We start from the raw sequence: 56,525 nt of genomic DNA on the forward strand, positions 1-56,525 counted from the left end.
GATGTTCCGGTTCAGGAAGGCCTGTGGTTTGATCCCAGGCATTATCATCTGGGGGCTGTCAGCCACGACAACAAGCCGAAGCTGCTTGCCCGCCTTCTCACGGAAGGAGGCGTCAAGAGGCTGGAGGAGGTCGCGGCCCTTGCCGCTCCCAACATCGCCTCCGGCGCCGCGCCAATCGTCGTCACCGGCGGCAGCGGGTTTGTCGGTTGCAATCTCGCCGACAGCCTGCTCAGCGACGGCGAGGACGTCATCATTCTCGACAGTCTGGCACGATCGGGAGTCGATCAGAATCTTTCATGGCTGAAGGAGCGGCATGGCGGACGGGTGCATCCGGTGCTCGCCGACGTTCGCGATCTGCTGGGCATCGAGGCAGCCTTCAGGGATGCCAAGGCCGTGTTCCACTACGCTGCACAGACGGCGGTGACCACCAGCCTCGTCGACCCGCTCGAGGATTTCGAAACGAACGCGCGCGGTACCCTCAATGTGCTGGAATCGGTGCGCAGGGCAGGCAAACGGGCTCCGGTCATCTTTGCCAGCACCAACAAGGTCTATGGTGCTCTCGACGATCTCGGCCTGGTCGAACTCGGCGATCGTTATCTTCCCGAAGACGAGACCGTCAGGACGCAAGGAATCGGCGAGGATCGGCCGCTTGATTTCTGCACGCCTTACGGATGTTCGAAGGGTGTGGCCGATCAGTATATCCTCGATTACGCGAAATCCTACGGCATCCCTGCCGCCGTCCTGCGGATGAGCTGTATCTATGGGCCGCGCCAGTTCGGCACCGAGGACCAGGGCTGGGTGGCGCATTTCCTGATCCGGGCACTCGGCGGGGAACCCATTTCAATCTATGGAGACGGCAAGCAGGTGCGGGACATTCTGCATGTCGATGATGCCGTCGCTGCCTATCGGGCGCTGCTTTCCAATATCGAGCGGGTTAGCGGCAAAGCATTCAACCTCGGTGGCGGACCGCGCAACGCCGTCAGCGTGCTCTCGGTGCTGCGCGAGATCGAAGTGTTTGCGGGTCGGCCTGTCGAAACCAGCTTTGGCCCATGGCGCGCCGGCGACCAGTTCTATTTCGTGGCCGACACGACGAGACTTGAACAGGAAACCGGCTGGCAAGCCGGAATCGGATGGCGTCATGGTTTGCGGCACCTCGCCGAATGGCTGATCGCCCATCGTTTCGGCGGCCGGCAGATCCGCAGGGAAAAGCGGAAGGTGTCGGCATGAGCGGACACGACCGGAGCAACAGGCATCGCCGCGTGCTGATGACGGTCGACGCCATCGGCGGCGTCTGGCGTTACGCCATGGACTTGGGCGCAGCCCTGAAATCGAACAACATCGAGGTTGTCTTTGCCGGGCTGGGGCCTTTCCCGGCAGACGACAAGGTCGCCGAGGCCGGCCGGGTCGGCAAGCTCGTCTGGCTGGATGCGCCGCTCGACTGGACGGCCCAGACTGAAGAGGCCGTTGCCGAAGTTCCGCGGCTGATCGCCGATCTCGCGCGCCGCGAACAGGCCGATCTTCTGCATCTCAATCTGCCGTCGCAAGCGGCGGGCATGCAAACAAACCTGCCGATTGCGGTGGTTTGCCATTCCTGTGTCGTCACATGGTTTGCCGCTGTCCGCGGACGCGAAGTGCCGCCGGACTGGCAGTGGCAGTACCGGCTGAACCAGGAGGGCTTTGCATGCGCGGACACGGTCATCGCGCCAAGCCACAGCCATGCGAGAGCGATGGAAGCGGCCTATGGAACGATCGGAAATCTCCAGGTCGTTCACAACGCCAGCGCCCTTGCGGTTTCCGACGAACCCAAGCAGGACTTTGTTCTTGCCGCCGGGCGCTGGTGGGACGACGGCAAGAACGGGGCCGTGCTGGATGATGCTGCAGCGATGACGCGCTGGACGGTGGCGGCGGCCGGCGCGACCACCGGTCCCAATGGGCAGAACATGCGATTTCGCCATGCCGATCACCGCGGCGAGCTTTCGCATGAGCGGATGAGCGCCTTGACGCGGCAGGCGGCCATCGTCGCCTCGCCGTCGCTCTACGAGCCTTTCGGTCTAGCCGCTCTCGAAGCGGCGCGGGCGGGCGCGGCCTTGGTGCTTTCTGATATTCCCACCTATCGCGAGATCTGGGACGGAGCCGCTCTCTTTGCCGATCCGCATCGCCCCGATGTCTTCGCCGATGCTTTCAATTCTCTTGCCGGCGATCCGCAGCAGCGCGCCGCGCTCGGACGAAAAGCGCGTGCTCGCTCTGCCGGCTTCAGTGTCAAGGCTCAGGCAGAGGCGATGCGCTCGATCTATTCCGGCATGTGCGCCCGCGGTTTTTCAACAGCAGCGGAGTGACCATGAAGTTCCTTTTTTACACTCATTCACTGGTTTCCGACTGGAATCACGGCAATGCCCATTTTCTTCGCGGCATCATGCGCGATCTCCAGCGGCGCGACCATGAGACGCTGGCGCTGGAGCCGCAGGATGCCTGGAGCCGGGCCAATCTGGTGAGGGACCAGGGGCCGGCTGCGGTCGAGGCATTTCACCAGGCATTTCCGCAGCACCGTTCGCGAACGTATGGTGTCGAATTCGACCATGAAGCAGCGCTTGCCGATGCCGACGTCGTCATCGTCCACGAGTGGACGGAACCGCAATTGGTCGAGAGGCTCGGCCGCATCCGGCGCAATGGCGCAACCTTCACCCTGCTTTTCCACGATACGCATCATCGGGCCGTCTCCGCCGAGGGCGATATCGCAGGGCTGGCGCTTGACGACTATGATGGGGTGCTGGCCTTCGGACAGACGCTGCGCGAACGTTATCTCAGAGCCGGCTGGGGGAAATCCGTCTTCACTTGGCACGAGGCGGCCGACGACACGCTGTTTCGACCGTTGCCGGAGATCGAGAAAGCCGGAGACCTCATCTGGATCGGCAACTGGGGCGACGATGAACGGTCCGCCGAAATCGGCGAATTCCTGGTCCGCCCCGCAAAAGATCTCGGCTTGAACACGGTCGTGCGCGGCGTCCGCTATCCCGGCCATGCATTGGACGAGCTTCGCGAGGCCGGCATCGCCTATGACGGCTGGATCGCCAATGCCGATGTGCCCATGGCCTTTGCCCGTCACAAAGCAACGATTCACATTCCGCGGCGGCCCTATATCGAACATCTGCCGGGGATTCCGACCATCCGCGTCTTCGAGGCGCTCGCCTGCGGAATACCCCTGATCTCGGCGCCCTGGAATGACGCTGAAAATCTCTTCGAACCTGGCAGGGACTATTTGGTCGTCGGTGATGGCGAGGAGATGAAGAAAAGTCTGCGTGACGTCCTCGCCGATACCGATCTGGCTGCGAACCTTGCCGCTGCCGGCCTCGAAACGATCAAGGCTCGTCACACCTGCCGCCACCGCGTCGACGAGCTTTTTGCCATCCTGGCGCGCTGCGGCACGCATAGGGTCACCGCAAACCTGCAATCCAGGGAGGCTGCCGAATGAAGATCGCCTTTTACGGATCGAGTCTCGTCTCCGCCTATTGGAACGGCGCCGCCACTTATTATCGCGGCCTTCTGCGAGCGCTGGCGGAGAAAGGTTACGACATCACCTTCTACGAGCCCGATGTCTATGATCGGCAGAAGAACCGCGACATGGATCCGCCGGACTGGTGCAGGGTCGTCGTCTACGAAGGGACGATCGACGCCCTCAAGGCCGTCACCAGCGAGGCGTCCGAAGCTGATATCGTCGTCAAGGCGAGTGGTGTCGGCTTCGAGGACGATCGGTTGCTGGAAGAGGTGCTTCGCAACGCACGGCCGCACGCGCTGAAGATCTTCTGGGACGTGGACGCGCCGGCGACGCTTGCCGAACTCAGGACCAACCCCGATCATCCGTTGCGCCGCGCGCTCGCCGGGCTTGATCTCGTGCTGACCTATGGCGGCGGCGACCCCGTCGTGAACGCATATCGTTCCGTCGGAGCGGCCGAATGCGTGCCGATCTACAATGCGCTGGACCCGCAAACGCATCATCCGGTGCCGCAGGATGACCGCTTCGCCGCCGACCTCGGGTTCCTTGGCAACCGCCTGCCGGACCGCGAGGCGAGGGTCGAGCATTTCTTCCTGGAAACGGCGTCGCGTCTGCCGAACCGAACGTTCCTGCTTGGCGGTTCCGGCTGGCAGGGCAAGCCGATCTCGTCAAACGTCCGCTATATCGGTCATGTGCCGACGCGCGATCACAACGCTTTCAACGTGACGCCGATGGCGGTCCTCAACATATCGCGCGCCAGTATGGCGGAGAATGGTTTTTCCCCTGCGACACGGGTCTTCGAGGCGGCCGGCGCCGGGGCTTGCCTCATCACCGACTACTGGGAAGGCATCGATGTCTTTCTGAAGCCCGGGGAGGAGGTCCTGGTCGCGCGCGACGGACAGGACGTGGCTGCCTTGCTCAGCGGCCTGTCGCACCAAGCCGCACGGGAAATTGGGGAAAGGGCGCGCCGGCGCGTTCTGGCCGAACACACCTATGTCAATCGCGCCGAAACGGCAGACGAGATTTTTCGCGCCCGTCTTGGCGCGCGGGAGGCGGCTGAATGACGAGATCGCTCGATATCGTTTTCCTCGGACTCTCCCTTTCCTCTTCCTGGGGGAATGGTCACGCCACGACCTATCGCGCCCTGATCAAGGGGCTTCGGCAGGACGGCCATCGGGTCCTGTTCCTGGAGCGGGACGTGCCCTGGTATGCCAGCCACCGGGACCTGCCATCGCCGGGCTTCTGCGAGCTTGCCTATTATTCCGATATCGGCGCAATGATCGAGCGTCACGGTGAAAGGCTCGGCAAGGCCGATGCCGTCATCGTCGGATCCTACGTCCCCGATGGTGTGCCGCTCATCGACAGGCTCGAGGCGCTGGAGCCGAAACGCCTCTGCTTCTATGACATTGACACGCCGGTCACCCTCGCCAAGCTCGATCGCGGTGACGAGGAATATCTGGCGCTGCGCCAGATTCCTTTATTTGACACCTACTTCTCCTTCTCCGGAGGAAGGGTGTTGACGCGGCTCGAACAGAGATATGGCGCGCGCAGGGCCATCGCGCTCTATTGTTCGGTCGACGAGGGCCGCTATGCCGATACCGGCGAGCCCACTTGCTGGGATCTCGGCTACCTCGGAACCTATAGCCCCGACCGCCAACCGACACTGGAGCGGCTTCTGCTGGAGCCGGCGCGCCGCCTGCCGTCGATGCGCTTCGTTGTCGCCGGGCCGCAATATCCCGCCGGGATCGAATGGCCGGCCAATGTCGAGCGCATCGAGCATCTGCCGCCTGCCGATCACGCAAGCTTTTACAGCCGGCAGCGGTTCACGCTGAACGTGACCCGCAGCGATATGATTGCCGCGGGCTGGTCTCCCAGCGTGCGGTTGTTCGAGGCTGCCGCCTGCGGTGCGCCGATCATCAGCGATTTATGGCAGGGTCTCGACGAGCTGCTGCCGGACGGTAAGGCCTTGTTCGTTGCGCGCGCGCCGGAGGATGTCGTGGCGCTGCTGACGGAGCTTCCCGACAGCGACCGCCTGGCCGCCGCCGCAGCAGCGAGAAAGCTGGCGATGAGCAGTCATACCGGTGTCGCACGTGCCGGCGAGCTCGTCCGGGCTCTTTCCGATCGGCCCGCCAAGCGAGCTTTCGACCGTATCTCAGCGTGAAGGAGAGTATCGATGCTTCAAGCCAATCGTCGCGGAAAAGGCAAGACTGTTCTGGTGGCAGGAGGCGCCGGCTTTGTCGGCTCGCATCTATGCGATGCTCTGCTCGGCCGTGGCGACAGCGTCATTTGCGTCGACAGCTATATTACCGGCTCGCGGGACAATGTCAGGCCGTTGATGAACCATCCGGGCTTCCGGCTCATCGAACAGGATATCTGCAAATTCATTGAAATCGGCGAACCGCTCGACCAGATCTATAATCTGGCCTGCGCCGCGTCCCCGCCGCAATACCAGGCGGATCCCGTTCACACGATGATGACGTGCGTCGCCGGCACGGGCAATCTGCTGGCGCTTGCCGAGCGGCACCGGGCCGCCTTTCTCCAGGCCTCGACGAGCGAGGTCTATGGCGATCCCGCCGAGCATCCGCAAACGGAAGACTATCGCGGAAATGTCAGCTGCATAGGACCGCGCGCTTGCTATGACGAGGGAAAGCGCGCCGCCGAAGCTCTTTGCTTCGATATGCTGCGCGCGGGCCGCGTCGATGTGCGGGTCGCCCGCATCTTCAACACCTATGGGCCGCGAATGCAGGCAAATGACGGCCGGATCGTCTCCAACCTGATCGTGCAGGCCCTCTCGGGGAAACCGCTCACCATCTACGGAAGCGGCATGCAGACCCGATCCTTCTGCTACGTCAGCGATCTTGTCGGCGGCCTCAAGGCGCTGATGGATGTGCGGCCGAACCCTGGCGTGCCCGTCAACCTCGGCAATCCCGGGGAGTTCACCATCAACGAGCTTGCGCAGATGATTCGATCGATGGTGCCGGTGCGAACGGCTGTGGCCTACCGACCTTTGCCGAAGGATGATCCTCAACGCCGCCGGCCCGATATTTCCCGCGCGACAGAACTTCTCGATTGGCAGCCGACGGTGCCCCTTGCCGAGGGGCTCAGATATACGATCGACTGGTTTGCCGCCAATTTGGACGATCGTCCCCGTAAACGCGTCGCTGCGCCTCGCCGTCATCGCGCCGCGGCTGCCTCGCAGGCCGCCCCCTTGGACAACTGACGCGGATGCACACGATGGTGAACCTGCAACAGCGTATCAATGAACTGGGCCCCTGGTTTCAGAATATGCGGTTCGGAGAGATCGAAACCGCGCCGGACCATTTTCTCGGCGACTATCCGGCGTTCAAATGGGAAGGCTTCAAACATGTCGTGCCCAAGGATCTGGAAGGACGCAGCGTTCTCGATATCGGCTGCAATGCAGGCTTTTATGCGCTCGAAATGAAGCGCCGCAACGCCGGGCGGGTGTTAGGCATCGACAGCGATCCACGTTATCTCGAGCAGGCCCGCTTCGCCGCCGATCATTTCGGCCTCGATATCGAGTTCAGGCAGATGTCGGTTTACGAGGTGTCGAAACTTGGCGAGAGGTTCGATCTTGTGATCTTCATGGGCGTGCTTTACCACCTGCGCCATCCGTTGCTGGCACTGGATCTGCTCCACGAACATGTGGCTGCAGACCTCATGCTGTTCCAATGCCTGCAGCGTGGTGAAGAGCGGATTGCCACGCTGGAAGAGGATTACGACTTTTCGGAATGGAAGGTTTTTGACCGGCCGGATTTTCCGAAGCTGTTCTTTGTCGAAGAGCGTTATGCTGCCGATCCCACCAATTGGTTCATTCCCAACAAGGCGGCGGTCGAAGCGATGCTGCGCAGCTCGGGTTTTGTCATCGAGGCCAATCCCGAGCGAGAAGTTTATCTCTGCCGCCTGGGGCGGCGGCCATATATGGTCGAGCCGCCGCCCGGTTGAGGTGTTCATCCAGAGCGATTGAGCTTTTCACGGAAATGCGAAACCGCTCTAAGTTGTCGTTCGCAACTCCGGACGGAAAACTGTTTCATAGTTTTCCCGGAATTGCTCTAGCGGGTCCAGAATGGTGAAAGGTGCCCGATTGTTTTCGACCGCTGTCGCCGCGGTCCTCCTTGTCTGCCTCGCAACCTGGCTGCTGACGAGGCCGCATCCACGCTTCGCTGCCGGCGATCCCACGCTGACGCCGGGGGATGCCGAGCGCGGCAGAGTGGTCTTTGCTGCAGGCGGCTGCTCCTCCTGTCATGCTTCCCCCGGTCAGCCGGACCGCTTAAGGCTCGGAGGAGATCTTGCCCTGGCCTCACCCTATGGAACCTTCAGAGTTCCCAATATCTCGTCCGACCCAGAGGCCGGTATCGGATCGTGGTCGGTTGCCGATCTCGCCAACGCGCTGATTTCAGGGGTCTCTCCCTCAGGACAGCATTATTACCCGGTATTCCCCTATCCCAGCTACACGGGGATGACTCTCGGCGACGTCAGAGATCTATACGCCTTTCTGCATACGCTTTCGCCCGTGCCGGAGCGCCCGCAGCCACACGATATTTCCCCCTTGTTTCGCATCCGCCGCTTCGTCGGCTTCTGGAAGCTTCTGTTCTTCCACGAAGGCAGATCGGAAGCAGCGCTGAGCGGCGATCCCGTGCATGATCGCGGTGCCTATCTCGTGGAGACGCTCGGTCATTGCGCCGAGTGCCACTCATCCCGCAACATATTCGGCGCGTTAAAGCCAAAAACCAGGTTCGCCGGCGGAGTGAGTTCTGAAGGTGTCGGCTTCAACCCTAACATCACGCCGACAGGTATCAGCTCGTGGTCGGAGCAGGATGTCGCCGAAATGCTTCACAGCGGCAGGACGCCGGGTCACGGCTATGTCGGCTGGTCCATGGCGGATGTGGTCGAGAATACGGCGGAGCTCCCGGAGGCCGACCGGATGGCTATCGCCCGATACCTGAAGTCGCTGCCGCCGCGCCCGACGTCCCATCCTTGATGCGTATCGCCGATCGAGTGATATTGAAGAACGCGAGAACGGGGGGATTAAGCTATTATTGATGCAACGTCATCAGGTTGGGCGACGGAACAGTGCAATGGCCGCAACGTTTTGAGTGAACAGGTATGATGTGAGAGGCAGATCGTCATGAATACGGCTTTTGACGAACTCGCGCAAAAGGCTGTCCTGGTCGTCGAGGACGATTACGCTCTCGCCAGCGAACTCGCATCGAAGCTGACAGCAACCGGAATCAAGATAGTCGGGCCTGCACCGAGCGTCGAACGAGCGTTGCAATATATCGAAGATTCCCAAATTGAAGTGGCCATTCTGGACATCAATCTCGGTGGAACGATGGTGTTCCCTGTCGCCGATGCGCTGGCTAAGCGCAATATCCCGTTCTTCTTCGCAACCGGCTACAGCCGTGATGTCGTGCCTCCCCGCTTTGCGGATCGGATTTTCGTGGAAAAACCGCTGGACACGAGCGCGATTTATACTGCCCTTTCCGAGTGCCGAGGTTCGACGGCGAGGTCATCAGGCGGTCAGAAGAATCTCGTTCTTTCCGCTCTTTCTCCGCGAGAAGATGATCTTATCCGGCCGCTTCTCAAGCAGGTTCAGCTGGTTCAAGGCGAGGTTCTTGAAAGGCAGTTTGGAGAGATCACGACGGTTTCCTTCATTGAAAGCGGGACGGTCTCGCTGGTCGCCTCGTCGCTGGATGACTCACAGGTAGAGGTTGGCCTTATCGGGCGTGAAGGGGTAACCGGCACGGGGTTGTTGGAGGGCGATTGGCGCACTCCCTACAAGCTTGTGGTGCAGACCGAAGGAACCGCGCAGCGCACCGACGTCGACAGCTTCCTTCGTCTGACGCAGAGGGCACCGCAGTTGCGATCGCTTTCATCAACGTTTTCAAGGACGCTCGCAATTCAAATTGGTTATACGGCCCTCGCCAACAGCCGATATTCCATCGAACAGAGACTGGCCCGTTTGCTGCTTATGCTCGATGATCGATCGGAAGGCCAGGTGCTGCTTCTGACCCACGAGCATATATCTTCGATGCTCGGCGTCCGGCGTTCAGGAGTTACGGGCGTACTTCCAATTCTAGAAGGCGAAAAACTCATCCGGTCGGTACGAGGAAAGGTAATCGTCCTCGATCGCGAGGGCCTCATTCTCAAGGCCAGTGGTTCTTATGGCATTCCGGAGGCGGAATACGAGCGGTTGATGGGGTTTTCATTGCGGGGTGGCGAGAATGTTAGAAGGGCGCATGACCAATCACGTCCTCACTTCTACAACCCCCAAATACCGGGTAGGAATAGCCGCTCCTAAATCACAGTGGCGAAAATTGCTGAATTTCGTCACAGACGGGGATCCCATTGGAGGGCAAGTTTTGCACGCCGCAATCGTTCGACCCCAACCCCGTTTTTGGGACGCGCAAAGACTTTTGCAGCGGATGCTGTCGCTAAGAGATCGACGTAAAGTTCTCGCCCCGTCGCAGCGCGGATCCGCCGGCCTGTTGCTTCTCGTCACATTCTAGCAACTCTGCCTTAAGCCTCTCAAGGTGCGCCACATGCATGTCCTGCGACTCCTCGAAATTGGTCAAAAGCCGTATCGCCTTCACGTCGGCGCCGCGGTTGGTCAGCTCAGCGACAATCTCGCGCTGTCGAGCGCCGTGATGATCCGAGCAACTTTAAAGGCGGGTTGATCGGAAACCCAGATTTCTAACGAGCATAGAGATAGGCTGCCAGATCGCGGGCCTCCTGTTCGGATATCCCGGTGGCCGGCATCGCCGTCTTTGGCGAATGGGCCTGCGGCGCGACAATCCAGCTGATGAGGTTGTCGGCGGAATTGTTGAGCACGCCGGCAATGTAGACCCGCTCGCGCAGACCGGAGAGATCGCCGCCGACCTTGCCGTCGGCGCCCTCGATGCCGGGAATGGTGTGACATCCGGCGCAGCCATATCGGCGAAAAATCGCCGGCGCCCGCGCCGGATCGCCTTTCGTCATGGCGACGGCAACAGCCTGCCTTTCGGATCGCTGCCGGTAGATGTCGGTCAAGGTCAATGCCGCCGTCAGGCTCACCACGCAGGCGGCGATCACCAAGGCGGGGCGAAGGGAATTATGGGGCGACGATGCGTGTTCCATCTGCGCCTCCCTTTCCGGAAGCCCTGATCCACAAAGCCGCCAGCGCCAGCGCAACAGCGGCGTAGACGATGGCGGCAGGAACCCACATTACCAGGCCTGCCATCTGCTGGTCTTCGAGCGGCGACAGCCCCCAAACCCCGGATGAGCGTGTCTGCACGACGTAGAGCACGTTGGGTGACAGGGCGATGAGGGCCCCGAGAATGCTCATATGCAGCATCGTCAGGAAAAGGTGCCAGGCCGCCAGCCCCCTGTTCGTCTTCCAGATGACGGACCACCAGAACAGGACGGCACTTACAAAAAAGGAAAGATGCTGCAGCCGGTGGAGCGGCGTGCTTTCAATCGCGGCGTCGAACAGGACAGGCGCATGCCATGCCCAGATTGCCGCCCCGTGCAGCAGCGTCGCGACAGTGCCGTTGCTGAGCAACCTCCAGGTCTTGCGAACCATGCGCGAGGCGAGCACCTGTCCTGTCCGGCGCCTGACGATCCTTGGCAGCCCCCAGAGCAGCACGGCCGACGGCCGTGCCGATACGATGAGCGGCGCGGCAACCGCCATGACCAGTTCATGTTCGATCATATGGAAGGTGAAAAGTTGTTCTCCAAGCCAATGGAGGGGAGAGACAAGCGCGCCGGCAAGCACCAGCCAGCCGGCCCAATAGGCCAAAAGCCGGTGCGCGAAGACGCGCCGGCCAGCGGATGATCGCGACATCAAGCGAAGGCTTCCACTTGCATAGAGGGCTGCGCAAACTGCGAGCGGCGCGATTATCCAGGGATCGGCCGTCCATGTGAAGGAATTCGAATGGGCATGGCCTTCATGTGCCAGTCCCGGTGTCGCCATGAAAAGAAAAGCGATTGTCGTTGCTGTTCTCATAGCCGCGGCACCCAATAGATGCATCCGTAGAGCGGAAGCCAGGCGAGCACGACAAAGTTCCAGTAGAGCGCGTTATCTTCGACATCGCCGTAGCGCCGCGCATTGTCACCATGCTTCGAAAACATCAGGCAGGCGAGGACGACGGTATCGACGAGATCGGTGATGATGTGGGTCGCGTGCAGGCCGAGCATTGTCCAGACGATCGATCCGTAGGCGTCGTCGTCCCAGCCTATGTGGAGGGCAGGAAATTCGTAGGCGCGGGGTATGAGGGGTGCCGCTCCGAGAAGCGCCATGATGATCAGTCCCGCGCGCACCTTGCGGAGATCCCTCTGCTTCGCCCACCGCGCGACGAGCATATTCGGCACGATGCTGACGAGAAGCAGCAGGGTCAGGATCGTGCCGGGAAGGAGATCCGGGGCAGGGGCTTCGATCGGCCAATGCGGCGCCAGGCTCATGAGATAGAAGTAGACGACGATCGCCAGAGCGAATCCCATGCCTTCAATCAGCATGAAGGCGCTGGTGCCCCAGAAGGTCAGGCTGGCGGTGCCCAGGCCGTGCAAGGGAAGCTTCGAGAGATCGGTGACCACGCGCTCCTTCATGTCTCGTCCTCCGGTGTTTGCTTGGGCCAGAACCATCCTGTCAGAGTGATCGCCACCGGAACGGCTCCCCAGACGACGGCCCACGGGCTGAAGATCGAGCCGATCAGCATGATGCTGGTGGCAATGGCGGCCAGAAACGGCCAGATGGAATCGGCTGGCGAGGCCTCCCGCGCCTCCGGCTCGCCTGATGTGACGCTGCTGACGATCAGTTCCCGCCGATCGAGCCGAAGTCCCGTCGCCACCGCCAATGTCTCGCCCGACATCCAGAGCGGCTCGCGCGATTCGACCACCGGAATATGCCGAAAATTATAGGGGGGAGGGGGCGAAGGCACGGCCCATTCCAATGTTGACGCATTCCAGGGATTGCGGCCGGCCGGCGGGCCATGGCGGAAGCTGCGCAGGGCATCGATGAAGAAGACCAGGAAGCCGGCGGCCAGGATAAAGGCGCTGAGGCTGACGAACAGGTTCAAACCGGCCCAGGGCAGCTCGGGCGGATAGGTGTAGACGCGCCGCGGCATGCCCTGGAGCCCCAGGATGTGCATTGGGAAGAAAGTCAGGTGGAAGCCTGTGAAGATCAGGCCGAAGGCCCACCGTCCGAGCCTTTCGCTCATCATCCGCCCGGTCATCTTTGGAAACCAGTAGTAGATCGCGCCGATCAGCGGGAAGACGGAGCCGCCGATCAGGACATAGTGGAAATGGGCGACGACGAAATAGGTGTCGTGGACCTGAGTATCGAGGGGCACCGACGCCACCATCACGCCGGTCAGGCCGCCGATGACGAAGGTGATGAGGAAGCCGATGATGAAAAGCAGCGGTGTCTTGAACACCGGACGGCCATCCCACAGCGTTGCCAGCCAGCAGAAGATCTGGGTTCCGGCGGGAATGGCGATCGCCATGCTCGAGGCGGTGAAAAAGCTGCTCCCCAGCCGCGGCAGGCCGGCCACGAACATGTGGTGCACCCATAGGCCGAAGGAGAGAATTCCGGTGGCGATCATCGCCAGCACCAGCGGCATATAGCCGAAGACCGGACGCTGTGTGAAGGTGGAGATCATGGCGGAGACGATGCCGACGGCCGGCAGGAAGATGATGTAGACTTCGGGATGGCCGAAGAACCAGAACAGGTGCTGCCAGAGGAGGACGTCGCCCCCTTCCGCAGGATTATAGAACTGGGTGCCGACCAGCCGGTCGAGAATGAGCGATGAACTGGCGAACATGATCGCCGGCATGGCCAGGATGACCAGAAAGGCGGTGACCAGCATCGACCAGACGAAGACGGGTATCCGATCGAGCGACATGCCGGGCGCGCGCAGCTTGAAGACCGTCACGACGATCTCGACGGCAACGGCAAGGGCGGACACCTCGGTGAAGGTGATCATCTGTGCCCAGAGGTCCGCCCGTTTCCCCGCGCCATATTGCGGGCCGGACAGAGGCACGTAGGAGAACCAGCCGACATCGGGGGCGGTATCGAGGGCAAGCGAGATCCACAGCAGCAGCCCTCCGGCGAGATAGATCCAGTAGGAGAAGGCGTTCAGCCTGGGAAAGGCGATGTTGCGGGTTCCGACCATCAGAGGAACGAGATAGACCGCCATTGCCTCCATGACCGGCACCGCAAACAGGAACATCATGTTGCTGCCGTGCACGGTGAAGATCTGATTGTACCGGTCCGCGCTGACGAAGCGGGCCTCGGGGAAGGCGAGCTGGATACGCATCACAAGCGCCAGCACGCCGCCGAGAATGAGAAAGACAAAGGCTGTCGCGATATAGCGCCGACCGATGATCTTGTGATCGACCGTGGAGAGCGCTGCCAGCAATCCGGAAGGAGTCGACCATGTGCGCCTGAGGAAGGCTTCCGCCTCTTCATTGCCGGCAGCCAGATCGGCTGGGGAAGGGGTTCTGCCGGTGCCGGTCATCGCAGACCACTCATGTAGGCGCTCAACTGTCTCAGCTCTTCGCCGGTGAGGGGGACCAACGGCATGTTGTTGCCCGGCTTCAGCGTTTGCGGGTCGGCAATCCATGCCGCAACCGATCCCCGCGTATTCTCCAGCCGCCCCGCCGCAATCATGCTGCGGCTGCCGACATGGGTGAGGTCAGGTCCGGAGGTGCCCGACGCCTCGGTGCCGCGGATGGTGTGGCAGGCGGCGCAAGGCTTGCTCATGAAGACGAGCTCTCCCGCCGCGGCATCACCATCGGTCGGTGCGGCTGCCGTTTCTCTCTGCGACTCCAGCCATCTGGCATAGTCCTCCGGCTCCTCGGCGATCACCAACAGTGCCATGTGGCTGTGCTGCAGGCCGCAGAATTCGGCGCATTGGCCGCGATAGATGCCGGCTTTGGTGGCATGCAGCGTCAGACGGTTATCGCGGCCGGGGACCAGATCCTGCTTTCCCGTCAGGTTCGGCACCCAGAACGAATGAATGACATCAGTCGCGTCCAGGCGCAGCCGGACATCGGTTCCCACCGGGATATGCAGCTCGTTGGCGGTCTGGAATGTCTTGGCGGGATCCGCATCGAGATAGGTAAACTGCCACCACCACTGCTGCCCGCGAACGGCGATGGTCGGCTGATTGTCCCGGCCGCGGTCGACGCCATTGGTTGCGTAAAAACTGGTGATTGTCAGGAAGCTTATGACCAGGAAAGTCATCACGATCGCGCCGTTAACGACCCTGCCCATGGAACGCTCGGACTGCGGTTCACCGGGGGCCTGGTTTTTCCTGCGAACCAGCGCCCATGCCATGACGCTCATGACTAGCACGAAGACAACGCCGCAGACGGCGACAAACAGGAGTATCAAGCTTCTGAGTTCCGAAGCGGCAGGTCCGTCCGCATTCAGCGCCGATTGCGTCCCGGCAGCGCAGCCGGACAGAAACAAGGTGCATGCCGCGGCGATCTTCAAGGCCGGACACCTCGATCGGAGCGGACGCCTACCGGGCCTTCCTCGAAAAGAGTTGCGGCCGGCGCCCGGTTCTCGGCCGGTCTCGTATGCTTGTCGTCGTTGCGGCTCGGCGCGGTATAGAGGGCGGAATAGGCGCCGATCGTCCTGACATAGCCGGCGAGCTGCCAGATCTGGTCGCTCGTCATTTTGTTCGCGAAGGCAGGCATGCCGTGAGGCCGTCCGTCGCGTATGGATGCCACGACCGATACCATTTCCGAGCCATAAAACCACCAGCCGTCAAGAAACGAAGGGCCGGTCCCGCCTCGTCCGTCTCCATGGCAACTAGCGCAGCCGAACCAGGAATAAAGGCGCTTGCCCTGGCTCAGATCATAGGCGGTCACCTCATAAGGCTTGCCAAGCGCGAAATACACGTGGGGTGGTGTGCCGCCGATCCCGCCCGGCATCAGCAGGAACTGATCGAGAGATGATGTGACCGGCGGATCGGCGCGATATTGCCTTGGATGTCTAGCCCAGCCCATCGCGGCTCCGATCACGAACACAAAGAGCAGCAACATCAAGACCAACCAGATGCCCTCCTTCTTGACTGTGCTATCGGCAAGCAAAGGGAACCGATCGGGACCGGACGCGACGGCGGTATCGGCGCGACGCAAGCGTGGACGGGTTGCCCAAGCAACGGCGGCCAAGACGCCGGCCATTGTGAGAAACGATACTGCCGCCGACCAGGCATGCTTGCTTTCGCGCATCGCCGGGACCTGGGTTAGGGTCGCGACGACAGAGCCGAGAGACTGAGCCGCACCGGCAACATCTTGTAGGACGGGGTCTTGGCTTTGGCGTCGTGATGCGCCAGCGGAAAGAGCGGGTTCGCCTCAGGGTAATAGGCCGCACAGCACCCGGTTGGAATCGCGTGCCTGGCAATCTTGAAGCCGGCGACTCGGCGCAATGTGGCGACGTCGATGGCAGTCGTCAGATCGACGAAATCGCCTTCTTTGAAGCCCAGTCTGTCAATATCCTCATCGTTCATGAAGACCACCTTTCGCGATCCCTTCACGCCGCGGTAGCGATCGCTGTAACCGTAGATGGTCGTGTTGAACTGGTCGTTGGAGCGTAATGTGGCGAGGTTGAGAACCTCAGTGTCGCCCGGACCGATGTCGAGTTCGGGGAAGAGCCGCGGCGGCGTGATGAAATTGGCTTTCTGGTTGGGCGTCGTCCATTTGCGCTCCCTGGCCGGCACCGGTCTCGGAATGCCGCCCGGCTGAAACATGCGTTTGTTGAAATCCCTGAACGTCTCGGGATAGGTCGCTTCGATCGCATCGCGGATCTTCGAATAATCGCCGACCCATTCGTCCCACGGGACTCGGCCCTTCGCCAGCGTCGCCTTGGCGATTCCGGCGATGATGGCGGGCTCCGACAGAAGCTCCTGACTTGCTGGCTTCGCCTTTCCGCGCGAACCATGGAAATGCGCCACGGAACTTTCGATGGAGACGGCTTGCGGACCGCTCGCCTGTTCATCGATCTCAATGCGGCCGAGACAGGGAAGGAGATAGGCGATTTCCCCATGGATGACGTGGCTGCGATTGAGCTTCGTCGCAATCTGTACCGTCAGGCGGAGTTTGCGCCAGGCCTCCTCCATCGCTTCCGTTTCCGGGACAGCGCGCAGGAAATTGCCACCGAGGCTGACGAAGGCCTTGGCTTCGCCATCCATGATCGCCTTGCAGGTGTCAACGGTCGCGCGACCTTCCCACTGTGGCGGCTCGAACTGGTAGAGCTCCTTCAGCTTGTCGAGCGGCACGAGGTCCGGCTTTTCCGTTATCCCGACCGTGCGCTGGCCCTGCACGTTCGAGTGGCCGCGCACGGCGCAGATATTGGCGCCCGGCTTGCCGATATTGCCGCGCAGTAGCGCGAGATTGGCGACCATATGAACGTTCTCGACACCCATCACATGCTGCGTGAGACCCATGCCGTAGATCATCAGCACCGCCTCCGAATGGGCGTAGGTGCGGGCTGCCTGAATCATCTGCTCGCGGGTCAAGCCGGAAACACTCTCCAGCTCGGCCCAGTCATATCGGCGGGCCGCTTCGGCGAATTCCTCGAAACCCGACGTATGCGTGCTGATGAAATCGTGGTCGAGAACATGCTTTTTGTCGGCGGCGGCAATCGAAGCGGCGAAGGCGACCGCCGCAGCATTATCCGGTTTATGGGGCAGGGCATCGGAGCCTGAAACCTTGCTCATGCCCAGTGCCTTCATCGCATCGTCGGCTTCGATCAAGGCTTTGCAGACCCCGAAGAGGGCCGCGATGTCGCCTCCGTTCTTCACCTGGTAATATTCCGACGAAATCGGCGTCGACCGGCCGGTCAGCATCTGGCTCGGCATTTGCGGGTTGATGAAACGTTCGAGACCCGGTTCGCGCAAGAGATTGAAGGTGACGATTTTCACGCCCCGGTCGACGGCGTCCTGAAGGTCATGCAGCATCCGCGGAGAAGAGGTGGCGACGTTCTGTGCCATGTAGAAAATGCAATCGCAGTTCTGGAAATCGGACAGGATTGCCGTGCCGACGGAGGCTCCGATGCTTTCCGGCAGACCGACCGAGGAGCTTTCGTGACACATGTTGGAAGAGTCGGGCAGGTTGTTGCTGCCGAAGATGCGGGCAAAAAGCTGATACATGTAGGAGGTCTCGAGGGATGCGCGCCCAGAGGTGTAGAAATCGACCTCACGCGGAGGAATTGACCGCAGCTCCTCGCCGATCTCCGCGAATGCATCGCTCCAGTCCACCGGTTCGTATTTGTCGGTCGAGCGGTTCCACCGCATCGGATGGGTCAGGCGACCTTGCTCTTCGAGATCGTGATCGCTCCACTGCTCCAGCTCATGCAATGTATGGGCGGCGAAGAAGGCGCGGTCGGCGCGGCGGGAAGTGACCTCCCAGGCGGTCGCCTTTGCGCCGCTTTCGCAAAATTCCATCGCATGCGGTTTTGCAGGCTTGGCCCAGGCGCAACTGACACACATGTAGCCGTCTGGTTTGTTGTGATGGGAAAGCAGCGACGGCCCCGATCGGGGGACGTGTTCGCGCAGAAGAATTTCTCCAAGAGATCTCGCCGCCGCCCATCCGCCAGCCGCAGGCGTGTTCTCACCAATTGTTGGCGGATGTTTCGATCGCGCTGACATTTTTGCCTCCCGACATTGTCGAAGGAAATCCCTGGCAGATATTTTGCGACCCGAACTCTTGGAGAAACAAACTGTTCCAGACGACATGGCAAAGTGACCTGTCGACAGCCGGTGACGGGAGAGGAGTGGCAATAATCTGGTCTTCTCGGCTGCGTCGCATGTCCTCAGAGGTGCGTCGGAGCATCGGCCTCCACCTCGGCATAGAGCTGACCGCACATTGTCAGCGACCGCCGCATCGCGGCGACGCGATCCTCGGCGTCCTTGCATGAATAGGCCCAGATGTCGGTCGCCCAGCTCTTGCCATCCATCTCGTACTGCAGGGCAAACTTATAGAGCCGTCGCTCATCCGCGTCGGTGCTCACCAAAGCGCGATCGGGATCATCGCGGCGCTGCCGTGGAAAACATACAACATTCACAACGTGCTCCTCGGGTTCACCTTGCCAGGGTACGAAATGCCGCTTTGCTTGGACTAACCTGAACGCGCGGATTTCGTTCCCTGCGCTCCGGGCCTGAGCAGGCCTACTCGCGGTCCGGCCTTTTCCTTCCCGCAACTTGCATCGCCGCGACAAATCCATTATGTACACACGGATGATGTACACGGGCGAGTTCGACTTCGGAAAGCAGGATGTCATGCATACGACAAAAGTATTCAAGAACGGCAACTCTCAAGCCGTGAGAATTCCCGCCGATTTGGCTTACAGCCAGACCGAGATGGAGCTTGAAATCGAGCGCATTGGTGACGAGCTCCGCATCCGCCCGCTAAAACCGTCCCTGGAGGGCGTACTGGCGCGTTTCGCAAGATTTGACGACTCGTTCATGGCGGAGGGGCGCGGTGATCAGGAGCAGGCCGAACGGGATAGGCTGTAATGCCGCTCTACATGCTTGACACAAACATGTGCATCTATCTGATGAAGGAGCAGCCGCCGCAAGTCGCACGACGTTTTGCTCAATGCCGCGTTGGCGATGTCGTCATGTCTGCCATTACGTTCGCGGAACTCGAATATGGCGTTTCTGCCTCGAAGGATGCAGAAAGGGAACGGTCGAACCTAGAGTATCTGATCGAGGCAATCCCTGTCGCCCCGTTCGATAGTGATGCGGCACGGGCCTACGGACCTCTCAGGTTCGCGACACGTGACCGGAAAAAGGATCACTTGGACAAACTGATAGCCGCTCATGCGGTTTCGCTCAAGGCTGTCCTCGTGACGAATAATGTGCGGGACTTTACGGTTTACCAGGACTTGCGCGTCGAAAACTGGCTGTTCCCATGAGTGCTGGTGATGGGATGGTTGCGCGTATAGTTCAATGCAACCTCAGGTGGCGAGTCTGGCGTAAGCTGAATTATGGAACAGCCGTCCAGGGTCAGCGGGCCGGCATGGCATTTTGCGTTGATGCGCACGGACGACATCCACCCCGCACCCAAAAGGCCATGCATATGGCTGCGTGAGCAAGCGTGCGAACCGCTTGACCGCGCGGGATACACAGCACGCCAAGTCGTAAGAGGTCCCCCAGGGGATGCGCGATGGTGAGGTCAACGAAGCGGGCAGCGCCTTCTCAGGTTCTTTACTCCCGCAATCGCGGCGATAGCGGCAGCGATGAGTAGGGAAGCCGATCGACCGGGTAACAGTTCCAGGCCGCTTGATGAGCAGGCAGCAGGGCTTTCAAGTTGATCGCGTTCGGTTCATATAAGTTGGCCGGTGGCGTTTGGTGGGACGGGGAAGATGGATTTGAGTTCGAATCGCGCAGAGGAAGCAGTTTCAACCACGACGTCTGCTTCTGCGCAGCACGTCGCCAGCCCAGCGACTGTCGGACTGCAAACAGCAGATTTCAACTCCGAGCTTCACGCTCGTCCGTCCATTTATTTTACCGGCCCGGCGATCGTCGAGCACATTGCGTTTATGCCCTTGGATGGGGCGATCAAAGAGTTCCACGATAGCCTGGAAGTCGATGGTGAGATTTCAGTCAGGGTCGAACGGCATACTGAATTCGTCACGGTCACACGCCTGCGGAAATTGCACTCGGAGCCCGGGCGTTGGCCGGAATCTGATCTTGCGGAAGGTGATTTTGCGCGGCTGGCAGGGTTGACCGCTCCTCGCCTTGTTTGCCACGTTGCTATCCTTGTGCTGGGCAACCCTCCTGACGAGCTGGGACCGGTTTTAAAATCCTTCGATTTCGGGGATACAGCGGCGTCCTCGATTGGTGGTGGGTCGGCGCAAGTCTGCTCCGATTTTAGGGTCAGACCGGACAATTCAAGCAGGATCATCCTGTTCAACAGGGACCTGAACGCACATCGCCTGGGGCGCATGGTGCGCCGCATCTGCGAGATAGAAACCTACAGATCAATGGCGCTGCTCGGATTGCCGGAGGCGCGACGTCTGGCACCGCTTCTCGGTCAGTATGATGCGGAGCTCGTTCAACTGACCAATCGCAACTTGAGTACTCCTGCACATCAGCACAAGCAGCTGCTGGACGAGATCACGGTTCTTTCGTCCCATATCATCTCGGCCACCGCGGAAACCAGAAACAGGTTCGGAGCGACCGCCGCCTACGCGAAAATCGTTGAAGAGAGAATCGCGCTTCTACGGGAAACCCATGTCCCCGGCTTCCAGCGCTTTGGCACTTTCGTCGAGCGGCGGTTCAAGCCGGCGGTTCGTACTTGCGAGGCAAGTGCATTGAGGCTTGAGCAGCTGTCGAGAGCGACGATGCACCTGCTCGATCTGCTACAGACTCGAATTCAGGTCGAGATTGAGTTCCAGAATGCTACGCAGATTCAAGCAATGGCGGATCGAGCTGCGACGCAGGTCAAGATCCAGCGCGCGGTCGAAGGCTTTTCGATCATTGCGATTAGCTATTATTTGCTGAGCTTGGTGAAGTTCATATATGAGACGGCAGACCACGCTGGGTTCCATTTCGATCCGGTGATCATGCTTGTTGCCGTTCCGGTGGTTGTGGGAACCGTTGCGATCACTATCCTCCGCGTCAAGCATGCTCTGCGAGAAGGGTCCTGAAGCTGGAAATCGCGCGTCAGAACACTTTGCACTCTTCTTGATCCACCCCTCAAAGAGTTGCCGGCGGCGAGAGCAAGGCTGTTGGTTCTTCTACCCGGTGACCTCAGGACAAGTACCTGATCGTCATCACGCCGCCATGGTGCGGACGCTATGTCTAGGCTTAGCGGCCTGAGCGGGGTCACGGTCGAGGGTGAACTGATTGACCAGTTCGCGCAGCCTGCTCGCCTCAGCCGACAATGACGCGGCCGCTGCGGTGGATTGCTCGACCATCGCCGCATTCTGCTGAGTCGACTGGTCCATCTGATTGACGGCCGTATTGATTTCGGCAAGTCCGGTGGACTGTTCACGCGCAGAGGTCGCGATCGCTTCCATCAACCGGTTGATCTGAGACACTTGCTCGCTGATTTCGTTCAACGACTGGCCAGTCTCGAGAACCAGTCTTACGCCGGTGCCGACTTCGGTGGAGGACTTTTGGATAAGGCCCTTGATTTCCTTCGCCGCCGTCGCTGCCCGCTGGGCAAGCTCGCGAACCTCCTGAGCGACAACGGCAAAACCTTTGCCGGCTTCGCCGGCCCGTGCTGCCTCGACGCCGGCATTCAGGGCAAGAAGATTGGTCTGGAAAGCGATGTCGTCGATGACGCCGATAATGCTCGATATTCGTTCGGAGCTTTCCTCTATCCGCCGCATCGCCTGTTCGGCATGAGATACAACGGAAGCAGAACGTTCTGCACTGACGTTAGCCGCCTGGGCGACTTTGCGAGCCTCCTCGGTTCGCTTCGAGGCGGTCGTCACATTGGCAGTAATCTCATCGAGGGCTGCCGCAGTCTCCTCCAGGGAGGCTGCCTGCTGTTCGGTCCGCTTGGACAGATCTTGCGCACCGGAGGCGATTTCGCATGTTCCGGTGTCGATGCTGTGCACCGTCTGCAGTACAGCGCCAATGGTTGTGCCGAGTTGCCTAAGCGAAGCATTGAAATCCCCACGCAACCTCTCGTATTCCGGAGCGAACGGCTCCGCCAACTGGAAAGAAACGTCACCGCCCGCAAGGCGTCTCAATCCATCGCCAAGCGTCGTTGTCGCAAAGCGCAACTGCTGCGCTTCCCGTTCGGCGCGCTCCTGTGCGGCAGCGCGCTCCGCCTCCGACTGGCTTCGCGATATCGCTGCTTCCTGCTCCAATCGAAGAACGTTGATCGCGTTCTGTCGAAACACTTCCACTGCTCCTGCCATCGCCCCGATTTCGTCGGCGCGGCCAGCATAGGGGATTTCGCTCTGCAGATCGCCGTCGGAAAGGGTCTTCATGGCGGAGGCGATCCATCGGATCGGATTGGCGATGCCGAAAACGGCAAACAGTGCTCCAGCCGAAGTGACCAGAATCGAAAGGGCGGCAATTAATGCCGTGGTCGTGAACGCGTAGCTCGCCGTCGCGTTGCTTGTGGTCACATATGTTTCGGTCTGTCCGAGAATGAACGCCACCAAGTCAGCAATCTCCTGGTTCACCAGATCAGATTGTGCCTCCATACTCTCCCGAAAGAGGCCGACCGCCTCGGCGGCCTTGCCGTTGTCGTGCAGTTGGACCATTTGCTGCGCAAACTCGCTATATTTCTTGAGCCCTGTCTCGACGTCTTTGATCAGCTCGCGGCCTTTCTCCGTGCGGACGCCCGCCACATATTCTCGGATTGCTCGCTCGACCGCGGCGTTCGCCTCGTCGATCAGCTTCGCCTCGGCGGCTTGCTTCTCAGGCGAGGCCTCCAGCAAGTACCGCGCATAGGCCAGCTTCAGATCAGAGAAGTTTCCCTTGATATCCCGGGCGGTGATCATCCGCTTCATCCAGAAGCCGCCAATCTGCTGAGCACTGTCGTTCAGTGTCGAAATTGTACTGAGAGAATTGTACGACAAGGCAATCAGGAAGGCACAGATGACAGACAAAACGGCAATCAGGGTCTGCTTGACGGTCGGGCGTTTCATACAATTCTCCAGTCCTCTAGGGCGGGCTGTACAGCTCAGATAACCGCAAGAATTCGCGCGACTGGCTAATTTAGGATTAACTTCAATTGGTTTCGCCGTCGCTCTCTGAATAATTTATGTCGCTTACAAACGAGGCGTAGCAAAGTTCTCATCCCTGCTATCATCGGTATGTTATTGACGACTTAGGATGAGATCGAAAGTCTCGGCCGCCAAGCGGCATCATGCCTGGCCGTCGAGCCCGCCTCCGTCGCCGCGCAGTTTTACGGCTTCGGTATCAAGAGGTCACCGGTGATACCTCACTTTGCGGATCGCCATGGCGCGGTCGCGGCCAGCCACTGCCGCGTGCGGGCCTCGGGATCCGGGTTGCGGGTGATATCGGTGACCACGGCGGCACTATCAGCGCCTCTTTCCAGCACCACCGGCGCCCGTTCGGCGGTGATCCCGCCGATGGCGACGAGCGGTATCGCGCCGACACGCTGGCGCCAGTCGGAAAGACGTTCAACGCCTTGCGGCGCCCATTTCAGCTGTTTGAGGATCGTCGGCCAGACCGGCCCGAGCGCAACATAATCCGGCTCGGCCGCCAGCGCCGTCTCCAGCTCCGCTGTGTCGTGGGTGGAAAGGCCGAGCTTCAGGCCGGCGCGACGAATGGCATTCCTGTCGGCGGCCATCAGGTCTTCCTGGCCGAGATGAACGAAATCGCATCCTTCATCGATCGCCAGTTTCCAGTAGTCGTTGACGACCAATTGGCAACCCGCGGCCGCGCAGGCAGCCCTCGATCGCCGGATCTGCTCGCGAAGCACGGAGTCCGGGCAATCCTTGATGCGCAGCTGGACGAGTTTGACGCCGAGTGGCGCGAGACGCTCGACCCATTCGGCGTTGTCGACGATGAGATAGAAGGGGTCTAGCTTCATGAAAAGACTGCCTTGCCGATGACGGGAGTGGATGGGACGGCGACGTCGCGTGGCTCCAGCGGTATGGCCCCATGCGCCAGGCGGCCGGCATCGATGGCAAGCGCGAAGCCGCACGGCATCTTTTGCCGCCAGCATTCCTACCCGGGCTCGAATATTTTGTTGCCACGCAAGACCGCGCTCCGATGCTTCGTTGTAGACGAGCGCCAAGTCGGCAGATCGCCTTGTCTGCTGCAGGGCTTCAAAGAGCAGCGCAGGTTGACGAACGTCCTTCTCGCGCTCGCCACCCCTGCCCGTCAGTGTGTCGGCGGCTGGCGACTATGAGCTTGTGGACCGCATGCCGGAGTGGATCAGGGACGACGACTGGGACACCGCTCCGGTGGAGCAGCATTGTCCCCTGACGGTTTCTGCTGTCGCGGGCGCTGCAACTGACCGGATTTATTTATGCTTCAGCAGCCACATCTTTCCGGCCATCGTGATGCCGTGCGGCGAGATGGCTGGGTCGGCGTCGGGATCGAGGGTCTTGAGAAGACCGCTGATTCTCAATTCGCCTACCGTCGCCGTTGTTGCGAACTTGATTGCGATCGGCCGCTCCTGAAAGCGATCGGCTTTGGCGAAGGTAATCGTCGCATTGAGATGCGTCCACTTCTTGCTCTCCTGAAGGTACAGGTCCCCATCCCTTGCAAGTTTCAAGCCTCTGATCTGGGGAGGCGTCAAAGTGACCATCAAAGCGGCCGTATTGGGACTTGTTTTGGCGGTCGTACTCATCTTGGATCCTAACATGCTATTCAAACGATCCGCATAAAGCGGTCAGATATCGATGGGCCGAGGCTCTCGGCCTCTCGGAAGGAGATGAGCCTGCCGCTCTCTTCATCCCACAAAGCAAGCCGGACACATTCGAGGCTTTGCCGAAGGGTGACGCGGCCGATAGCCACCAACTCGGGGTGATTGCGCAGGACTTCCGGAAGCCGGTAATACGGAATGCGGCTTGAAAGGTGGTGGATGTGGTGGATACCGATATTCCCGGTCAGCCATCGAAGCACGAGCGGAAGATCATAATGTGACGCGCCGTGAAGAGCGGCCCGCGGAAATTTCCATTCTCCGGTCTTCGACCAGTGCGTTTCCTCGAACTGATGTTGGACATAAAATAGCCAGACGCCGGCTGCCCCTGCCAGCAAAACGACCGGCAGATGCACCAGCAGGAAGGGGATAGGCCCAATCGTCCACATTAACAGGCCGCCTATGATCGCGATCGCTGCATTCGTGGCCATCGTGGAAACCCAAGGCAAGGCTCCCGCCTGCATCATCCCGATCGGCAGGCGTTGCTTGAAGATAAAGAGCCAGGCGGGTCCAATGCCGAACATGACGATCGGATGCCTGTAAAGTCGATAGGCGAGTCGCCCTGCTCGAGAGCGGGTGCGATATTCCTCGAGCGTCAAGGTCGTGATGTCGCCGATGCCACGTTCATCAAGATTGCCGGCAGATGCATGATGTTCGGCATGTGTTTGCCGCCAGTAATCGTAAGGCGTCAGAGTTAGAACGCCGAGTGCGCGTCCTGTCCACGTGTCCAGCTTTCGCCGGGCGAAGAATGAACCATGCCCGCAATCGTGCTGGATCATGAATAACCGGAGCAGGAAGGCGGCGGCTGGCAGGATCAGTATGTAACCGGGCCAGAAGTCTTGCAGCAAAGAGGCATACGCGCCGACCCAGAGCAGCGCGAACGGGGCAGCTGTCACAGACAACTCGAACGCGCTGCGCCAAAAGCTCGGTTGCCGGTATTTCGCGAGGATCTTCAGCCACGCACCGGCGGAGTCTTCAAACGGCTCGTGCAACTGGCCGGCTTGGCTTCTCATCGATTTTCTGATCCCCTTCGGACGCGACGCAAATTGGCGGGAGCCACGGTCAGATGTTCAGGCCGTCAAGCGCGACGAGCCTTACGTGCGGCATAGCGCCGGTCGCGCTCGGCCTTGCGTGCCGCTTCATCGGCGACGACACGTGCGATTCGGTTATTGGCTTCCAATTGGCGAGCCTCCGCCTCTGCTCTTTGATGAGCCTCGGCAACATCGGCTAATGCGGCAGCTTCCTGAAGGAGGCGGTCATTTTCCGCCGCCTTCATTGCGTCGCGCTCGGCGCGACGCGCGGTCCTGGCCGAAGCAATTGCTTCGCGCGCCGCCAACCGTTCTTGCATTACAGGGTCGGTCGGCTTCGGAGCCGACTCAAATTTTGCAATCAGCTGACGTCTGGCGCTTTCGGCGGACTTACGACGTTCTGAAAAGCTGTTGTCGCTTGGGTGTTTCAATCGATGTCCTTGCCCAACAGGATAGCCTAGGCCGCTACGCTTCAAGTCGTACGAGCGGTCGGGCGCTGTTCACTTGTTGAATGAAAAAGGCCAGACATCTGCCTGGCCTTCAACTATCCTTGCCAGCCACGCCAGTACATCCGTGGTCGCAGCGACTATAGGAGCTTTTTAGGCCGGTTGGAGCTGGCCTGCAGACATTTTGCCGGACTTGCGGTCATGCTCCAATTGAAAGCCGAGCTTCTGGCCTTCAGCGATTGAACTCATTCCCGCGCGTTCAACGGCAGAGATGTGAACGAAGACGTCGGCGCTCCCGTCGTCAGGCTGGATGAAGCCAAAGCCTTTGGTGGCGTTGAACCATTTTACTGTGCCAGTGGTCATGATTAACCCTTTCATCGGCATAAATTTGACGGCCCGCCGAGCGACGCGCGGCGGTGTTTTCGACTTTTGAAGGGAGAGTTGATCAAGAGGCGCAGAGCGCAGCCAAACAAATATCGGCAAACAAAGTATCGATATGTGCAGGGATAGACTGGAGATCCTTCCCAGTCAACCTTTTGTTTTCAGCTTCTCGCCATTTCCACTTAGGCGGGCAATTCCGCGTGATACGTTTCAGGTCGACGGCGCGTCAGCGGATAAGCCTCGGCTTCATAGAGTTTGCGCATCTGCAAACCATCGAAGCGCGCCTCCTCGACTTCGAGCACGGATCCACCGAGGAGAGAGGGCGGCATGTCCTCGATCGCAAAGCGAAGAGCCTCGGCGACGGAATCGAACCTCTTGTAGCCGAGGCGGCCTCTTCTGTTGATTGTCTTGCACGGGTAAAGCCCCGCGCCGGCACTATAGTCGAAAACGGTCATAACCTAATCCTTGCGGCTTGAGCGATCGCCGAGAACAGTCGTTCTTTGCCGTCCCATGTTGCGGTATTAACGGAAGAAGAAGTCAGTCCAACCGGTCCAGCACTCCGTTTTTCGAGACGCTGCTGCATCTCGGCAAGCTTCGTCGCGCGCCTCCGGAGAGCTTGCCTGCTGAGGAAATCCTGCAGCTTTGCTGCATCCGATCCTTGTTCTGGCTTGGAGCGCTTGAACATGCTTTCGGCGGCATGGCGGGTGGTGTTGGTCATTATGGCATCCTCAGTGCGGCTGCGGGACGAATACATCCGGAACAAACCGCTCCAGCCAGTATGGCGGAGTTCGCAACGTTCGCAAAATCAGGGTTTGCCAAGCAACCGACGCAGCCGGGAGGATCAGGTAGCCGAAAGGCTGAAAACGTGCCCTGTATGTAAGGTTTCAATCAGCCTCATTCAAGGCACCACATGAATAGCAAAAGCTTGCTTGCCAAAGGCGGAAATGAAGTCCAGGGTGCGATGTCGGCTGCAACTGGTCAGGGCGCTGCCGCCTGAGGGACAAGAGCGCGCCCTAGCCCCGACAAGAGGAGGACGCGATGACGTCCCGATCCTCGCATGCCTGCTTCCTGCTCTACTTCCAGAAAATGCTCCTGAACGCCAACGGCGAAAGCAAGCGCAAACCAGGCAATCGGAAAGTGCATAGGACCTTTCCCATGGTCCGCAACAGAGGACAGCTTCATGGCTCGTCACCTGTCGGTCGCGGGATGTGGGCCGGCGCGCCCATTTTTCCTGAGAAAGCTCCCGAGAAAGAGCCAAGGCTCTGGTAGCGTCGCACGGTATCTGTCCTTCCCTCTTTACTGCCCTTCAGCGTTATATCTTGGAATTACGACCAGGAGATCGCAGATGCAGGCCTTTGGAGACAACTTATGCGCCAATCATATTACAGGGCGCTGGCCCTGATGATGACCATCCCCCTGCATTCTGCATCGGGACTCAGCTCCTCGGCGCTCGGCCAGACCTCAAGGTCGGTGCCTGAAAATGCCCAGGCAAGCCGCTATGGCCTCGGCTGGGAATGCAATCGTGGTTTTCGAAGGCAGGATGACGCCTGCTTTAAGGTGAAGCTTCCCGACAACGCGTTTCTGACGAACTCCTCCTTTGGCAAGGGCTGGGATTGCCATTACGGCTTTCTGGAGAAGGGGAACCAGTGCCTCACCGTCCAAATTCCGGACAATGCATATCTCGACCCATATTTCGGCGATCGCTGGAGATGCCTGCGTGGATACCGTCAAACCAATGTGGGTTGCGACCCTATCAAAGTCCCGGAGAAAGCATTCCTGTCCGATAATACCACAGGATCCGGCTGGGAATGCGAAAGAGGTTATCGCGCGCTACAACAAGCATGTCTCAAGCTCGAACTCCCCGCCCACTCATATCTGACATCCGCCGGAAATGAGTGGAGGTGTGATAGAGGCTTTGAAAACAAGGATCAGACGTGTGTCGCTGTCGAGGTTCCGGAGAATGCCATCTTCGTCGACGCGCCCCACGGACTGAAATGGAAGTGCGACCGCGGCTTCGAGCCGAGGGGCAATCAATGCCTGCAGCTCAAGCTTCCCGAAAACGCACATCTTAACTCGACGGGCAACGGATGGGACTGTAATCGTCCGTACCAGCTTCGCGGTGGTGCCTGCATGATCGAATGACAATCAGCTGAAGTCTACCTCGGTGCCTCCCTCGCCGTCTAAATAGCTGATGATTTTTCACTCTGCTTGTTTTTTCTATCGGAAAGCAAACGGCTGGGCGCCTAAGACGGAAACTCCAGAAGAGCGACGAGATTACTGTCAGCGCGTAAATGAAAACTTCCAATTCCGACACTATATCGTCATCATAACAGCGGGTATCACGATGAACCGTCTGCAGGAGTTTTCGATCAGACCAAATGGGGATCGATGGTGCGAAACGCGGACGCCGTAGAAAGGTTTCATAACCTGCCCCGTTCGGCCCGAACGCGATGCTCTCGTCGCAGCCCTCCTCAAGCGCAGACGACAGATTCCAGCCAGCCACGAACTCTCCTCTGACCCTACATTGCAATTCGAGGGCCGCGCCCCATATTTCCTAGGACCGGAGCTGCGAAGGAGCAGCCGTCGTTCCGGGATTCCGGCACCCCGACAGCAGGAAGCCGGACAGGAGGAAGGTCTCCTGCATCTGTAGCACAGCGGCAACCTGACCAGCCCTGCCGCGCCTCAGCGAGCCCGGCGGAAGTTCAATGGCATACTTTGCGACAGTCCAGTTTGACTTGGCATGACCAACCCCTCCGGGAGAGAAATGCGTGACACTGACCTTTCCCAATAGAAGCCGCAGTTTCGACGAGAGCCGCAATGCCGTTCGCTTCTCCGGATATGACGGCATGTTCGAGGTGCGGTTTTTGATTGAAGCCAATGCCTTGCGGACCGCAAGCCAGGCCGCCCGCTCCGAAGACGAGTGCTTGAGAGCCTTTGATATGGCGCGCGAGGCCATTCTGGATGCGGCCACCCATGCCTACGGCCGCGGCTGCAAGGACCGACATACCCTGACGGCGCGGGATATCCGCCGATAGCCTATTACACCCGAAAAGGGCCGCGCAGGAGGCGAAACGATGTCAGTCGACAGAAAACATCTCAGCGTCGCGAGCCGCGTAGCAACCCGCCATCCCGACCAGGACGATCTTGAATCGGCGGTCTACAGCGCGCTTGCCGATTCCAGCGATCTCGACTCCAGCTATATCTTCGTCACCGCACGCGGCAGCGATATCACGCTGGCCGGGTGGGTGCATGTGCAAGCGGAGGTGTTGTGGGCGGAGGAGATTACGCTGAGAACGAAGGGTGTGCACAAGGTTCATAATGAGCTGTCGCCGGATTTGTGAGGCGAACCCATGGCACTATTTCCATCGGCGCGCATCCGCGCCGTGTTCCCGCCCTGACTGGGAGCAAGCCCGGCACGCTGCCGGGTTTCCGTTAACCGCAGATGGATCTCCCGATCACAGAGGCGGTTGGCGGACGAGGTCCTGCATGGCGGCGACGCTCAAAGCCTCCATGCGTTCCCGCAAGGCTCGCTCATCGAGATTCTTGCCCGCCGAGCGTAAATCTGCCAGGATCTTGCCGCGGCGAACGCGATACCGCAGGAATTACAGTTGGCTGCTTCGAAAAGTGGGCTCGCTTCAGTTTCTCAAAGCGAGCCTTCCGAGTTGCTACTATCAGACGTCTATTTGCGTCCACCACTAGGACGGGATTTGGCACCTGTTCCGCCTGCGGTCTTGGCGTCGGGAGCTTGCCCGAAGTTTGTTCCCCCCAGGTGCCCGCCACCGCTCGTGTTCGCGGCCTGGCGTTGGGTTCTGCGCTGGATCTCAGCGGCATTGGTTTTGCTCATTTAAATTCCTATTCGTCGCATGAGTGATCGCTGCCGGACGGCGCCCGGAAGACAAAGATCGATTTTGAGAGGAAAGGTCTGCTTGACGCCAAGTGGCGCGAAACGAAGCTCGACTAGCAAACTCGATGTGGCAACCTGAGCCGCCATTGTGTTTAAACGAAGTTCTCGGCCAGCGAGCCGGCCAACAAAAAAGGCCGGGGCGAAACCGCACCGACCTTCCTCACATCGCTACCCATACCAATGCCAGTACATCCGTGGTCAAAAGCAGAAAGCGACTGCGGCAATTGCGAGCGACAGATGCTTTCCAGCGCTCATCAGCAATGCCGATGAGAGGCATATAGGCACTCGCTGCATGAAACGCAACCGCAATTTTCGGTTTTGTTAAAGATATCTTATAAAAATTCAAATTGCGTGATTCACATTGCATCCGGAGCTGCGCTCAGGCATGGTCACCTCGTCAGCAGCCAATGTTACGGGCGCTGCTGCATCAGGGCTTTCAGCCCTCGCCCCAAATGGAAGGAGGACCGGAAATGTCTTCCGAACACGTCCATATCTTAAATTCCAGAGACCTCATAATGCTGCAAGGCGTCTTGGATGCGGCTGGATACAATTCAACCAGAAGCGTCGCCCATCCTGAGCGATACAACGCGGCAGCTAAGTTGCTTATCCAACGTTTCCAATATGGGATGACCTCTGCCGACGACCTTTCCAGGGAGCTGGAAAGGTGTTTTGGCGAGCCAATATCGTCGAAGTCTCCGCCAAGCTTTGAGCGGACACGCGCCTCCATTCAGGGACGGCCTGCCCGATAAACCTCCGACAACCGTAGGACTCCCCGGCCCTCCCAATGTATAGGGCGATAGCATGGAACAATGCGTCAAGGCGGGGGTTGGGGGTGTGGATTGCACGGGTGAGGAACTTTTCTCCCTCATGCCGTACTCCGGCTAACTGTGAGATCCACTATTTCTCAAATGTGGAATCGGAGACTGTGTGTCGACGTCGGCGTGGCTGCTCTTAGTGGTTGAACGCAATCAGGTGCGGCATATTATTGCGTCCGCAGATGAAGCCCTTGACATGCTTTTTAAGAATTGGCCGGTGACGAGCGGTAGCGCTTTCTTTATGGCAATGGAGGCCTGTGCGGGCACGGTAGAGGGCATAGTAACCGAAGGGGAAGCCCAGTCCGCATTCCTTGCGGCAGCTTTTGACGCGCGAGTCGTGGTTCGGATCGCCTAGCTCTTGACTTAAAAGGACTGCCAATTTGCTCGTCTTCGGGTCAGAACCACCTGGAGGTGGCGTCCGAGGCAGGTCAGGAAGGCCGCAATGGTAAGTGCAAAGCCCGGCCACTGCGTGGCTTGGGCGGCGTCGAAAAGAGGCGTGCCGAGGAACCTGACGAAAAGACTGCGGAGTGGAAAAGGGGGGAAACCCGTCGACCGCCCCGAGCGCGCCGGCTCAGCGCTCCAATTGGATCGACGCCTGAATCAGATCCTGATGGAAGCAATGCGTGCGTAGATCCTCTGTCAACTTGACCAGCCTTTCGCGGGCCAGCCCCGGCGGGCTCGCCTCGCGTCAGCATTCCGTCGATCAGACTCTGCTGAGCGCAAATCATCTGCCGGTCGATGATCACTTGCCGTCGCGCGAGTTCCAGGTCCTTCGGGGAATAGGTCATGAGGGACTATATCATACAGGCGGGCGAGAGTAGGATTCAATTCCGGACCGCCTCGGGACTATCGCGGCCAGGTGAGTTGTCATCACTGAACGAGCCGAGGAGAGCCCGCGCCTCTCGCCCCGTGACCGAGTAGCCCGCACGAAAAATAATATTGTCGCCTGGCGCTGCGTTCGTCGCATTTGCCTTGGATAAAGCGCAATAGAGGCGCATTATTTGCATATCGACAGCCAATGAAACGGGCGCTGCCGATCAAGGGGTGGCTCCCTTCGCCCCAATCAAGGGAGGACAAGATGTCTTCCACCTTCAATCGCTCTTCATATATGGCGGCTTACGGCGACTTCTTATTCAGGGCTTCCATCCTGGCGAGCTTCGCCGTCATCATCAGTTTAATTTTGAGAGGCTGGTTATGGTAGTAATCATCACAACCGGAACTCCGACGAAACGCGACGAGAATTGGCGGCTCCGGTCCATCCTCAAGCGCGCGGACTACGCGACGATAGATCTCGTTGCTTCAGAACATGGCGACCATCACGAAGAGGTGATGGTGATAAGGCGCATCAAGGCGGCGACGATTCCCGCGCCCGCCTACCCCTCTTCGAGACGGCGGAAGCTGCATGCCGATCCTGAGGCTTTGGCATCATGGGAAAACGAAGGGGGCGCCACGCGAGATGTGGACGCGCCTGCGGACAAGAAGAATTGATGACCCGCGAGGCAATTGAGCAAGGAATGCCGGATTGGCGATCAGGCTCGGTGGTCGAAAGCCCAGCCCCTCTTAGTCTTTGGTGATGCTGAAATTCTGCCCAGTGGTATGTTGCAAAGACCTGCAGCGATCATGCCGTCGCAGGCGTGATGTCGCATTGCTCCAGCTCGGAAAGAGGTGATCAAGCGATTTCCGGTTCACCGACTTCATTCGGAGTTCGGACGGTCCTTTTACGTCCTTTTGGCCCTGATGATTGAACCTGGAAAGAGATGATTGCGAAAAATCACCACATTGGGACGCACAGGTCTGACCGCTTTCTGCCCATCCCACAATATTCAGTTTGCCAGCCGTATCGATTAGGCGCATGGTAGGTCTTCAGTAGCTGTTTCTCAGGGCGCTACTGCGTGGAGGTCGGTTTCTGCCTTCGCCCCAAATTGAAGGAGGACAGCATGTCTTCCAATCTCAACATGTCTGTGCGGACCTCTGACCTGGCTGTATTGCAGGGCGTCCTTGACGACGCCGGATATGATTGCACAAGTAGCCTTGCAGACCCGAAATATTACAACGTTGCCGTCAGACTGCTGTTCAAGCTTTATCACGACGGAATGACCTCGCCCGCCGCCCTCTCTATCGAACTCAGCCGGCACTTCGGAAAAACACCACTGCCCTCGAAATCATCCGCCGAGTTCGAAAAAAATCGCAAGCGGATGCAGGGTATCCGTTCAGCCATTGAAGTTAGGTCGCCTACCGGCGCCTGAACAGAACGTTCTCGCAAAGCTCATTCGACGAAGCCCTTACCAACGGGATGGACGGTTGCATGCCGGAGCCGTTCGAACAGCTAGAGAGCTTCTCATCGCCCTCGGCGCAAGCGTCGGAGGCGCAGGAAGTCGTTGACTCTCCGTGCCATGAACTACCTGCAGCGAAAGTGCACACGGCGCGGGATTGCGCCGGCGGTCCAAGCCGTTCACTCAAGACCTTGCTGCTGCGCTTGCGAAACCATAATGCGCAACAGCCCGCCGGGAAGCGGCACAATAATGGGCACCGTCAGAGGAGGCTAGAATGCCAGAAGCACCAAACGAATTTGCGGCCAGTCCAAACGGAGACAAATGGTATCTCGAACATAACGAAACAGCGGACCAGCATACTGTCATCCATCGCGCCAACGATGCCTCCGGCGGCACTGTGACGAGATGGCCGATTTCGAGCTTTCTGGAGCACTTCGGCGATCATCCGCAAGGTCAGGCTCTTCGCGAGGCATTGCACGATGCTGGATCAGCTGAGCAGGAAGTACCGAGTGAACATACGCCCGTTGTGCAGAAACTGGTGACTTCTTTCCCTTGGTCCCGCAAAACGCAACACGTTGAGGATTGAGTACGCTCTCACTTACCTGAAAGGGTAGCCCCACGGGCGGTCTCAGGCTCGGCATATGCAAACGATGTCAGCTGGGTCGTCGAAAAAATTCCTGGCGCGGTCCTTGACGGACCTCCGTCCACTCGTCTGTACCCCTTCAAGCAGACTGAAGATTGCCAGACCGACATCTTGCCGGACTTGTCGTCATGCTCCAAGTCGTAGCCGTTCTTCTGGCCTTTGAACGATTTCGCGCATGCCAGCGCGTTCCACGGCAGAAATATGGACGAACGCGTCCCCGCCGCCGTTGTCAGGCTGAATGAAACCAAGGTCCTTAGTGGAATTGAACAGATCCGAACCGGCGTTGATTATATGACAACACCCCCGCGCCGGCAGGATCCCGCGTTCCGGCGGGAATAACCCTTCATCCCTCATGCGCGCCGCCATGGCGCGGTCGCGGCCAGCCACTGCAGCGTGCGGGCCTCGGGATCCGGGTTGCGGGTAATATCGGTGACCACGGCGGCACTGTGGGCGCCCTTTTCCAATACCAGCGGCGCCCGTTCGGCGGTGATCCCGCCAATCGCGACAAGCGGAATCATCCCGACGCGCTGTCGCCAGTCAGCAAGGCGTTCGACGCCTTGCGGCGCCCATTTCATCGCCTTGAGGATCGTGGGCCAGACCGGCCCGAGCGCAACATAATCCGGCTCGGCCGCCAGCGCCGTCTCCAGCTCCGATATGTCGTGGGTGGAAAGGCCGAGCTTCATGCCGGCGCGACGAATGGCATTTCTATCAGCGGCCATCAGATCTTCCTGCCCGAGATGAATGAAATCGCATCCTTCATCGATCGCCAGCTTCCAGTGGTCATTGACGACCAACTGGCAACCCGCGGCCGCGCAGGCAGCCTTCGAACGCCGGATCTGCTCGCGAAGCACGGAGTCCGGGCAATCCTTGATGCGCAGCTGGACGAGTTTGACGCCGAGTGGCACGAGACGCTCGACCCATTCGGCGCTGTCGACGATGAGATAGAAGGGATCGAGCTTCATGAGAAGACGGCCTTGCCGATGACGGGCGTGGATGGGAAGGCGACGTCGCGTGGCTCCAGCGGTATGGCTCCATGCGCCAGGCGGCCGGCATCGATGGCAAGCGCGAAGGCCTCGGCAATGCTGGCGGGATCGCCTGCGCCGGCAACGGCGGTGTTGAGAAGGACGGCATCATAACCATATTCCATGACGGTGGCGGCATGAGACGGGCGGCCGATGCCGGCATCGATGATCAGCGGCACATCCGGAAAGTGCGCCCGGAACGATCGCAGCGCCATCGGGTTCAGCGGCCCCTGAGCGGACCCGATCGGCGCGCACCAGGGCATCAGCACGCGGCAGCCGGCTTCCAGCAGCCTTTCCGCGACGACAAGGTCGTCGGTCGTGTAGGGGAAGACCTGAAAGCCCTCGCCAGTGAGGATGCGGGCCGCCTCGACAAGGCCGAAGACGTCAGGCTGCAGCGTATCGTGATGTCCGATGACTTCGAGCTTGATCCAGTCGGTGCGGAAGACGTCGCGCGCCATTTTCGCCGTCAGCACGGCCTCCTGCACGCTGTGGCATCCGGCCGTATTCGGCAGCACGCGCACGCCAAGTTCGCGGATCAGATCGAAGAAGGCGCCGCCCGCTTTGCCGCCGACGGCTTCGCGGCGAAGCGAAACGGTGACGATCTCGGTCTTCGAGCGCTTGACCGCTTCTGCAAGGACAGCTGGAGACGGATAGCGGGCGGTCCCGAGTAGCAGTCGGGAGCGGACTTCAACATCATAAAGTTTCAGCATCTCAGCCTCCTTGCATGGGTGAGAGAATTTCGATGCGGTCGCGTTCGCCGAGCCTGAAATCGGCGCGGTCCTCGCGGTGCACCAGCTCGCCGTTGACTGCGGTTGCCAGCCATTCGCCTTCGTAGTCGAGAGCGAGGAGAAGATCTGCGAGCGTCGCGGCCGCGACCTCCTGTTCCTCACCATTGATGATGAAGGTCATGATGCCCTCCTTTCCGGTTGATTGCCTTCGCCAAGAAGAAGCCGCGCCACCTCGCCTGCCATGGCAGGCGCCAGCAGAAAACCGTGGCGGTAGAGACCATTGACATGGACTGTGCGCCCTTCCTGCGTCACACGCGGCAGATTGTCGGGATAAGCCGGCCGCACGCCTGCGCCGGTTTCCGTCACCCGTGCCTCGCCGAAGGCAGGATTGAGGGTGTAGGCGGCATTCAGCAACTCCATCAGCGAACGCGCGGTGATAGGGCCGGTATCGTCACTTTCGATCATCGTCGCCCCGATCATGAAACGATTTCTTTCGCGCGGCACGATATAGATCGGATAGCGCGGATGCAGCAGGCGAACGGGGCGAGAGAGAGTCACTTCGTTCGTTTCGACGCAGAGCATCTCTCCGCGAACGCCGCGCAGGCCGGGCAGAAGGCCGATCTGAGCAGCCCCGGTGCAGTCGATCACCCGATCGTAATGGGCAAGGTCAGCATCGCCCGTGGTGCCGAATGTGAGACGCATGCGGGCTTCTTCAAGTCCGGCGGCCAGCCCCGCGAGTGCCTGCCGTGGATCGAGATGCGCTTCCTGCGGAAAGAACAATGCCCTGCGGAAGCGGCCGGCGAGATCCGGTTCAAGAGCCGCGATCGCCTGCTCGTCCAGCCATTCCCATCCGCTTGTCCGGCGACAAAAGCGGTCGAGTTCGCCGGCATCGCGCCCGGCCGCCACGACAAGCGTTCCCCGACGATTGATATGGCCGGGTAGTGCTGCCTCCCACCAATCGGCGGCAAGACGGCCGAGCGCCAGGACCGGCTCCTCCGCGCTTTCCCTTTCGCACCATGGGGCCAGCATGCCGCCGGCAAAGCCGGAAGCGCCTGCACCGATCCGGTCGGCTTGATCAGCGACGCTGACCCGGAAACCATGTCGATAGAGCTGCCAGGCAACGGTGAGGCCGGCAACGCCGGCCCCCTTGACGAGAATATGCATCGTCATTCTCCGGCAGGCGTTTTCGCGGCCTCGGCGACCGGCATGTAGAGATCGCCGCCATCACGATACCTGGCAGCCATCGCTTCCAGTCCTTCTTTCTGAGCTTCGGCGCGAATGTCGTGGGAAATGCGCATGGAACAGAATTTCGGGCCGCACATCGAACAGAAATGCGCTACCTTGTGCGCCTCTTTCGGCAGGGTCTCGTCATGGAAGGAACGCGCCGTATCCGGGTCGAGCGAGAGGTTGAACTGGTCTTCCCAGCGAAATTCGAAGCGCGCCCGCGACAGTGCATCGTCACGGATGCGGGCGGCCGGATGGCCCTTGGCAAGGTCGGCGGCATGCGCGGCAATCTTGTAGGTGATGACACCGGTCTTGACGTCGCTGCGGTCGGGCAGGCCCAGATGCTCCTTCGGCGTGACGTAGCAGAGCATCGCCGTTCCGAACCAGCCGATCATTGCGGCTCCGATGCCGGAGGTGATGTGATCGTAGCCGGGGGCGATATCGGTCGTCAGCGGTCCGAGCGTATAGAAGGGAGCCTCGCCGCAGACCTTGAGCTGCTTGTCCATATTCTCCTTGATCTTGTGCATCGGCACGTGGCCGGGGCCTTCGATCATCACCTGGCAATCCCTGGCCCAGGCGATCTTGGTCAGTTCGCCGAGGGTTTCGAGCTCGGCAAATTGCGCGGCGTCGTTGGCATCGGCGATCGAGCCGGGGCGAAGACCATCTCCAAGCGAGAAGGATACGTCATAGGCGCGGCAGATGTCGCAGATTTCCTCGAAATGCTCATAGAGGAAGCTCTCCTTGTGGTGATGCAGACACCACTTGGCCATGATCGAACCGCCGCGTGAGACGATGCCGGTGACACGATTGACGGTGAGCGGGATATAGGCAAGCCGCACGCCCGCATGAATGGTGAAATAATCGACCCCCTGCTCGGCCTGTTCAATCAGCGTATCGCGATAGACTTCCCACGTGAGATCCTCGGCTATGCCGTTCACCTTTTCCAGCGCCTGGTAGAGCGGCACCGTTCCGATCGGAACCGGCGAATTGCGGATGATCCATTCCCGGATGTTGTGAATGTTGCGGCCGGTGGAAAGGTCCATGACCGTGTCGGCACCCCAGCGGATTGCCCAGACCATCTTCTCCACCTCTTCCGCCATCGACGAGGTAACGGCCGAGTTGCCGATATTGGCGTTGATCTTCACCAGGAAATTCCGGCCGATGATCATCGGTTCGGCCTCCGGATGGTTGATGTTGGCTGGAATGATCGCCCGGCCGGCTGCCACTTCCTGCCGCACGAATTCGGCCGTCACGAAATCGGGAACGTCAGCGCCAAAGCTCTCGCCGTCGCGAGCGAGCGCCTCCTTCGTGGCCTGCCGGCCAAGGTTTTCGCGGATGGCGATGAACTCCATTTCCGGCGTGACGATGCCGGCACGCGCATAGGCGAGCTGGGTGACGGCGCGGCCGGCCTTTGCCTTCAGCGGCGTGCTGCGAAGGGGGAATTCCGGCGTCAGCCGTTCGCCTGTGGCAAAACCATTGTCTTCAGGCTTCACCACACGGCCTTCATAGGCTTCGACGTCGCCCCGCGCCCTGATCCAGCTCTCGCGCAAACGCGGGAGCCCGGCGTCGATCGAGACCGTATGTGTCGGGTCGGTATAGGGGCCGGAGGAGTCATAGACCGTTACCGGCGGTTCGCCCGAGGTCGGGTGAAGGCTGATTTCGCGCATCGGCACGCGCAGATCCGGATAGAGCGTTCCGGGCTTGGCGATCTTGGTCGAGCCCGGAAGCGGGCCGGTGGTGACGACCGGAGTAAGCTTGGGTGCAACAATATTCATGGGTGAGGCTCCAAGGTTTGACGTTTGGAGACCCAGTTCCAGAGTTGGAATGATGAAAAGACGCCTCAAGCAACAAAGCGAAATCCGCCCGACAGCCGCAGCGTCCGCACCGTCCCTACGCCAGTATGAACTGGATCAGGTTCAACGGGTCACTGCGCCACAACAGGCAAAGCCGTATTGTTCAGCAGAATCTCAGCCCCTTGCCGGGACACCCCTGGTGAATGCTCGGCATCAAAGACCGGAGTGGCCCTGATGTCAAGCCGACCCTCACGCGTTCTCATCCGCCGGCTTTGAGTCCGCGGCAGACATCATTCCGCGTCCTCACGCGAGCTACGGCTCTCGCCAAAGGACTACCGTCAGCCGATCTCGGAAACTTGCGGCTTAGATAAGCGGGGATCGGTGTATCGACCCGACTGTACAAGAAATGCGCCACACCAACAGCAGACAAGACGTGGATAGCGAGCGTGCCTGACCTTGCAGAGGGCCTGCCAACGCAATTTTCCAGACCCCGGCTCAACGGCCCGGTATGTAAGTCAAGCGGCAATATTTATTCAGCTGAATTGAATGTTCGAAATAGCAAAATCACTGGAAGTACTTATCCGATTTCAGCATTGAACATCTTTACACCGATAGCTGTTGTCCTTACTTCCTCTATCGTTATGTCTAGCAAGGCAACACCGATGTGAGACCACTCACGACGCGCCGTCCCCCAGCGGGACTCGCGGTCATTCTCCCTGACAATCAGCAGCCTTAAGCGTTCGACAGGTTCTTAGCGCGTCGCGCAAAAAGGCGCGCCATTTCCCCGTCATATCAACCAACGCCAACCGGGCGGTCATCGGGTGGACGAACCCGTGCGCCTATGCGAGAGAAAAGATGGAAACCCTCCAATACCTTAGCCCGATGGGATGGAAGGCGATCGAAATCGCTGTCACCCTCATCATACTGGCCATGCTGTTCCGGTGGAGCGGAGTAATCCGCTATATCCCCAACGACAGGCTCGGCATCCTCGAAAAGCTGTGGAGCTTTCGCGGCTCCGTCGACAATGGCTTCATCGCGCTCTATGGCGAGGCCGGCTTTCAGCCGGATGTCGTGCGCGGCGGTCTGCATTTCTTCATGCCGTTCCAGTATTCGATGCATCGCGCCAACCTCGTGACCATTCCGCAGGGCCAGATCGGCTATGTCTTCGCCCGTGACGGCGAGCCGTTGCCGCCGACCCAGACGCTGGCCTCGAATATCGATGCCGATGATTTTCAGGATGTGCGCAGCTTTCTCACCAAGGGCGGCCAGAAGGGGCCGCAACGCAAGATCCTGCGCGAAGGCACATATGCCATCAATCTCGCGCAGTTCATCGTGTTGACCGCGCAATCAACTTATGCAGTCAACCTGAACGCGTCGGAACAAAGACTGTTTTCCGACATGTCCACTTTGATCACTGAGCGGAATGGCTTCGAGCCCGTCCTCATCCACGACGCCGAGGACCTGATCGGGATCGTCACCATCCATGACGGTCCGGCGCTGCCGGATGGCGAGATCATCGCGCCGACCGTTGCCAACAACCCGAAGGATCCGAACTTCCACAATAATTTCCAGGATCCGGAGAAGTTTCTCAATGCCGGCGGTTATCGCGGCCGGCAATTGCAGGTGCTTGCCGACGGCAGCTATTTCCTCAACCGCATCTTCGCGACCGTCGAACTGGTGGAAAAGACGATCATCGACGTCGGCACGGTGGGTGTCGTCGTCTCCTATACCGGCCGGCGAAGCGCGGATATTTCAGGTCAGTCTTATCGCCACGGCGAACTGGTCGAGACGGGCGCACGCGGTGTCTGGTCGACGCCGCTTCTGCCGGGCAAATATGCGTTCAACACCTATGCCGGCAATATCATCATCGTGCCGACCACAAACTTCGTGCTCAAATGGACGAAGGAACAGTTCGGCGAGCACCGGCTGGACGAAAACCTTTCAGAAGTGTCGCTGATCACCAGGGATGCGTTCGAACCGGTGCTGCCACTCTCGGTCGTCGTGCATATCGACTATATGAAGGCGCCGCTCGTCGTGCAGCGTTTCGGGGACATCAAACGGCTGGTCGAACAGACACTCGATCCGATGGTCTCGGCCTACTTCAAGAATATCGCTCAGACCAAGACCTTGATCGAACTGCTGCAGGAACGCAGCGAAATCCAGCGCAGATCCGGTGACGAAATGCGGGAGAAGTTTTCGTCGTATAGCCTCGAGCTGCAGGAGGTGCTGATCGGTACGCCTCGCGCCAGTAATGGCCAGAACAGCATCGAGCAGATCCTCATCCAGCTGCGCGAACGCCAGATCGCCGTCGAGAAGGTCGAGACTTATAAGTTGCAGGAAGCGGCGGCGATCCAGGAGCGCACATTGCGCGAGAAAGAAGCACTGGCCGAACAGCAGGCCAAGATCACGACGTCGGCGCTCACCATCGAGATCAGCGAGAACGAAGGCAAGGCGCAGCTCGCCCGCACCCGCCAGCAGGCCGAAACCATTCAGGTCACCGCCAAGGCAGAGGCCGAGAAGGTGCGCCTGGCCGGCCTCGGCGAAGCCGACCGGATCAAGGCGATCGCACTTGCAGATGCCGAGCGTATCAAGGCGACCGGCCTTGCCGATGCCCAGAAGGTACGCGCCGTCGGTCTGGCGGAAGCCGAGGCGACCGAGAAGAAGGTCGCGGCCTTCGGCGGTCCGGACTATCAGCTCCACTCGCAGGTGCTGATGCGCTTTGCCGAAGCGATCGAAAACGGCAAGCTGCCGCTCGTGCCGCAGATCCAGGTCGCCGGTGCCGGCGGCGACAAGGGCGGCGCCAACGGCCTGGTGGAAATGATGCTGTCGATGCTGGTCGCCGATCGGCTTGGACGACAGGGTGCCCCGGCTGTGGTGCCAGCGCCGGCCGAATAACATTGATTGTGGATGGGCCGGTCATGCCGGCCCATTTTTCTTCCTGCCTAAAACGCCGGTCGGAAACTCTCGCGCAGAATTCCGAAAGTGGGCCGCCATTCGAATAGATCGACGCTCGTGTAGACGCCGGAGCCAACGAAGGGATCTCCCGCGCTGAACGCCTCGAACTCGGCCAGCGTTTCGACTTCCGCAATTACGACGGCGGTAGAAGCCCTGCCCTCGGCCGGCGGTGCAGACGGGCCGGAAAGCATGATGCGGATCGTCGCGCCGCGCAGATAGGCCTTGTGTTCCTCGATCAATCGGGAACGTTCGGCCGCCTTGCCGGGGTCGCATACGGCATAGCGGACAACGATCATTGTTTATTCCAGATCGGCGTCAGCACGAAATCGAAATCGGAGCGCCAGACCGTCGGACGATCGATACGCTCGAAAGGCGCGACCAGGCTGTTTTTGACACCAAACACCGTATCGGATTCCAGATAGGGATCGTTGCCGACAAAAGTGTGGGTTACGAGCTTCTGATAACCTGGAGCCGTGATCAGGTAATGGGTATGGGCGGGACGGTAGGGATGGCGACCGAGCGAGGCCAGCATCTGGCCGACCGGACCGTCATCCGGGATCGGATAGGAGACCGGCTTGATGCCGACGAAGCTATAGGCGCCATCTGCACCGGTGATGAAAATGCCCCGGTTGTTCCATTTCGGCTGGATATCCGGCTGCTGGACGTCGTAGAAGCCATCGGCATTATCCGACCATACGTCGATCCGGGCTCCCTCGATCGGATGACCATCGAGATCCAGCACTCGCCCGATGAAGAGGCAAGTCTCACCCTTGCCGTCGAGCGAGATGTTTTCGCCCATCTGGCGGACGGGCGCCCCTTCGATGTGAAACGGTCCAAACACGGTATTTTCCGTGGCGCCCGGCGGACGCCGGTTGTTGATCGCATCCACCAGCATCGAGAAACCCAGCGTATCGCTGAGCAGGATGAATTCCTGTCGCTGGTCATGACAGCGATGACCGGTGCGGGTCAGGAAGCCTATGGCCAGCTCCCATTCCTCCTGGGTCAGGCTTATATCCTTGGCAAAGGCATGCAAATGCTTGACAAGCGACGCCATGACTTCGGCCAGACGTGGATTGATGTCCGGCCCCATCCGCGAATTGACGGCTTCCGCGGATCTCTCTTCGCTGAAATATTCAGGCACCTGGCCTCCTCCTAATGCGTTAACGCGGCCGTGCGCCCTCCCAGGCGCTCTGCAGCAAAGCCCGGATCGCTTTTCCTTCGATCGGGCGCGGGTTCCAGTAGGGATTCCCAGCGGCAAGTTCTGCCGCATGATCCAGATCGGCTTCCTTCATACCCAGATCCCGCAGCGCCATCGGGGCACCGATCGAAGCGGCAAAATCATAAAGACCGCTGCCCAGCGAGCCGCCGAAAAGATCGGCAGCGGGCTTGAGCGCATCCGTTGCGGCTGCGGCGTTGTAGGCAGCGGAATGGGGCAGAATGACCGCATGGGTTTCTGCATGCGGCAGATCGAAGCTGCCGCCCAGCGTATGGCAAAGCTTGTGATGCAGGGCCATTCCAACGGCTCCGAGCACCGTGCCGCACAGCCAGGAGCCGTAAAGCGCTTCGCTTCGGGGTTCGATGTCCCTCGGGGCATTGACGATTTGCGGCAAAGCCTGCTTCAGCGCGCGCAAGCCCTCGACCGCCATCATCGACGAAATGGGATTGCGATCCTGCGCATAGAGCCCTTCGACCGCATGCGCCATGGCATTGAGCCCGCTGCTGACGCTGATGTTGACCGGCAATCCCAATGTCAATTCAGGATCGTAGATCACCACCTCAGGCAGGATGCCGGGGCCGCGGACCGTGGTCTTCTGTCCGTTCTCCGTCTGGCCGAGGATCGGTGTAACCTCCGATCCAGCATAGGTCGTCGCCACCACGATCTGTGGTGCGTCGTTGCGATAGGCGATGGCCTTGCCGAGACCGATCGTCGATCCACCGCCGATCGCGACCACGCAATCGGCACCGGCCTTCTCGTATGCCGCGATCGCGCGCTCGGTCACATCGACCGGCGTGTGCATGACAGCACCGTCGAATAGTCCCGCCGCAAGCGGGCCGAGGGAAGCAGCGATGCGCTGAGCGTCGGCTTTCTGGTGCGGGGTCGAAAGGATCAGGGCGCGCTTGCCGCCCTGCCCTGTAATCGCCTCGGCGAGGCGACTCACCGAGCCGCTCCCGAAGATGACCTGGGCTGCGCTGACCGTGTATCTGAAAGGTGCGACCATGTTATCGATCGAGCTTGAACAGTGAAACTGCATTGGTGCGACCGATTTTCAGACGGTCGGCTTCGGAGATGGTGGCGCTGTCGAACCAGTTTGCAGCGTGGTCGACGTTTTCGAATGGCCAGTCTGTCGAAAACAGAATTCTGTCCGCGCCGATTTCCAGCATAGCATCGATCAGCGATTGCGTGCGGAAATTCCCCGACGTCGTAATGTAGAAATTCTCGTTGAAATAATCGGCAATCCGGCGTTTGGCCGGATAGTTCTTTTCCACCCTGACCCACGCATTCCGGTGGTCGATGCGCCACATCATGTACGGCAGTCCCTCGCCCATATGACCGACGATGATCCGCAAAGCCGGGTGCTCGTCAAACAGGCCGGATCCCATCAGGCGCAGCGCATGCACAGCGGTCTCCTGCGCGAACGCCCATGTCGGACCCATCAGCCAGGAATGGCCGGCATAGATCCGGCTGTCCTGCGGCAGCGGGTTGCGCGGGTGCAGATAGAAAGGAATGTTGAGTTTTTCGACTTCGGCCCAGAACGGACGGTATTGCGGCAGATCGTAGTAGAGCGGCGTTGTTCCGTCGCCTTCCTGCGAGAAGCCGTTGACCAATGCGCCGACGAAACCCATCGTCGTCACGCAGCGCTGCAATTCCTGCGCAGCGGCATCCGGATCCTGCAGCGGCAAAGCTGCAAATCCCAGGAAACGGTTCGGGTTTTTAGCGCATTGCTCGGCCAGAAAGTCGTTGGCGCGTCGGGAAATCTCCAGGGCCTTGGCCTTGTCCGGGATCGCTTGCACGGCTGGTGCGTTCAGCGACAGGATCATTTTCTCGATGCCGTGAGCATCCATCAGCCGCAGACGCTTGTCCTGGATATCCAGAAGACGGGCGGACAGTTCCGTCCAGTAGTCGCCCGGCACGAATCCGGCCGAATCCTGCAGCGTCTCGGGAATGGCGAAATGTTCTTCAAGCGCGATCTTGCCTTGCACGATATGCTCTCTTTCCTGTCTTCAATCGAAATAATGAGGATGGCGGATCAGAATTGTCCCTTGGGCGGAAGACCGAGCAGTTGCTGGCCGACCATGGTTCCGACGGCATCCCAGTTCATGGAAATGTGGCGCCCGACGGCATTTGCATCGCGCCATGCCCGCTGCACGGGATTGGACATCTGGAGGCCGAGGCCGCCGGTCGATGCATTGAGTGCTTCGACGGCCCGAAGCGCCAGGCTGACCGCAAAAGACTGGCTGCGGCGGGCAAGAATCCGATCTTCCTCGGTGATCTCGCCGGTGCCATCCGCGCGGGCCTGGGCCAGTTGCTGCGCCCTGGCAATATCGCGCAGAATGATTTCGCGGGCAGCATCCACGGATGCGGAGGCTTCCGCCACGCGGAGCTGGATCGTCGGAAATTCGGCGATCTTGTTGTTGCCGCCGGCAACCGCACCCCGTGTCACCCTGGTGCCGATGTGGTCGATATAGCTATCCAATGCGCCCTTCGCCGCACCGACGGCCGCGCTGCCGAGGCAGAACGGAATTCCCATAAGGAGCGGCATGTTGAAAAGGCCGACACCCTTATAGAAGCGCCCGCCCGGCGTTCTGCCTGAGGTCGCGTCCGGAAAGCTCAGTATGCGATATTGTGGAACGAAGACATCCTTGAGGATCAGGCTTTTTGAGCCGGTACCCGCAAGGCCGACCACATCCCAGGTCTCGGCAATGGTATAATCGCTGGCGGGAACCAGAAGGAACGCCGGCATAGGACGCTCCTCCTCGCCGTTTGGTGGAATGATCGCCGCACAGAGGGCCCACTGGGCATTTTCGCATCCGCTCGCAAAGGCCCAATCGCCGGATATACGGAAACCGCCCTCGACGCGTTCAGCCATTCGGACCGGCGCGTAGGAACCGCAGAGCAGCGCATCCGGATTGCTGCCCCACACGTCCTGCTGGACCCTTTCCTCGAACATGGCGAGGAGCCATTGATGTGCGGAAAGGAGGCCGGCGACCCAGCCGGTGGAGGCACAGGCCGCCGACAGTACGATATTTGCATCGACAAGCTCGGCAAACGATCCTTCGTTGCCGCCGAAACGGGCGGGCTTGACGATATCGAAATAGCCGGCGGAGCGCAGCAGATCGATATTGCGCGCCGGCACGCGACCGGATTTTTCGGTGTCGCGGGCGCCGGCACGGATTTCGTCCAGCACCGAGGCGATGCGATCTGCAAGACATGCGTTCTCGACCCGCGTTGCGGCGGGAAACAGGGCAGCTGTATTGTTCATGGAACGACCTTCAGTTCTGGGATGTGGGAAGCGCGTGCTGTGGTGCGCAATATTTCGAGTTTTCGTACATCAGCGGGATCGTGTCTTGGGAAAGGCGTGTATCCACCACCTGCCCGATGAAGATCGTGTGCGTCCCGTAGGGAACCGCACCCATGCGGCGGCAGACAACCGAGGCATGAGCGGAATCAAGCACCATCATGCCGCGCTCATGGCGAACCCAATCGGCAGCCTCGAACCGACGTTCAGGCGCAATCTTGCCGCTGAAACCTTCCGACAGGGCGACCTGCCTGTCGGTCAGAATGCTGACTGCAAATTCCGGCACCTCAAGCAGCATGCCATGCAGGTAGGTACGATTGTTCAGGCAGATGAGGAGAGATGGCGGATCCATCGAAAGTGATGTGACGGCAGTTGCCGTCATTCCATGGTCCGTACCGTTGCGGCAGGCGGAAATGATCGTCACTGTCGCCGGGAAACGGCGCATGGTCGATCGAAACGCATCGCTGATCGGTGCAGGGGCCGGCACTATGCCGAGAGCAGCAGTGGCAGACATGATTTCCTCCCGTGTTTCCCGCTGCCAAATTATTGCATCTGCAACTGTTGTCAACGCAAATCTATAAATCAGGCGGGAAAAATGTTTGATCTACCCCGCCATTGTCGGCGGCTGAAAGCCAATCATGTTGTCATCCCGGTCATTTAGGTGCATGTCGGAGAGAACGTTCAGCAAGCGCCCCGAATCCCGCCAGCAGACAGAGATATGTACAAACTTACCGATTCCGTTCCGTATCTTCTCAATCGCGCCGGCGTGCGGATAGCCGAGGTGTTCGCGCAGAGAATTGCCGAAGATGATCTCAGCGTGGCGATGTACAGGGTTCTGGCGATGCTCAAGGAGCGCCGGGAAAGCACCCTGGGGGATCTCGCCGACGTCGTATCTGTCGAGATTTCGACGCTTTCGCGCCTGGTCGGCACGCTGGCCAAGCGCAAGCTGGTGTCGAGAACACGTCCGGAAGACAATGGCCGGATCGTCATCGTCAGGCTGACCCCGCAGGGCGAGGCGCTGACGGAAAGGCTCATGCCGCTTGCCGTGGAGCTTGAAAGCACCGCGGTTCAGGGCATGTCGGCCGAGGAAGTCGCAGCCCTGAAGAATGCGCTGCGCCGCATGCACAGCAACCTGCCGGCAATATCCGCAAAGGGAAAAGTTGCCGGCTGAGAAGTTTGCAGTTGCAAATATTTTATTCGCAAGTATTTAATGGCGTGTCATCGTTGTCTTGACATCGCCCGCTCGCGGGTGAGTCTGGCGCTGGGAGGAACCTCGCCGGCAATGATCCAGGAGGATTTGTACATGGATCGGTGCGGGCCTGCCGCTGGCAGGAGCGTGCTTCCTGTACTCAATGTATGGGGAGGGAAAATTGGCCATACAAGATCTCGCTATTATCAACGAACGTGTTCGCAGCCCGAATATCATCATCGCCCTTTGCGGTCTGCTGATCCTGTTTGACGGTTATGATCTGATCGTTTACGGGGCAGTCGCGCCGGCGCTGCTCGGTGAAGCAAGCTGGGGCCTGACGCCCGGCATGGTCGGACGAGCTGCTTCCATCACCCTGTTCGGCATGCTGCTCGGCGCGCTCGTTGCAGGAACACTCGCCGACAGGATAGGCCGTCGCAAGGTCATCATCGGCAGCCTGCTGAGTTTCTCCGTTATGATGATCGGCAGCGGTCTGGCGCCCAACTTTCTCGTTTTCGAGGCAACCCGCTTTCTCGCCGGTCTGGGCCTTGGCGCTCTTTTTCCGACAGTAACCGCATTGATCATCGAGTTTTCCGCGCCGAGACGGAAGGCGATCGCCTATTCGATTGCTCTTCTCGGTTATCTCGCCGGCGGCATCATCTCGGGTATGCTCGGAATGTTGCTGATACAGAAATACGGATGGCGTCCATTGATGATCATCGGCGGCGCACCGATCCTGCTTCTGCCTTTCTTTATCCACCTCATCCCGGAGTCCCCCGAATGGCTGGCAACGAAAAACCGCCAGGCCGAAGCCAACCATTTCGCAAACCAGTACAGACTGCCCAATCCCCTAGCCAGGCCCGTTGGACAACGCCAGGTCGGCATCCGGTCACTGTTTTCCGAAGGTCGCCTGCTGCCGACCTTGAACGCATGGGGCATCCACTTTTGTTCGCTTCTGCTGACATTCGGAATGGTCAACTGGCTCCCGACCATTATGAACAAGTTGGGCTACGACCTCGGTTCTGCCCTGCTCTTCTCCGTGACGCTCAATCTCGGAGCCGCAGTCGGCCTGCTGATTGGCGCAAGGATTGCCGACCGTGGAAATGTCAAAATCGTCGTGGCAGGTCTGTTTCTTCTTGGAGCCTGCTCGATCTGGTTGCTGACGCAGGTGGATCAGGGACTCCAGGTTTACGCTCTCGTCGCACTTGCCGGGACGGGAACGATCGGCACGCAGATCCTCGCCAATATTCTCGTTGGAAACCTCTATCCGGTCGAGATCCGCGGAACCGGCCTTGGCTTCTCGCTCGGCATCGGCCGTATCGGAGGCATGATAGGACCGGCCATCGGCGGTGCGGTTCTGGGTGCGGGCCTTGCTCCGCAGTGGAACTTCTACATCTTCGCTTCGGTCGGTGCCCTGGGATGCGTCCTCGCACTCATGACATTGCTGTATCGCAAAAAGGCTGAGTGATGCCGGATTGTCGGCAGGTTCCCCATCCGGAACCTGCCGACAATACTAATGAACCATTCCAGGTTTCGCCCTGTTGGCGAACTGGTGGACGAGCATGATGCCCTGCTCAAGCAGCAGTTCGGCCGCCCGCAGATTGTGTGGCGCAAGCTCCCCCGAAAGTCCGCGGATCGTATTGGCGATGCAGACGGAGTTGACGACGAAACGGGCGTCGCCCTCCTCTTCGGCCTCCTCGGCGGTCGCCTCCAAGGCGTCGGCGACAGTGTCGAGCAGGCTCGACCGTTCAACAAGCGTCATGTCGTTCAGAGTCTTCGAAATACCGTTCATGATTGTCTCCTCGCGCGAGCCCGAGGCGGGCCACAGCGCCGATTTTCTCGATGTGCGTCAGATGGCTGTGACTGTCAGATGGAGATCCATGTCTTCAGAAGCAACGCATGGCTGCCGCGCGCTTCACGCATGCGTGCAGCGCGGCTCAAGGCCCCCGAGAAGAAGGTGGCGGCCTTTGGCGGGCCGGACTATCAGCTCGATTCGCAGATCCTCATGCGCTTTGCCGAAGCGATCGAAAACGGCCGGCTGCCGCTCGTGCCGCAAATCCAGGTCGGCGGCGCCGGCGCCGAAAAAGGCGTCACCATGGTCTTGTGGAAATGATGCTGTCGATGCTGGTCGCCGATCGGCCTGGTCAGCAGCGGGCGCCGGCTGCAGTGCCGGCGCCGATCGAGCAGCATTGATTGTGGATGGGCCGGTTCCGCCGGCCCATTTTACTCGCCAGGACGCTGCCGCCATGCTCTGAATATTTCATGTTTCGCTGACGGGCGATAACGTCCGTTTATTTGTCAGACGGCGCCTGCTGGATCACTCTATCGCAACACCATTCTTGCATTCATGGCCTATCGTTTCGTCCACACTGCCGATCTCCATCTCGACTCTCCCCTGCGCTCTCTCGCGCTTCGCAACGCAGAGCTGGCCGACCTCGTGAGTGACGCCAGCCGGCAGGCGCTGGTCGCGATCGTCGATCTTTGCCTTGAGGAACAGGTCGACGCGCTTGTCATCGCCGGCGATCTCTACGACGGCGAGCAGACGTCGATGAAGACGGCGCGCTTCCTGGCAGGAGAGCTCGAACGGCTGCACCGAGCGGGCATCTCAGTCTTCAAGATCCGGGGAAATCATGATGCGATGTCGAAGATCGCCAGGGAACTGGTGATGCCCCATACGGTGAAGATCTTCGGCGGCCATGCCGAGATTGTGGAGGCCACGAAGGGCAGCTTGTCGGTCGCGATCCACGGCCTGAGCTTTGCGAAACCGCAGGCCCCGGACCCGCTGCTGCCGAAGTTCAAGCCGCCGGTAACGGATGCCGTCAATATCGGCATCATGCATACGAGCCTGGCCGGATCGGTCGGACATGATGTCTATGCGCCCTGCAACGTGCTCGACCTGCATGCCTCGGGTTTCGATTATTGGGCACTCGGGCATCTCCACCAGCGCAGCCAGTATCCCGGCACGGCGACGGTCGTCATGCCCGGCATGCCTCAGGGCCGCGACATCAATGAAGCGGGCGTCAAGACCGTGTCGCTTGTGACCGTGGCGGACGACCGGACCGTGACGGTTGAGGAGCGGCGCACCAGCATCGCGCAGTTCGAGCGCGTCAATGTCGACCTCACTGGTGTCGATGATTGGCGTGAGGCGGCCATGCTGGTCGAGACGGCGCTGATGGCGCAGCGCGACCGCACGGCTTCGCCCCATCTTGTCGCACGCCTCAGGCTTTCCGGCCGCACGCCGCTCTCCTGGCAGCTCCGGCGCGATGTTGACCTCATGCAGGCGGAAGCCGAGCGGCGCAGCGACCTGATCGGCTGTACCTGGATCGAGAAGCTGGAACTCGCCTTCGAAGCGCCCTCGATGCCCGCAGACGCGTCCGCCGCCGATCCCGTCATCGAACTCGGCACGCTGATGCGGGACGAGGTCATCGCGCGTAGCGGATTTCGCGACGATGTCAGGGAGATGATCCGGGACCTGCTCGCCGACCTGCCGCCCGAGAGCCGGGCATTTGCCGGTGATAACGAGGCGGGTTTTGAACGCTTCATCGACAGCCTTCTCGCCGATGGCGCCGAGGACATCGCCGCCCGGATGAAGGCGGTGGATCGGGGAGACAGCTGATGCGTCTGCGCCGCCTCGATCTCACCCGTTATGGCAAGTTCACCGATCAATCCATCGATTTCGGCGCGGCCCGTCAAGGTTCGCCGGACTTGCACATTGTTTATGGCCTGAACGAAGCGGGCAAGTCGACCACCTTCGCCGCCTACCTTGATCTGCTCTACGGCATTGGTGAGCGCAGCACCTATAATTTCCTGCATCCCTACAATACGATGAAGGTCGGTGCGCGATTGGAATTTGGTGGCTCGGAATACGAGCTCGCGCGGCTCAAGCTGCGGACCGGCAGCCTTGTCGATGATCGGGGACAAGCTGTGAACGAGGCGCTCCTGGCCGGCGCCCTTGGAGGCGTCGGTCGCGAGGCCTATCGCACCATGTTCTCGCTCGACGATCAATCGCTCAAGGAAGGCGGCAACGCCATCATACAAAGCAAGGGCGAACTCGGCGAATTGCTGTTCTCGGCCAGCTCGGGTCTGGCAGGCCTGAGCCGTTCGCTGGTGACCGCGGCCGACGAAGCCAACGCAATCTACAAGAAGCGGTCGTCGAGCACCAAGCTCGCGGAACTCAAGCGTTCGCTCGAAGCGCTCAAGGCCGAGCGCAATGCCATCGACACGCTTGCTTCGGCCTATGCGGGCCTGAAATCGACCCATGAGCAGGCCGAGCGCGCCTATGGCACGACCACACGGGAATTGGCCGAGGCCAAGTCGCGGTATCAGGAGCTGACCCGCCTTCTCGGCGCCTTGCCTGCAGCGCTGGAGCTCCGGCGGCTGGATGCAGATGCAGCCGCCATGAGCGATCTGCCGCGGCCGCCGTCCGAATGGTTCGCGCTCCTGCCCCAGCTTTCGCGCGACGAGACGCGGCTGCAGGCGCTTGTCGAGACCGCCGACCGCACGCTGCGCCAGCTTGCGGACCAGATCGAGGCGATCGCGATCGACGACAAGGCTCTGGCAGTCGCCGCGCATATGGACCTGCTGGATCAGGGTCGGGCGCGCTATCTTGCGGCTGAGAGCGATCTGCCGAAGCGCCGGCTGGCGCTGGCCGAACAGGAGGGTGAGTTGGTCCGACTGCTGGCCGATCTCGAACAGCCCGGCCATGCGAAACCCGAGGCCCTGCTGCTGCCCGCTTCGCTGATCGGCATCATCCGCGATCTTATCGAACGGCGTTCCGGCGTCGAGGCGAAACTGGCAGCCGCTGATCGGGAACTGTTGCGAGCGCGGGAGAATCTCGAAAGGCTGGACAGGGAAGGCGGCTCGCGAGATGGAGCTGGGGTCCTGGATCCCGAGCTTTTCGGCCGCATCGAGATCGCCCTGAGCCGGCTGGCGGGATCTGATCTCCCCGTGCGGCTTACCATGGAAGAACGGACACTTGTCCAGGCGAAGCGAACGCAGGAGAACCGGTTTGAACAGCTCGCACCCTGGAGCGGCAACGCCGCCGCTCTGCAGCAAATGGCCGTGGCAGAGCCTCGACAGATCGAAGCCTGGCGTGGCCAAGCGGCCGCTATCGACAAGCGGATTGGCGATCACGAGGGAAGGCTGCGCGATCTCGGCACCGAACAGGCGCTGACCAAAGCCCGGATCGCGGCCTTCGTCGCCGGCGGTTCGATCGACGATACCGAGGCCGCGCGGCTGCGCGATGAACGCGATGCCGCCTGGCAGGCGCATCTTACCAGCCTGAATGCCGCCACGGCTCGGATTTTCGAGGAGCGGATGCGGCAGGACGACGTGGTATCCGCCGGCCGGCTGTCGCGGGCGCAGGAACTGGCCGAGCTGCGTCAACTCCGCCAGGCGGAAGCGGCAACGGCAGCAATGATCGAGCGGCAAAGGGAACTGCTTGGCGAAGCGCGCGCCGAACATGATGCGCTTGCCGAGCGCATCGGTGATCTGCTGCCTGAAAGCATCGAACATGACGCCGAAGCCGCGGCGCGCGTGGCCGCACTCGAGACTTGGAGCACCAAGCGAGCCGCGGCGCTCGCCGCCTGGGACGATCTGCAACACGCAGAAGACACGGTGCACGCACTTCGCCTCGAACTGGATAGGCATGTCGCAACGCTTGCGGAGAGCCTTGCAGAAGCCGGTCTTGATGACGCAGGCCAGCGACCGGTCGCCGAGCTGATGCAGGCTGCAAATAATATAATCGTCGCCGGCAGAGCCGAGCGGGCGACGCGGCAGGCGCACGAGAAGGCGGTCGGTGACCTCAGCCACGATCTCAGGGAACGCGAGCGCGACCGGCAGGAGGCGGAAGCCGCCATGGCGGCTTGGGAGCGGGAATGGGCAGAGGCGCTGTCGCGAACCTGGTTTGCCGATAAGGCCGGTTCGATGGCCGCTGTCCGCGCGATGCTGAATGCGCTCGCTACACTGCCCTCCATCCTGAAGGAGAGGGATGACCTCGCAAGTCGTGTTGCCGCGATGGAGCGCGACCAGCAGCAATTCCGCGAGCAAATTGCCGGTCTCCTCAGAGACTGCGGTCTCAGCCAGTCGGCGGTGGATACGCTCGCCTCCGCAAACGCGCTTGTGGAACGTCATGAGGCGGCGCGGCATGCGGCTCAGCTTCGGGCAGACCGGCAGGCGGATCTCGAAAGACAATTGGAAAAACGGCGTGCGCTGGAGGAGGAACTGGCCGTTCACAATGCCCGCAAGGACGAATTGACCGGCTATTTCGCTGCGGACTCGCTTGCTTCGGTCGAAGCATTCCTGAACCAGTCCCGAGAGCGGGACCGGCTGGAGGAGCGAGCCGCCGCGTTACGCCACCAGATCACCGAGGCATTGCGTGCTGCGAGTTTTTCCGAAGCCGAACGGCGCCTCGACGCTGTCGACGCCGCTGCGGTCGAGCGCGACGCCATGGAGCTTGGCGCCCGGATCGAGGATCTCACCGAGCGTGCGAAACTTCTCTATTCCGACGTGTCGCTGGCGCGGCAGAAGCTCGAGGCCGTCGGCGGAGACGACTCCGTGGCCCGGATCGAGGCCAAGCGCAGAACCATTTTCCTTGAAATCGAGGAACTGGCCGTGCGGCATCTGACGCTGCGCGCGGGCACGCTCGCGGCTGAACAGGCGCTGCATATCTATCGGGAAAAACATCGTAGTTCGATGATGAACCGCGCATCGGAGGCCTTTCGCCTGATCACCGGCGGCAATTATTCCGGCCTGACGACCCAGCCCGACCGGGACAAGGAGATATTGATCGGCGTGTCGCGCGACGGTGGTTCGAAGCTTGCGGACGCGATGTCGACCGGCACCCAGTTCCAACTCTACCTCGCGCTGCGGCTGGCGGGCTACGAGGAATTCGCAGCGTTTCGCCGGCCCGTACCCTTCGTCGCCGATGACATCATGGAGAGCTTCGACAATCCTCGCTCCGAAGAGGTCTTCCGCTTGCTCGGCGAAATGGCAAAGGTCGGACAGGTTATCTACCTTACCCACCATTGGCATCTCTGCGAGATCGCGCGAGACGTTGTTCCGAACGTGACCATACATCAACTGCCGTGACAACGCGCAAAGAAACGCCGCGCCACCACTGCGTTTCGGCAGGGAAATCAATCTTGCCACGGGTCCAGCACGACAATGCCCGCGCCTTCGAAATCCCGGGCATTGCGGGTGACGACGGTGAGGCCGTGAACCAGGGCCGTCGCGGCAATCAAGACATCGGCTTCATTGCGCCGGTCTGGAACATGCAGATGCGCGCAGCACGTCGCGACCGCATCGTCGATCGACAGGATACGGTCGGCGAATGCTGGCCGAACCTGATTTTCCAGCCATGCACGCAGACGAGCGCCCTGCGCTACATCGCGGCGCTGCACGCCGAGTATTCCACGTTCCAATTCCAGGATCGTCATGGCGGAGATGCATAGGCCTGTTGCATCTTGCGCTCCAGCCCATGCGACCACATTAGCATTGGCCTTGCCGTCTCCGACCTTCCGCAGCTCGGAAACAACATTGGTGTCCAGCAGATATTTCAAGATAGATCGACTCCGCGGGGGGCGATCTCAACTCGAGGCAGATCGAAGTCGATATCCGACAGGCCTGGCATGGAGAGAGCATCGACGAGACTGCGGGGCTTGCCGGTTAGCCGCTCGAATTCGTCATAGGTCATCAACACGTGGGATGGCTTTCCACGATCCGTGATGATGACCGGACCATTTTGCGCCGCCTTCTTTGCCCTGCTCACGTCGTGATTTAGTTCGCGGCTGGAAAGATGTGTCACGCTCATAATCCACCTCCGATGTAGGCACTTACCTACATATAACATTCGGAGAATGAAAGGCAAGATCAGCCGGCCGTTTCGCGGCAGGAGACGTCGGGTCACGATCGCGAAATCGATGCGGGGCTACACGAGCGATGTCGGGATATTGGCTTCCCAGATCATCTCTGATCTAGTCTCGATTCTCAGCCGGCAACGCAGCCTGGGCTGACGGTATTTGAAAAAAAGCGAGAGCCGTATTCTCATGACCACTCACCGCTTCATTCCGACGACCTTCCACAATGTCATCGGCTCTCTTCCGCCCGCCTTGCACATCGCTGACGGCGACACCGTCGTCACGGAGACACTCGACGCCATCGGCTATGACAAGGACGGCATCCGGCGGACATCTGGTCCCAACCCGATGAACGGCCCGATCTTCGTGGAAGGCGCGGAACCCGGAGATGCGCTGAAGGTCGAGATCATCAGCATGATCCCGACGAGGGACACTGGTTTTACGCGCAGCATCGTCGCGGCCAATGTCATCGATCCTGAAACGGTTCGCGACCTGCCGCCGCGCGACATGGCGATCTGGGCGATCGACCGCGAAGCATTGACGGTCCGATTGTCCGAGCCGGTCTCCGGCCTCGACAGTTTCGTTCTGCCTCTTGCGCCGATGATCGGCTGTTTCGGGGTTGCGCCCAGCCTTGGCCAGGCAATCTCGACGGCGACCAGCGGCGAATATGGCGGCAACATGGATTATCGCCTGTTCGGTCCGGGCACGACCGTTCGCTTGCCCGTATCGGCGCCGGGCGCCCTTTTCTTTTTGGGCGACTGCCATGCGGTGCAAGGAGATGGCGAGATCGTCGGTACCGGCGTCGAGACCACTTTCGACGTCACGGTGCGGCTGACGGTGGAAAAGAAGGCCGGGCTGATCTGGCCACGCGGAGAAACCGCTGAAGACATATTCACCG

Annotated in this window: 55 protein-coding genes, 4 pseudogenes and 1 riboswitch (2 of these 60 only partly in view); of the genes and pseudogenes, 26 read left to right on the forward strand and 33 right to left on the reverse strand. The window is 60.2% G+C overall.

Translation table 11 applies throughout. The annotated features are described in order from the left end of the window. The 9 genes from J7U39_RS30605 to J7U39_RS30645 form a co-directional block, all read left to right on the forward strand. Nucleotides 1–1,227, forward strand: the 3' portion of a protein-coding gene (locus J7U39_RS30605) for an NAD-dependent epimerase/dehydratase family protein (RefSeq protein ID WP_210633752.1). 816 nt of this gene lie to the left of the window's left edge; 1,227 of the gene's 2,043 nt are visible here — the last part of the coding sequence; its start codon lies off the left edge, out of view; its stop codon occupies nt 1,225–1,227. Next, entirely contained in the window at nt 1,224–2,336 is a 1,113-nt protein-coding gene (locus J7U39_RS30610; protein WP_247241823.1) for a glycosyltransferase family 4 protein, read from the forward strand. Before J7U39_RS30605 ends, J7U39_RS30610 begins: the two co-directional genes overlap by 4 nt. Nucleotides 2,337–2,338: 2 nt before the next feature. Beyond that, on the forward strand, nt 2,339–3,469 hold the full coding sequence (locus J7U39_RS30615; RefSeq protein ID WP_210633754.1) for a glycosyltransferase: 1,131 nt from the start codon (nt 2,339–2,341) through the stop codon (nt 3,467–3,469). Continuing rightward, nucleotides 3,466–4,554 (forward strand): glycosyltransferase, encoded by a 1,089-nt coding sequence (locus J7U39_RS30620; protein ID WP_210633755.1) that lies wholly within the window; start codon nt 3,466–3,468, stop codon nt 4,552–4,554. Before J7U39_RS30615 ends, J7U39_RS30620 begins: the two co-directional genes overlap by 4 nt. Continuing rightward, on the forward strand, nt 4,551–5,651 hold the full coding sequence (locus J7U39_RS30625) for a glycosyltransferase (protein ID WP_210633757.1): 1,101 nt from the start codon (nt 4,551–4,553) through the stop codon (nt 5,649–5,651). Before J7U39_RS30620 ends, J7U39_RS30625 begins: the two co-directional genes overlap by 4 nt. 12 nt (nt 5,652–5,663) lie before the next feature. After that, nucleotides 5,664–6,710, forward strand: coding sequence for a UDP-glucuronic acid decarboxylase family protein (locus J7U39_RS30630; protein WP_210633759.1), 1,047 nt, complete (start codon nt 5,664–5,666; stop codon nt 6,708–6,710). 14 nt (nt 6,711–6,724) lie between these two features. Next, nucleotides 6,725–7,453 (forward strand): TIGR04290 family methyltransferase, encoded by a 729-nt coding sequence (locus J7U39_RS30635; RefSeq protein ID WP_210633761.1) that lies wholly within the window; start codon nt 6,725–6,727, stop codon nt 7,451–7,453. 121 nt (nt 7,454–7,574) lie between these two features. Then, a complete protein-coding gene (locus J7U39_RS30640; protein ID WP_210633762.1) occupies nt 7,575–8,489 on the forward strand; it encodes a cytochrome c in 915 nt (304 codons plus the stop codon). Between the two features lie 147 nt (nt 8,490–8,636). Then, nucleotides 8,637–9,809 carry a helix-turn-helix domain-containing protein gene (locus tag J7U39_RS30645; protein ID WP_210633764.1) on the forward strand — a complete coding sequence of 391 codons (1,173 nt, stop codon included), beginning with the start codon at nt 8,637–8,639 and terminating at the stop codon, nt 9,807–9,809. Nucleotides 9,810–10,201: 392 nt separating this feature from the next. Here the strand turns inward: J7U39_RS30645 and J7U39_RS30650 are convergent, their stop codons facing one another. The 8 genes from J7U39_RS30650 to J7U39_RS30685 all read right to left on the reverse strand — a co-directional run bounded on the left by J7U39_RS30650 (nt 10,202) and on the right by J7U39_RS30685 (nt 18,557). After that, nucleotides 10,202–10,624, reverse strand: a complete 423-nt coding sequence (locus tag J7U39_RS30650; RefSeq protein ID WP_210633765.1) for a c-type cytochrome — start codon at nt 10,622–10,624, stop codon at nt 10,202–10,204. Next, nucleotides 10,599–11,492 (reverse strand): cytochrome c oxidase assembly protein, encoded by an 894-nt coding sequence (locus J7U39_RS30655; RefSeq protein WP_210633767.1) that lies wholly within the window; start codon nt 11,490–11,492, stop codon nt 10,599–10,601. The genes J7U39_RS30650 and J7U39_RS30655 overlap by 26 nt, the downstream gene beginning before the upstream one ends. Next, entirely contained in the window at nt 11,489–12,091 is a 603-nt protein-coding gene (locus J7U39_RS30660; RefSeq protein ID WP_210633769.1) for a cytochrome c oxidase subunit 3, read from the reverse strand. Before J7U39_RS30660 ends, J7U39_RS30655 begins: the two co-directional genes overlap by 4 nt. Beyond that, on the reverse strand, nt 12,088–14,001 hold the full coding sequence (gene ctaD / locus J7U39_RS30665; protein ID WP_210633771.1) for a cytochrome c oxidase subunit I: 1,914 nt from the start codon (nt 13,999–14,001) through the stop codon (nt 12,088–12,090). The genes J7U39_RS30660 and ctaD overlap by 4 nt, the downstream gene beginning before the upstream one ends. After that, a complete protein-coding gene (gene coxB, locus J7U39_RS30670; RefSeq protein ID WP_210633772.1) occupies nt 13,998–14,981 on the reverse strand; it encodes a cytochrome c oxidase subunit II in 984 nt (327 codons plus the stop codon). Before coxB ends, ctaD begins: the two co-directional genes overlap by 4 nt. Next, nucleotides 14,978–15,535: a cytochrome c gene (locus J7U39_RS30675; RefSeq protein WP_210633774.1), complete on the reverse strand. Its 558-nt coding sequence runs from the start codon at nt 15,533–15,535 to the stop codon at nt 14,978–14,980. Before J7U39_RS30675 ends, coxB begins: the two co-directional genes overlap by 4 nt. Nucleotides 15,536–15,738: 203 nt before the next feature. Continuing rightward, complete coding sequence (locus J7U39_RS30680; RefSeq protein ID WP_210633775.1) at nt 15,739–18,141, reverse strand: FdhF/YdeP family oxidoreductase; 2,403 nt, start codon at nt 18,139–18,141, stop codon at nt 15,739–15,741. A 164-nt stretch (nt 18,142–18,305) separates the two neighbouring features. Beyond that, nucleotides 18,306–18,557 carry a hypothetical protein gene (locus J7U39_RS30685; RefSeq protein WP_210633777.1) on the reverse strand — a complete coding sequence of 84 codons (252 nt, stop codon included), beginning with the start codon at nt 18,555–18,557 and terminating at the stop codon, nt 18,306–18,308. A gap of 214 nt (nt 18,558–18,771) precedes the next feature. Here J7U39_RS30685 and vapB point away from each other — a divergent pair, with 214 nt between their 5' ends. The 3 genes from vapB to J7U39_RS30700 all read left to right on the forward strand — a co-directional run bounded on the left by vapB (nt 18,772) and on the right by J7U39_RS30700 (nt 21,146). After that, nucleotides 18,772–19,008: a type II toxin-antitoxin system VapB family antitoxin gene (gene vapB / locus J7U39_RS30690; RefSeq protein ID WP_210633778.1), complete on the forward strand. Its 237-nt coding sequence runs from the start codon at nt 18,772–18,774 to the stop codon at nt 19,006–19,008. Then, nucleotides 19,008–19,409, forward strand: coding sequence for a type II toxin-antitoxin system VapC family toxin (locus J7U39_RS30695; RefSeq protein ID WP_210633779.1), 402 nt, complete (start codon nt 19,008–19,010; stop codon nt 19,407–19,409). Before vapB ends, J7U39_RS30695 begins: the two co-directional genes overlap by 1 nt. A 456-nt stretch (nt 19,410–19,865) precedes the next feature. Then, nucleotides 19,866–21,146, forward strand: a complete 1,281-nt coding sequence (locus tag J7U39_RS30700; RefSeq protein ID WP_210633799.1) for a DUF3422 domain-containing protein — start codon at nt 19,866–19,868, stop codon at nt 21,144–21,146. A 126-nt stretch (nt 21,147–21,272) separates the two neighbouring features. Here J7U39_RS30700 and J7U39_RS30705 read toward each other — a convergent pair whose 3' ends face one another. From J7U39_RS30705 to J7U39_RS30750, 10 genes and pseudogenes are all read right to left on the reverse strand, one after another. After that, nucleotides 21,273–23,108, reverse strand: a complete 1,836-nt coding sequence (locus tag J7U39_RS30705) for a HAMP domain-containing methyl-accepting chemotaxis protein (protein ID WP_210633780.1) — start codon at nt 23,106–23,108, stop codon at nt 21,273–21,275. A gap of 296 nt (nt 23,109–23,404) precedes the next feature. After that, nucleotides 23,405–24,019: a thiamine phosphate synthase gene (locus tag J7U39_RS30710; protein WP_210633781.1), complete on the reverse strand. Its 615-nt coding sequence runs from the start codon at nt 24,017–24,019 to the stop codon at nt 23,405–23,407. Further along, nucleotides 24,016–24,126, reverse strand: a pseudogene (locus J7U39_RS30715) (thiazole synthase); the annotation flags it as partial. The pseudogene J7U39_RS30715 and the gene J7U39_RS30710, both read right to left, overlap by 4 nt. A 1-nt stretch (nt 24,127) precedes the next feature. After that, a pseudogene (locus J7U39_RS30720) lies at nt 24,128–24,410 on the reverse strand (GSU2403 family nucleotidyltransferase fold protein); the annotation flags it as partial. A 44-nt stretch (nt 24,411–24,454) separates the two neighbouring features. Next, nucleotides 24,455–24,742 carry a hypothetical protein gene (locus tag J7U39_RS30725; RefSeq protein ID WP_176536298.1) on the reverse strand — a complete coding sequence of 96 codons (288 nt, stop codon included), beginning with the start codon at nt 24,740–24,742 and terminating at the stop codon, nt 24,455–24,457. Between the two features lie 62 nt (nt 24,743–24,804). Next, the gene (locus J7U39_RS30730; RefSeq protein WP_210633782.1) at nt 24,805–25,869 is read right to left on the reverse strand and encodes a fatty acid desaturase; all 1,065 of its coding nucleotides are present in this window, start codon (nt 25,867–25,869) and stop codon (nt 24,805–24,807) included. A gap of 65 nt (nt 25,870–25,934) precedes the next feature. Then, entirely contained in the window at nt 25,935–26,315 is a 381-nt protein-coding gene (locus tag J7U39_RS30735; RefSeq protein ID WP_210633783.1) for a DUF6481 family protein, read from the reverse strand. Nucleotides 26,316–26,483: 168 nt separating this feature from the next. Continuing rightward, a complete protein-coding gene (locus J7U39_RS30740) occupies nt 26,484–26,693 on the reverse strand; it encodes a cold-shock protein (protein WP_210633800.1) in 210 nt (69 codons plus the stop codon). A gap of 200 nt (nt 26,694–26,893) precedes the next feature. Then, nucleotides 26,894–27,166 carry a hypothetical protein gene (locus tag J7U39_RS30745; protein ID WP_210633784.1) on the reverse strand — a complete coding sequence of 91 codons (273 nt, stop codon included), beginning with the start codon at nt 27,164–27,166 and terminating at the stop codon, nt 26,894–26,896. Further along, complete coding sequence (locus J7U39_RS30750; protein ID WP_247241824.1) at nt 27,163–27,429, reverse strand: hypothetical protein; 267 nt, start codon at nt 27,427–27,429, stop codon at nt 27,163–27,165. The genes J7U39_RS30745 and J7U39_RS30750 overlap by 4 nt, the downstream gene beginning before the upstream one ends. Nucleotides 27,430–28,079: 650 nt before the next feature. On the opposite strand from J7U39_RS30750, the gene J7U39_RS30755 reads away from it, so the two are divergent. The 7 genes from J7U39_RS30755 to J7U39_RS30785 all read left to right on the forward strand — a co-directional run bounded on the left by J7U39_RS30755 (nt 28,080) and on the right by J7U39_RS30785 (nt 34,289). After that, nucleotides 28,080–28,853 (forward strand): hypothetical protein, encoded by a 774-nt coding sequence (locus tag J7U39_RS30755; protein ID WP_210633785.1) that lies wholly within the window; start codon nt 28,080–28,082, stop codon nt 28,851–28,853. A 626-nt stretch (nt 28,854–29,479) separates the two neighbouring features. Further along, entirely contained in the window at nt 29,480–29,746 is a 267-nt protein-coding gene (locus J7U39_RS30760) for a DUF1488 domain-containing protein (protein ID WP_097599671.1), read from the forward strand. A 39-nt stretch (nt 29,747–29,785) separates the two neighbouring features. Then, complete coding sequence (locus tag J7U39_RS30765; protein WP_210633786.1) at nt 29,786–30,052, forward strand: BON domain-containing protein; 267 nt, start codon at nt 29,786–29,788, stop codon at nt 30,050–30,052. A 1,517-nt stretch (nt 30,053–31,569) separates the two neighbouring features. Further along, the gene (locus J7U39_RS30770; protein WP_282615142.1) at nt 31,570–31,785 is read left to right on the forward strand and encodes a DUF982 domain-containing protein; all 216 of its coding nucleotides are present in this window, start codon (nt 31,570–31,572) and stop codon (nt 31,783–31,785) included. Nucleotides 31,786–32,474: 689 nt separating this feature from the next. Next, nucleotides 32,475–32,918, forward strand: a complete 444-nt coding sequence (locus J7U39_RS30775) for a hypothetical protein (RefSeq protein WP_247241825.1) — start codon at nt 32,475–32,477, stop codon at nt 32,916–32,918. Between the two features lie 449 nt (nt 32,919–33,367). Then, the gene (locus tag J7U39_RS30780) at nt 33,368–33,676 is read left to right on the forward strand and encodes a hypothetical protein (RefSeq protein ID WP_210633787.1); all 309 of its coding nucleotides are present in this window, start codon (nt 33,368–33,370) and stop codon (nt 33,674–33,676) included. Nucleotides 33,677–33,977: 301 nt separating this feature from the next. After that, on the forward strand, nt 33,978–34,289 hold the full coding sequence (locus J7U39_RS30785) for a hypothetical protein (protein WP_183698236.1): 312 nt from the start codon (nt 33,978–33,980) through the stop codon (nt 34,287–34,289). Between the two features lie 161 nt (nt 34,290–34,450). Here J7U39_RS30785 and J7U39_RS32130 read toward each other — a convergent pair. From J7U39_RS32130 to thiC, 6 genes and pseudogenes are all read right to left on the reverse strand, one after another. Beyond that, a pseudogene (locus J7U39_RS32130) lies at nt 34,451–34,637 on the reverse strand (cold-shock protein); the annotation flags it as partial. 59 nt (nt 34,638–34,696) lie between these two features. Beyond that, entirely contained in the window at nt 34,697–35,308 is a 612-nt protein-coding gene (locus J7U39_RS30795) for a thiamine phosphate synthase (protein ID WP_210633788.1), read from the reverse strand. Beyond that, nucleotides 35,305–36,078: a thiazole synthase gene (locus tag J7U39_RS30800; protein WP_210633789.1), complete on the reverse strand. Its 774-nt coding sequence runs from the start codon at nt 36,076–36,078 to the stop codon at nt 35,305–35,307. The genes J7U39_RS30795 and J7U39_RS30800 overlap by 4 nt, the downstream gene beginning before the upstream one ends. Before the next feature lies 1 nt (nt 36,079). Beyond that, nucleotides 36,080–36,277, reverse strand: coding sequence for a sulfur carrier protein ThiS (gene thiS, locus J7U39_RS30805; protein WP_210633790.1), 198 nt, complete (start codon nt 36,275–36,277; stop codon nt 36,080–36,082). Beyond that, on the reverse strand, nt 36,274–37,260 hold the full coding sequence (gene thiO / locus J7U39_RS30810; RefSeq protein ID WP_210633791.1) for a glycine oxidase ThiO: 987 nt from the start codon (nt 37,258–37,260) through the stop codon (nt 36,274–36,276). Before thiO ends, thiS begins: the two co-directional genes overlap by 4 nt. A gap of 2 nt (nt 37,261–37,262) precedes the next feature. Beyond that, complete coding sequence (thiC, locus tag J7U39_RS30815) at nt 37,263–39,095, reverse strand: phosphomethylpyrimidine synthase ThiC (protein ID WP_210633792.1); 1,833 nt, start codon at nt 39,093–39,095, stop codon at nt 37,263–37,265. Nucleotides 39,096–39,189: 94 nt separating this feature from the next. Continuing rightward, a riboswitch (TPP riboswitch) is annotated at nt 39,190–39,321 on the reverse strand. A 647-nt stretch (nt 39,322–39,968) separates the two neighbouring features. Here thiC and J7U39_RS30820 point away from each other — a divergent pair. Then, a complete protein-coding gene (locus J7U39_RS30820; protein ID WP_210633793.1) occupies nt 39,969–42,008 on the forward strand; it encodes a flotillin family protein in 2,040 nt (679 codons plus the stop codon). Nucleotides 42,009–42,055: 47 nt separating this feature from the next. On the opposite strand, the gene J7U39_RS30825 is transcribed toward J7U39_RS30820, so the two are convergent. From J7U39_RS30825 to J7U39_RS30850, 6 genes are read right to left on the reverse strand one after another with little or no spacing between them, the layout of a single operon-like run. After that, nucleotides 42,056–42,364, reverse strand: coding sequence for a YciI family protein (locus tag J7U39_RS30825; RefSeq protein WP_210633794.1), 309 nt, complete (start codon nt 42,362–42,364; stop codon nt 42,056–42,058). Next, nucleotides 42,361–43,209 carry a dioxygenase gene (locus J7U39_RS30830; protein ID WP_210633795.1) on the reverse strand — a complete coding sequence of 283 codons (849 nt, stop codon included), beginning with the start codon at nt 43,207–43,209 and terminating at the stop codon, nt 42,361–42,363. The genes J7U39_RS30825 and J7U39_RS30830 overlap by 4 nt, the downstream gene beginning before the upstream one ends. A 19-nt stretch (nt 43,210–43,228) precedes the next feature. After that, nucleotides 43,229–44,287, reverse strand: coding sequence for a maleylacetate reductase (locus tag J7U39_RS30835; RefSeq protein ID WP_210633796.1), 1,059 nt, complete (start codon nt 44,285–44,287; stop codon nt 43,229–43,231). Between the two features lies 1 nt (nt 44,288). Next, entirely contained in the window at nt 44,289–45,269 is a 981-nt protein-coding gene (gene tsdA, locus J7U39_RS30840) for a gamma-resorcylate decarboxylase (protein ID WP_210633551.1), read from the reverse strand. Nucleotides 45,270–45,316: 47 nt separating this feature from the next. After that, the gene (locus tag J7U39_RS30845; protein WP_210633552.1) at nt 45,317–46,549 is read right to left on the reverse strand and encodes a flavin-dependent monooxygenase; all 1,233 of its coding nucleotides are present in this window, start codon (nt 46,547–46,549) and stop codon (nt 45,317–45,319) included. 10 nt (nt 46,550–46,559) lie between these two features. Further along, entirely contained in the window at nt 46,560–47,099 is a 540-nt protein-coding gene (locus J7U39_RS30850) for a flavin reductase family protein (RefSeq protein WP_210633553.1), read from the reverse strand. Nucleotides 47,100–47,303: 204 nt separating this feature from the next. Between J7U39_RS30850 and J7U39_RS30855 the strand changes: the two genes are divergently transcribed. Further along, nucleotides 47,304–47,756 (forward strand): MarR family transcriptional regulator, encoded by a 453-nt coding sequence (locus tag J7U39_RS30855; protein ID WP_210633554.1) that lies wholly within the window; start codon nt 47,304–47,306, stop codon nt 47,754–47,756. 181 nt (nt 47,757–47,937) lie between these two features. Further along, nucleotides 47,938–49,239: an aromatic acid/H+ symport family MFS transporter gene (locus J7U39_RS30860; protein ID WP_210633555.1), complete on the forward strand. Its 1,302-nt coding sequence runs from the start codon at nt 47,938–47,940 to the stop codon at nt 49,237–49,239. A 45-nt stretch (nt 49,240–49,284) separates the two neighbouring features. On the opposite strand, the gene J7U39_RS30865 is transcribed toward J7U39_RS30860, so the two are convergent. Next, a complete protein-coding gene (locus tag J7U39_RS30865) occupies nt 49,285–49,563 on the reverse strand; it encodes a hypothetical protein (RefSeq protein WP_210633556.1) in 279 nt (92 codons plus the stop codon). Nucleotides 49,564–49,683: 120 nt separating this feature from the next. Between J7U39_RS30865 and J7U39_RS30870 the strand changes: the two are divergent. The 3 genes and pseudogenes from J7U39_RS30870 to J7U39_RS30880 form a co-directional block, all read left to right on the forward strand. Further along, nucleotides 49,684–49,964, forward strand: a pseudogene (locus J7U39_RS30870) (flotillin family protein); the annotation flags it as partial. A 154-nt stretch (nt 49,965–50,118) separates the two neighbouring features. After that, complete coding sequence (locus J7U39_RS30875; protein WP_210633557.1) at nt 50,119–51,387, forward strand: DNA repair exonuclease; 1,269 nt, start codon at nt 50,119–50,121, stop codon at nt 51,385–51,387. Then, nucleotides 51,387–54,860 (forward strand): AAA family ATPase, encoded by a 3,474-nt coding sequence (locus J7U39_RS30880; protein ID WP_210633558.1) that lies wholly within the window; start codon nt 51,387–51,389, stop codon nt 54,858–54,860. Before J7U39_RS30875 ends, J7U39_RS30880 begins: the two co-directional genes overlap by 1 nt. A 47-nt stretch (nt 54,861–54,907) precedes the next feature. Here J7U39_RS30880 and J7U39_RS30885 read toward each other — a convergent pair whose 3' ends face one another. Both J7U39_RS30885 and J7U39_RS30890 read right to left on the reverse strand, forming a co-directional pair. Next, entirely contained in the window at nt 54,908–55,330 is a 423-nt protein-coding gene (locus J7U39_RS30885) for a type II toxin-antitoxin system VapC family toxin (protein ID WP_210633559.1), read from the reverse strand. After that, entirely contained in the window at nt 55,327–55,581 is a 255-nt protein-coding gene (locus J7U39_RS30890) for a type II toxin-antitoxin system Phd/YefM family antitoxin (RefSeq protein ID WP_184455494.1), read from the reverse strand. The genes J7U39_RS30885 and J7U39_RS30890 overlap by 4 nt, the downstream gene beginning before the upstream one ends. 235 nt (nt 55,582–55,816) lie before the next feature. On the opposite strand from J7U39_RS30890, the gene J7U39_RS30895 reads away from it, so the two are divergent. Next, nucleotides 55,817–56,525, forward strand: partial view of an acetamidase/formamidase family protein gene (locus J7U39_RS30895; RefSeq protein ID WP_210633560.1) — the 5' portion only. 206 nt of this gene lie beyond the right edge of the window; 709 of the gene's 915 nt are visible here — the first part of the coding sequence; the start codon lies at nt 55,817–55,819; its stop codon lies beyond the right edge, outside the window.

It is taken from the genome of Rhizobium sp. NLR16a (genome assembly GCF_017948245.1).
GTDB lineage: Bacteria > Pseudomonadota > Alphaproteobacteria > Rhizobiales > Rhizobiaceae > Rhizobium.

Excerpts from the sequence above, each read along its gene's own strand:
- J7U39_RS30610 (WP_247241823.1), top strand. The coding sequence starts at position 1,224 with ATGAGCGGACACGACCGGAGCAACAGGCATCGCCGCGTGCTGATGACG.
- J7U39_RS30615 (WP_210633754.1), top strand. The coding sequence starts at position 2,339 with ATGAAGTTCCTTTTTTACACTCATTCACTGGTTTCCGACTGGAATCAC.
- J7U39_RS30620 (WP_210633755.1), top strand. The coding sequence starts at position 3,466 with ATGAAGATCGCCTTTTACGGATCGAGTCTCGTCTCCGCCTATTGGAAC.
- J7U39_RS30625 (WP_210633757.1), top strand. The coding sequence starts at position 4,551 with ATGACGAGATCGCTCGATATCGTTTTCCTCGGACTCTCCCTTTCCTCT.
- J7U39_RS30630 (WP_210633759.1), top strand. The coding sequence starts at position 5,664 with ATGCTTCAAGCCAATCGTCGCGGAAAAGGCAAGACTGTTCTGGTGGCA.
- J7U39_RS30635 (WP_210633761.1), top strand. The coding sequence starts at position 6,725 with ATGGTGAACCTGCAACAGCGTATCAATGAACTGGGCCCCTGGTTTCAG.
- J7U39_RS30640 (WP_210633762.1), top strand. The coding sequence starts at position 7,575 with ATGGTGAAAGGTGCCCGATTGTTTTCGACCGCTGTCGCCGCGGTCCTC.
- J7U39_RS30645 (WP_210633764.1), top strand. The coding sequence starts at position 8,637 with ATGAATACGGCTTTTGACGAACTCGCGCAAAAGGCTGTCCTGGTCGTC.
- J7U39_RS30650 (WP_210633765.1), bottom strand. The coding sequence starts at position 10,624 with ATGGAACACGCATCGTCGCCCCATAATTCCCTTCGCCCCGCCTTGGTG.
- J7U39_RS30655 (WP_210633767.1), bottom strand. The coding sequence starts at position 11,492 with ATGAGAACAGCAACGACAATCGCTTTTCTTTTCATGGCGACACCGGGA.
- J7U39_RS30660 (WP_210633769.1), bottom strand. The coding sequence starts at position 12,091 with ATGAAGGAGCGCGTGGTCACCGATCTCTCGAAGCTTCCCTTGCACGGC.
- ctaD (WP_210633771.1), bottom strand. The coding sequence starts at position 14,001 with ATGACCGGCACCGGCAGAACCCCTTCCCCAGCCGATCTGGCTGCCGGC.
- J7U39_RS30675 (WP_210633774.1), bottom strand. The coding sequence starts at position 15,535 with ATGTTGCTGCTCTTTGTGTTCGTGATCGGAGCCGCGATGGGCTGGGCT.
- J7U39_RS30680 (WP_210633775.1), bottom strand. The coding sequence starts at position 18,141 with ATGTCAGCGCGATCGAAACATCCGCCAACAATTGGTGAGAACACGCCT.
- vapB (WP_210633778.1), top strand. The coding sequence starts at position 18,772 with ATGCATACGACAAAAGTATTCAAGAACGGCAACTCTCAAGCCGTGAGA.
- J7U39_RS30695 (WP_210633779.1), top strand. The coding sequence starts at position 19,008 with ATGCCGCTCTACATGCTTGACACAAACATGTGCATCTATCTGATGAAG.
- J7U39_RS30705 (WP_210633780.1), bottom strand. The coding sequence starts at position 23,108 with ATGAAACGCCCGACCGTCAAGCAGACCCTGATTGCCGTTTTGTCTGTC.
- J7U39_RS30710 (WP_210633781.1), bottom strand. The coding sequence starts at position 24,019 with ATGAAGCTAGACCCCTTCTATCTCATCGTCGACAACGCCGAATGGGTC.
- J7U39_RS30725 (WP_176536298.1), bottom strand. The coding sequence starts at position 24,742 with ATGGTCACTTTGACGCCTCCCCAGATCAGAGGCTTGAAACTTGCAAGG.
- J7U39_RS30730 (WP_210633782.1), bottom strand. The coding sequence starts at position 25,869 with ATGAGAAGCCAAGCCGGCCAGTTGCACGAGCCGTTTGAAGACTCCGCC.
- J7U39_RS30740 (WP_210633800.1), bottom strand. The coding sequence starts at position 26,693 with ATGACCACTGGCACAGTAAAATGGTTCAACGCCACCAAAGGCTTTGGC.
- J7U39_RS30745 (WP_210633784.1), bottom strand. The coding sequence starts at position 27,166 with ATGACCGTTTTCGACTATAGTGCCGGCGCGGGGCTTTACCCGTGCAAG.
- J7U39_RS30750 (WP_247241824.1), bottom strand. The coding sequence starts at position 27,429 with ATGACCAACACCACCCGCCATGCCGCCGAAAGCATGTTCAAGCGCTCC.
- J7U39_RS30755 (WP_210633785.1), top strand. The coding sequence starts at position 28,080 with ATGCGCCAATCATATTACAGGGCGCTGGCCCTGATGATGACCATCCCC.
- J7U39_RS30765 (WP_210633786.1), top strand. The coding sequence starts at position 29,786 with ATGTCAGTCGACAGAAAACATCTCAGCGTCGCGAGCCGCGTAGCAACC.
- J7U39_RS30780 (WP_210633787.1), top strand. The coding sequence starts at position 33,368 with ATGTCTTCCAATCTCAACATGTCTGTGCGGACCTCTGACCTGGCTGTA.
- J7U39_RS30785 (WP_183698236.1), top strand. The coding sequence starts at position 33,978 with ATGCCAGAAGCACCAAACGAATTTGCGGCCAGTCCAAACGGAGACAAA.
- J7U39_RS30795 (WP_210633788.1), bottom strand. The coding sequence starts at position 35,308 with ATGAAGCTCGATCCCTTCTATCTCATCGTCGACAGCGCCGAATGGGTC.
- J7U39_RS30800 (WP_210633789.1), bottom strand. The coding sequence starts at position 36,078 with ATGCTGAAACTTTATGATGTTGAAGTCCGCTCCCGACTGCTACTCGGG.
- thiS (WP_210633790.1), bottom strand. The coding sequence starts at position 36,277 with ATGACCTTCATCATCAATGGTGAGGAACAGGAGGTCGCGGCCGCGACG.
- thiO (WP_210633791.1), bottom strand. The coding sequence starts at position 37,260 with ATGCATATTCTCGTCAAGGGGGCCGGCGTTGCCGGCCTCACCGTTGCC.
- thiC (WP_210633792.1), bottom strand. The coding sequence starts at position 39,095 with ATGAATATTGTTGCACCCAAGCTTACTCCGGTCGTCACCACCGGCCCG.
- J7U39_RS30820 (WP_210633793.1), top strand. The coding sequence starts at position 39,969 with ATGGAAACCCTCCAATACCTTAGCCCGATGGGATGGAAGGCGATCGAA.
- J7U39_RS30825 (WP_210633794.1), bottom strand. The coding sequence starts at position 42,364 with ATGATCGTTGTCCGCTATGCCGTATGCGACCCCGGCAAGGCGGCCGAA.
- J7U39_RS30835 (WP_210633796.1), bottom strand. The coding sequence starts at position 44,287 with ATGGTCGCACCTTTCAGATACACGGTCAGCGCAGCCCAGGTCATCTTC.
- J7U39_RS30845 (WP_210633552.1), bottom strand. The coding sequence starts at position 46,549 with ATGAACAATACAGCTGCCCTGTTTCCCGCCGCAACGCGGGTCGAGAAC.
- J7U39_RS30850 (WP_210633553.1), bottom strand. The coding sequence starts at position 47,099 with ATGTCTGCCACTGCTGCTCTCGGCATAGTGCCGGCCCCTGCACCGATC.
- J7U39_RS30855 (WP_210633554.1), top strand. The coding sequence starts at position 47,304 with ATGTACAAACTTACCGATTCCGTTCCGTATCTTCTCAATCGCGCCGGC.
- J7U39_RS30860 (WP_210633555.1), top strand. The coding sequence starts at position 47,938 with ATGTATGGGGAGGGAAAATTGGCCATACAAGATCTCGCTATTATCAAC.
- J7U39_RS30865 (WP_210633556.1), bottom strand. The coding sequence starts at position 49,563 with ATGAACGGTATTTCGAAGACTCTGAACGACATGACGCTTGTTGAACGG.
- J7U39_RS30875 (WP_210633557.1), top strand. The coding sequence starts at position 50,119 with ATGGCCTATCGTTTCGTCCACACTGCCGATCTCCATCTCGACTCTCCC.
- J7U39_RS30880 (WP_210633558.1), top strand. The coding sequence starts at position 51,387 with ATGCGTCTGCGCCGCCTCGATCTCACCCGTTATGGCAAGTTCACCGAT.
- J7U39_RS30890 (WP_184455494.1), bottom strand. The coding sequence starts at position 55,581 with ATGAGCGTGACACATCTTTCCAGCCGCGAACTAAATCACGACGTGAGC.